Source organism: Streptomyces sp. NPDC089799, from assembly GCF_040684755.1.
GTDB lineage: Bacteria > Actinomycetota > Actinomycetes > Streptomycetales > Streptomycetaceae > Streptomyces.
The window spans coordinates 1-57671 of the sequence record NZ_JBFBGR010000038.1; the positions used below are offsets into that span (position 1 = coordinate 1).

General features: G+C 71.8%; 47 protein-coding genes (1 of these 47 running past the window's edge). 25 read left to right on the plus strand and 22 right to left on the minus strand.

Going from position 1 to position 57671, the window contains the following annotated elements:
• The 4 genes from AB0O36_RS30795 to AB0O36_RS30810 all read left to right on the plus strand — a co-directional run.
• Positions 1 to 276: DEAD/DEAH box helicase (locus tag AB0O36_RS30795; RefSeq protein ID WP_365115855.1), on the plus strand; the 276-nt coding region annotated here is incomplete at its 5' end.
• Positions 273 to 1610: an SWF or SNF family helicase gene (locus AB0O36_RS30800; RefSeq protein ID WP_365115857.1), complete on the plus strand. Its 1338-nt coding sequence runs from the start codon at positions 273 to 275 to the stop codon at positions 1608 to 1610. The genes AB0O36_RS30795 and AB0O36_RS30800, both read left to right, overlap by 4 nt.
• A 209-nt stretch (positions 1611 to 1819) precedes the next feature.
• Entirely contained in the window at positions 1820 to 3148 is a 1329-nt protein-coding gene (locus AB0O36_RS30805) for a GAF domain-containing protein (protein ID WP_365115859.1), read from the plus strand.
• A gap of 56 nt (positions 3149 to 3204) precedes the next feature.
• The gene (locus AB0O36_RS30810; RefSeq protein ID WP_365115861.1) at positions 3205 to 4728 is read left to right on the plus strand and encodes an aldehyde dehydrogenase family protein; all 1524 of its coding nucleotides are present in this window, start codon (positions 3205 to 3207) and stop codon (positions 4726 to 4728) included.
• A 167-nt stretch (positions 4729 to 4895) separates the two neighbouring features.
• Here AB0O36_RS30810 and AB0O36_RS30815 read toward each other — a convergent pair whose 3' ends face one another.
• From AB0O36_RS30815 to AB0O36_RS30860, 10 genes are all read right to left on the minus strand, one after another.
• Positions 4896 to 6305, minus strand: a complete 1410-nt coding sequence (locus AB0O36_RS30815; RefSeq protein ID WP_365115862.1) for an ATP-binding cassette domain-containing protein — start codon at positions 6303 to 6305, stop codon at positions 4896 to 4898.
• Entirely contained in the window at positions 6302 to 7117 is an 816-nt protein-coding gene (locus AB0O36_RS30820; protein WP_365115863.1) for an ABC transporter permease subunit, read from the minus strand. The genes AB0O36_RS30815 and AB0O36_RS30820 overlap by 4 nt, the downstream gene beginning before the upstream one ends.
• Entirely contained in the window at positions 7114 to 8061 is a 948-nt protein-coding gene (locus tag AB0O36_RS30825) for an ABC transporter permease (protein ID WP_365115864.1), read from the minus strand. The genes AB0O36_RS30820 and AB0O36_RS30825 overlap by 4 nt, the downstream gene beginning before the upstream one ends.
• Positions 8058 to 9632, minus strand: a complete 1575-nt coding sequence (locus tag AB0O36_RS30830; RefSeq protein WP_365115866.1) for an ABC transporter substrate-binding protein — start codon at positions 9630 to 9632, stop codon at positions 8058 to 8060. Before AB0O36_RS30830 ends, AB0O36_RS30825 begins: the two co-directional genes overlap by 4 nt.
• Positions 9629 to 10453, minus strand: a complete 825-nt coding sequence (locus tag AB0O36_RS30835) for a class I SAM-dependent methyltransferase (RefSeq protein ID WP_365115868.1) — start codon at positions 10451 to 10453, stop codon at positions 9629 to 9631. The genes AB0O36_RS30830 and AB0O36_RS30835 overlap by 4 nt, the downstream gene beginning before the upstream one ends.
• A complete protein-coding gene (locus AB0O36_RS30840) occupies positions 10450 to 11790 on the minus strand; it encodes an MFS transporter (RefSeq protein WP_365115870.1) in 1341 nt (446 codons plus the stop codon). Before AB0O36_RS30840 ends, AB0O36_RS30835 begins: the two co-directional genes overlap by 4 nt.
• The gene (locus AB0O36_RS30845) at positions 11787 to 12851 is read right to left on the minus strand and encodes a dipeptide epimerase (protein WP_365115872.1); all 1065 of its coding nucleotides are present in this window, start codon (positions 12849 to 12851) and stop codon (positions 11787 to 11789) included. Before AB0O36_RS30845 ends, AB0O36_RS30840 begins: the two co-directional genes overlap by 4 nt.
• Complete coding sequence (locus tag AB0O36_RS30850) at positions 12848 to 13963, minus strand: pyridoxal-phosphate dependent enzyme (protein WP_365115874.1); 1116 nt, start codon at positions 13961 to 13963, stop codon at positions 12848 to 12850. Before AB0O36_RS30850 ends, AB0O36_RS30845 begins: the two co-directional genes overlap by 4 nt.
• On the minus strand, positions 13960 to 14754 hold the full coding sequence (locus AB0O36_RS30855) for a DUF364 domain-containing protein (protein WP_365115945.1): 795 nt from the start codon (positions 14752 to 14754) through the stop codon (positions 13960 to 13962). The genes AB0O36_RS30850 and AB0O36_RS30855 overlap by 4 nt, the downstream gene beginning before the upstream one ends.
• Positions 14755 to 14843: 89 nt before the next feature.
• Complete coding sequence (locus tag AB0O36_RS30860) at positions 14844 to 16115, minus strand: ATP-grasp domain-containing protein (RefSeq protein WP_365115875.1); 1272 nt, start codon at positions 16113 to 16115, stop codon at positions 14844 to 14846.
• 136 nt (positions 16116 to 16251) lie between these two features.
• Here AB0O36_RS30860 and AB0O36_RS30865 point away from each other — a divergent pair, with 136 nt between their 5' ends.
• Positions 16252 to 16860, plus strand: coding sequence for a GNAT family N-acetyltransferase (locus tag AB0O36_RS30865; RefSeq protein ID WP_365115946.1), 609 nt, complete (start codon positions 16252 to 16254; stop codon positions 16858 to 16860).
• 106 nt (positions 16861 to 16966) lie between these two features.
• Here AB0O36_RS30865 and AB0O36_RS30870 read toward each other — a convergent pair whose 3' ends face one another.
• Positions 16967 to 18106 carry a helix-turn-helix domain-containing protein gene (locus AB0O36_RS30870; protein WP_365115877.1) on the minus strand — a complete coding sequence of 380 codons (1140 nt, stop codon included), beginning with the start codon at positions 18104 to 18106 and terminating at the stop codon, positions 16967 to 16969.
• An 86-nt stretch (positions 18107 to 18192) separates the two neighbouring features.
• Here AB0O36_RS30870 and AB0O36_RS30875 point away from each other — a divergent pair, with 86 nt between their 5' ends.
• The 11 genes from AB0O36_RS30875 (at position 18193) to AB0O36_RS30925 (ending at position 29555) form a co-directional block, all read left to right on the plus strand.
• Entirely contained in the window at positions 18193 to 19248 is a 1056-nt protein-coding gene (locus AB0O36_RS30875) for a ferredoxin reductase (protein WP_365115879.1), read from the plus strand.
• Between the two features lie 7 nt (positions 19249 to 19255).
• Positions 19256 to 20374 carry an acyl-CoA desaturase gene (locus tag AB0O36_RS30880; protein WP_365115881.1) on the plus strand — a complete coding sequence of 373 codons (1119 nt, stop codon included), beginning with the start codon at positions 19256 to 19258 and terminating at the stop codon, positions 20372 to 20374.
• Positions 20375 to 20576: 202 nt separating this feature from the next.
• Positions 20577 to 21854: a tetratricopeptide repeat protein gene (locus AB0O36_RS30885; RefSeq protein WP_365115883.1), complete on the plus strand. Its 1278-nt coding sequence runs from the start codon at positions 20577 to 20579 to the stop codon at positions 21852 to 21854.
• Positions 21851 to 22915 (plus strand): tetratricopeptide repeat protein, encoded by a 1065-nt coding sequence (locus AB0O36_RS30890; RefSeq protein WP_365115885.1) that lies wholly within the window; start codon positions 21851 to 21853, stop codon positions 22913 to 22915. The genes AB0O36_RS30885 and AB0O36_RS30890 overlap by 4 nt, the downstream gene beginning before the upstream one ends.
• The gene (locus AB0O36_RS30895; RefSeq protein ID WP_365115887.1) at positions 22912 to 24027 is read left to right on the plus strand and encodes a tetratricopeptide repeat protein; all 1116 of its coding nucleotides are present in this window, start codon (positions 22912 to 22914) and stop codon (positions 24025 to 24027) included. The genes AB0O36_RS30890 and AB0O36_RS30895 overlap by 4 nt, the downstream gene beginning before the upstream one ends.
• A gap of 139 nt (positions 24028 to 24166) precedes the next feature.
• Positions 24167 to 24544, plus strand: a complete 378-nt coding sequence (locus tag AB0O36_RS30900) for an FKBP-type peptidyl-prolyl cis-trans isomerase (RefSeq protein ID WP_365115888.1) — start codon at positions 24167 to 24169, stop codon at positions 24542 to 24544.
• A 127-nt stretch (positions 24545 to 24671) separates the two neighbouring features.
• Positions 24672 to 25388: a hypothetical protein gene (locus AB0O36_RS30905; RefSeq protein WP_365115890.1), complete on the plus strand. Its 717-nt coding sequence runs from the start codon at positions 24672 to 24674 to the stop codon at positions 25386 to 25388.
• Between the two features lie 338 nt (positions 25389 to 25726).
• The gene (locus AB0O36_RS30910) at positions 25727 to 26275 is read left to right on the plus strand and encodes a toxin-antitoxin system, toxin component (protein WP_365115891.1); all 549 of its coding nucleotides are present in this window, start codon (positions 25727 to 25729) and stop codon (positions 26273 to 26275) included.
• Entirely contained in the window at positions 26275 to 27483 is a 1209-nt protein-coding gene (locus AB0O36_RS30915) for a DUF6545 domain-containing protein (RefSeq protein ID WP_365115892.1), read from the plus strand. The genes AB0O36_RS30910 and AB0O36_RS30915 overlap by 1 nt, the downstream gene beginning before the upstream one ends.
• A gap of 360 nt (positions 27484 to 27843) precedes the next feature.
• The gene (locus AB0O36_RS30920) at positions 27844 to 28365 is read left to right on the plus strand and encodes a toxin-antitoxin system, toxin component (RefSeq protein WP_365115893.1); all 522 of its coding nucleotides are present in this window, start codon (positions 27844 to 27846) and stop codon (positions 28363 to 28365) included.
• Positions 28365 to 29555 (plus strand): DUF6545 domain-containing protein, encoded by a 1191-nt coding sequence (locus AB0O36_RS30925; protein WP_365115895.1) that lies wholly within the window; start codon positions 28365 to 28367, stop codon positions 29553 to 29555. Before AB0O36_RS30920 ends, AB0O36_RS30925 begins: the two co-directional genes overlap by 1 nt.
• A gap of 164 nt (positions 29556 to 29719) precedes the next feature.
• Here AB0O36_RS30925 and AB0O36_RS30930 read toward each other — a convergent pair whose 3' ends face one another.
• Positions 29720 to 33085: a hypothetical protein gene (locus tag AB0O36_RS30930; RefSeq protein ID WP_365115897.1), complete on the minus strand. Its 3366-nt coding sequence runs from the start codon at positions 33083 to 33085 to the stop codon at positions 29720 to 29722.
• A gap of 560 nt (positions 33086 to 33645) precedes the next feature.
• On the opposite strand from AB0O36_RS30930, the gene AB0O36_RS30935 reads away from it, so the two are divergent.
• From AB0O36_RS30935 to AB0O36_RS30960, 6 genes are all read left to right on the plus strand, one after another.
• The gene (locus AB0O36_RS30935) at positions 33646 to 34164 is read left to right on the plus strand and encodes a hypothetical protein (protein WP_365115899.1); all 519 of its coding nucleotides are present in this window, start codon (positions 33646 to 33648) and stop codon (positions 34162 to 34164) included.
• Between the two features lie 112 nt (positions 34165 to 34276).
• Complete coding sequence (locus AB0O36_RS30940; RefSeq protein ID WP_365115901.1) at positions 34277 to 35923, plus strand: trypsin-like serine protease; 1647 nt, start codon at positions 34277 to 34279, stop codon at positions 35921 to 35923.
• Positions 35924 to 36059: 136 nt separating this feature from the next.
• Positions 36060 to 37223 (plus strand): endonuclease/exonuclease/phosphatase family protein, encoded by a 1164-nt coding sequence (locus tag AB0O36_RS30945; protein ID WP_365115903.1) that lies wholly within the window; start codon positions 36060 to 36062, stop codon positions 37221 to 37223.
• A 56-nt stretch (positions 37224 to 37279) separates the two neighbouring features.
• The gene (locus AB0O36_RS30950) at positions 37280 to 38941 is read left to right on the plus strand and encodes a phosphodiester glycosidase family protein (protein WP_365115905.1); all 1662 of its coding nucleotides are present in this window, start codon (positions 37280 to 37282) and stop codon (positions 38939 to 38941) included.
• 7 nt (positions 38942 to 38948) lie between these two features.
• The gene (locus AB0O36_RS30955) at positions 38949 to 40685 is read left to right on the plus strand and encodes an FG-GAP-like repeat-containing protein (protein WP_365115907.1); all 1737 of its coding nucleotides are present in this window, start codon (positions 38949 to 38951) and stop codon (positions 40683 to 40685) included.
• Between the two features lie 122 nt (positions 40686 to 40807).
• Positions 40808 to 42316: a DUF4246 domain-containing protein gene (locus AB0O36_RS30960; RefSeq protein WP_365115909.1), complete on the plus strand. Its 1509-nt coding sequence runs from the start codon at positions 40808 to 40810 to the stop codon at positions 42314 to 42316.
• 82 nt (positions 42317 to 42398) lie between these two features.
• On the opposite strand, the gene AB0O36_RS30965 is transcribed toward AB0O36_RS30960, so the two are convergent.
• The 3 genes from AB0O36_RS30965 to AB0O36_RS30975 form a co-directional block, all read right to left on the minus strand.
• The gene (locus AB0O36_RS30965; protein ID WP_365115910.1) at positions 42399 to 43685 is read right to left on the minus strand and encodes an acyltransferase; all 1287 of its coding nucleotides are present in this window, start codon (positions 43683 to 43685) and stop codon (positions 42399 to 42401) included.
• 2 nt (positions 43686 to 43687) lie between these two features.
• Entirely contained in the window at positions 43688 to 45766 is a 2079-nt protein-coding gene (locus AB0O36_RS30970; RefSeq protein ID WP_365115948.1) for a glycosyltransferase, read from the minus strand.
• A gap of 106 nt (positions 45767 to 45872) precedes the next feature.
• Entirely contained in the window at positions 45873 to 46394 is a 522-nt protein-coding gene (locus AB0O36_RS30975) for a hypothetical protein (protein ID WP_365115912.1), read from the minus strand.
• 319 nt (positions 46395 to 46713) lie between these two features.
• Here AB0O36_RS30975 and AB0O36_RS30980 point away from each other — a divergent pair, with 319 nt between their 5' ends.
• The 3 genes from AB0O36_RS30980 to AB0O36_RS30990 all read left to right on the plus strand — a co-directional run bounded on the left by AB0O36_RS30980 (position 46714) and on the right by AB0O36_RS30990 (position 50880).
• Positions 46714 to 47661 (plus strand): glycoside hydrolase family 16 protein, encoded by a 948-nt coding sequence (locus AB0O36_RS30980; RefSeq protein WP_365115914.1) that lies wholly within the window; start codon positions 46714 to 46716, stop codon positions 47659 to 47661.
• 264 nt (positions 47662 to 47925) lie between these two features.
• Positions 47926 to 50211 carry a LamG-like jellyroll fold domain-containing protein gene (locus AB0O36_RS30985; RefSeq protein ID WP_365115915.1) on the plus strand — a complete coding sequence of 762 codons (2286 nt, stop codon included), beginning with the start codon at positions 47926 to 47928 and terminating at the stop codon, positions 50209 to 50211.
• A gap of 96 nt (positions 50212 to 50307) precedes the next feature.
• Positions 50308 to 50880 (plus strand): antibiotic biosynthesis monooxygenase, encoded by a 573-nt coding sequence (locus tag AB0O36_RS30990; protein WP_365115917.1) that lies wholly within the window; start codon positions 50308 to 50310, stop codon positions 50878 to 50880.
• Here AB0O36_RS30990 and AB0O36_RS30995 read toward each other — a convergent pair.
• The 7 genes from AB0O36_RS30995 to pelF all read right to left on the minus strand — a co-directional run.
• Positions 50870 to 52291 (minus strand): amidase, encoded by a 1422-nt coding sequence (locus AB0O36_RS30995; RefSeq protein ID WP_365115919.1) that lies wholly within the window; start codon positions 52289 to 52291, stop codon positions 50870 to 50872. The two genes, AB0O36_RS30990 and AB0O36_RS30995, sit on opposite strands and share 11 nt — an antisense overlap.
• 146 nt (positions 52292 to 52437) lie before the next feature.
• Entirely contained in the window at positions 52438 to 53103 is a 666-nt protein-coding gene (locus AB0O36_RS31000) for a spherulation-specific family 4 protein (RefSeq protein ID WP_365115921.1), read from the minus strand.
• Positions 53100 to 54071, minus strand: a complete 972-nt coding sequence (locus AB0O36_RS31005) for an NAD-dependent epimerase/dehydratase family protein (RefSeq protein ID WP_365115922.1) — start codon at positions 54069 to 54071, stop codon at positions 53100 to 53102. The genes AB0O36_RS31000 and AB0O36_RS31005 overlap by 4 nt, the downstream gene beginning before the upstream one ends.
• 7 nt (positions 54072 to 54078) lie before the next feature.
• Positions 54079 to 54792, minus strand: a complete 714-nt coding sequence (locus AB0O36_RS31010; RefSeq protein WP_365115924.1) for a sugar phosphate nucleotidyltransferase — start codon at positions 54790 to 54792, stop codon at positions 54079 to 54081.
• 31 nt (positions 54793 to 54823) lie between these two features.
• Positions 54824 to 55825 carry a GDP-mannose 4,6-dehydratase gene (locus AB0O36_RS31015; RefSeq protein ID WP_365115926.1) on the minus strand — a complete coding sequence of 334 codons (1002 nt, stop codon included), beginning with the start codon at positions 55823 to 55825 and terminating at the stop codon, positions 54824 to 54826.
• Positions 55826 to 56050: 225 nt separating this feature from the next.
• Positions 56051 to 57532, minus strand: coding sequence for a hypothetical protein (locus AB0O36_RS31020; protein ID WP_365115928.1), 1482 nt, complete (start codon positions 57530 to 57532; stop codon positions 56051 to 56053).
• A protein-coding gene (gene pelF / locus AB0O36_RS31025) for a GT4 family glycosyltransferase PelF (protein WP_365115930.1) crosses the window boundary here: on the minus strand, positions 57529 to 57671 show its final stretch. 1861 nt of this gene lie beyond the right edge of the window; only the last 143 of its 2004 coding nucleotides appear in the window; the start codon falls outside the window, past its right edge; it ends in the stop codon at positions 57529 to 57531. The genes AB0O36_RS31020 and pelF overlap by 4 nt, the downstream gene beginning before the upstream one ends.

Sequence of the window (57671 nt, forward strand, 5' to 3'; positions counted from 1 at the left end):
GCCACCGACCGCGCCTACCGCATCGGCCAGACCCAGCCCGTCCAGGTCCACCGCATCATCGCCGAAGGCACCGTCGAAGACCGCATCGCCGAACTGCTCGAAACGAAACGTGCGCTGGCCGACGCCGTACTGACGGGTGGTGAGGGCGCACTGACCGAACTGACCGATGCCCAGCTGGCGGACCTCGTCGCGCTGCGGCCTGCAACGACCATGGCGGCGGTGACGACGACGACGGCGTCGACGGGTGCCGAAGGAGACGGGGGGACGGCCCGATGACCGCTCACGAGAAGGTCTTCCCGGCCCTGCCGGCCGCGTCCGGGCGCGGCTTCGCCCGCACCTGGTGGGGGCACGCCTGGCTGCGTTCCCTGGAGGACAGCGCGCTGGACGGGGAGCAGCTCAAGCAGGGCCGCCGGTACGCGCGTTCCGGGGCGGTCGGCGCCGTGTCGGTGCGCCCGGGGCGGCTCACGGCGGTGGTCCGGGACGGGGGCGGCACCGCGCACCGGACCGATGTGCTGGTACAGGAGTTCGGCGGGGCGGACTGGAACCGGCTGCTGGACGTGGCGGCGGCCGAGTCGGGGCACATCGCGGCCCTGCTCGACCGGGAGATGCCGCCGGAGCTCGTGGAGGACGCGGCGGCCGCCGGGGTGGACCTGCTGCCCGGCATCGGGGATCTCGACCCGAGCTGCGACTGCGGGGAGTGGGACCACTGTGGGCACACGGCGGCGCTCTGCTACCAGGTGGCGCGGTTGCTGGACCAGGACCCGTTCGTGCTGCTGCTGTTGCGCGGCCTGGCGGAGCCGGAGGTCCTGGCGCAGCTGGAGAAGCGCAGTGCGGCCGGGCCGGCGGCGCACGGGACGCCCGACGGTGCGGCCGACGGAGCCGCTGACGGGACTGCCGGCGGAACGACGGACAGGGCGGCAGACGGTCGGTCGGGCGATACGGTCGCGGCGGAGGCGGTCTTCGCCGCCGGGCGGGTCGTGGCGCCCCTGCCTGCGCTTCCGGCCCTTCCCGACGGGCCGGGGCAGCCGCCGGCCCTGGACACCGGGTCCGAGCCGGACCCGGAACTGCTCGACGTGACCGGGGTGGAGCTGCTGGCGCAGGCCGCGGCGGGTGAGGCGTACCGGCTGCTGGCGGAGGCACTCACGGCCGCCGGCCCTTCGGGCACCGGTGCCGGTCCCGACTCCGCGCTGTCGCCCGCCCAGGACGCCGTCCGGCTGGCCGCGGGGACCCGGGAAGCACGGGTACGGGCCCGCCTGGCGCGGGCTTCGGGCCGCGACCGGGCCGACCTGGACCTCGCGGTACGGGCCTGGAGCCTCGGCGGCGCCCCCGCTCTGGCCGCGTTGGAGGAGGACTGGACCCCGGACCGGCGCACCCTGGCCCGGGCCGCGGCGTCGCTGGCCGCTGCGGAGGCCCCGGCCGGCCTCCACCGGGTCCGGGCGCGCTGGACCCTGCCCGGCGGGGAGGAGCAGCTGCGGCTGGGCCGGGAGGGCCGCTGGTGGCCGTACCGCAGGGAGGACGGCCGGTGGGTCCCCGCGGGGCCGGCCGGCCCTGACCCGTCCTCGGCACTCGCGGCGTCGGCGGGGTGGAGCGGCGGGCCCCACACCGGGTAAGCCGTCACGCATGCGGAATCCGGTCGGGGACGACCACCCCCGTCCGCGCCCTCGTCCCCGGCCGGGTTCGGCCCTCGTCCCCGGCCGGGTCCGGCCCGTTCGGCTCCGTACCACCGCCGCCGGTTTCGCCGTACTCCCCACCGGGGAGGAGCGTGCGGGCGGCCGGCCCGGGCGGCGACGGACCCGGGCGGCGGGGCGGGAGGCCGGACATGGACGATCCCTCGGTGGCACTGCCGGGCGGCGCGGATCCCGCGGAGCGGTCGCGGGTGCTGCGCCGCGCGCACGCCGCGTTCACGGCGGAGGGCCGGGTCGAGGAACCGGTCCGGCCGGTGATCGCGAAGTCCTGGCGCCGGTGCGCCAGGGCACGGGTCAGCCCGGAGTCCACCGGCCTGGCCGACCGGCCGGAGAGCGACCTGCACGGCTACCGGGACCAGCACCCGCTGGTCCGGGTGATGCCGGTCGTCCGGGAACTGGTCGGCACCTTCGCCGCCCACGAACGCCACCTGCTGGCGGTGTGCGACACGGCGGGGAGCCTGATGTGGGTCGAGGGCGACCCGGGCACCCTGCGGCGCGCCGAGCGGCTCGGCTTCGTCCCCGGCGCACGCTGGGCGGAGAACGTGATGGGCACCAACGCGCCCGGCACCGCGGTGGCCGTGGGCGGGCCCGTCCAGGTGTTCGGGCCGGAGCACTTCAGCCGCAACGCCCACCCCTGGACCTGCGCGGCGGCTCCCGTCCGCGACCCGCACACCGGCCGGCTGCTCGGCGCGGTCGACATCACCGGCGGCCACGGGCTGGCCCACCCGCACTCGCTGGCCTTCGTCCAGGCCGTGGCCCGGGCCGCGGAGTACCGGCTGGCGCAGCTGGAGCCGGCGCCGTCCGGGGACGCGCTGCACGCACTGGGCCGGGACGAGGCGGTGCTGGTGCGCGGCGGCGGCAGGGTCCGGCTGGGACGGCGGCACAGCGAGATAGCGGTGCTCCTGGCGCACCATCCCGAGGGCATGTCCGGGGACGAACTGCTGACCGCACTGTACGAGGACGGCTCCGCCTCCCCGGTGACGCTCCGGGCCGAGCTGTCGCGGCTGCGCGCCCTGCTGGGGCCGGAGTTCCTGCGGTCCCGGCCGTACCGCACAACCCTTCCCCTGGAGGCGGATTCCGCGTCGGTGCTGCGGCTGCTCGCGGCCGGTGCGACGTCGGCGGCGCTGACCCGCTGCCCGGGACCGCTGCTGCCGGCGTCCACCGCGCCGGGCATCGTACGGCTGCGCCGCCGCATCGAGGAACAGGCGCGGGCCGCCCTGCTGGCCCGTGGGGACGCGGGCCTGCTCGCGGACTGGGTGTGCACTCCGTGGGGCGCCGACGACGCCGAGGTCTGGCGGGCGCTCGCGGCGGCCCTGCCGCCGGCCGCCCGGCCTCCCGCCCTGGCCCGCGTACGGGCCCTGGACGCCGAACTCGGCCTGCCGGCACGGCACCCGCGGCCCGGGAGGCCCACGGCGCCCGCGGATCCGGGCCGTGCAACGTATCGGCAACCCGCCCGTCCCTAACCTCACCTGCGTGCGCGGCCCGACGGCGGGCCGCGCCCGGCAAGGGGAGGATCCTCATGGCCCGTTTCGCTGCGCCCGGCACCGAGGGCGCGCTCATGTCGTACGCGTCCCGGTACGGGCACTTCATCGGCGGCGAGTACGTCGACCCGCACCGCGGCCAGTGGTTCGCCAACCCCTCCCCGGTCACCGGCGAGGTGTTCACGGAGGTAGCCCGGGGCACTGCGGAGGACGTGGAACGGGCCCTGGACGCCGCGCACGCCGCCGCACCGGCCTGGGGCCGCACCCCGGCGGCCGAGCGGTCGACGGTCCTGCTGCGCATCGCGGACCGGATGGAGCAGCACCTGGAGGCCCTGGCGGTCGCCGAGACCTGGGAGAACGGCAAGCCGGTACGGGAGACCCTGGCGGCGGACCTGCCGCTGGCCATCGACCAGTTCCGCTACTTCGCGGGGGCGCTGCGGGCCCAGGAGGGCACGCTCAGCCAGGTGGACGACGACACCGTGGCGTACCACTTCCACGAGCCGCTCGGCGTGATCGGGGCGATCATCCCGTGGAACTTCCCGATCCTGATGGCGGTGTGGAAGCTGGCCCCGGCCCTGGCGGCCGGCAACACGGTGGTGCTCAAGCCCGCCGAACAGACCCCGGCCTCCGTGCACTTCTGGCTGAGCCTGGTGGCGGACCTGCTGCCGCCGGGCGTGGTGAACATCGTCAACGGCTTCGGCGAGGAGGCGGGCAAACCGCTGGCGTCCAGCCCCCGGGTGGCGAAGATCGCCTTCACCGGCGAGACCTCCACCGGCCGCCTGATCATGGGGTACGCGGCGGAGAACCTGAAGCCGGTGACGCTCGAACTCGGCGGCAAGAGCCCGAACCTCTTCTTCGACGACATCTGGTCGGTGGACGACGAGCTGCGCGACAAGGCCCTGGAGGGCTTCGCCATGTTCGCGCTGAACCAGGGCGAGGTGTGCACCTGTCCGTCGCGGGCGCTGATCGAGCGCGGCCGGTACGCCGACTTCCTCGACGCGGCGGTCGCCCGCACCGAACTGATCGTGCCGGGCCACCCGCTGGACACGGACACGATGATCGGCGCCCAGGCCTCCGAGGACCAGCTGAAGAAGATCCTCTCCTACCTGGAGATCGGGCAGCGGGAGGGCGCCAAGATCCTCACCGGCGGCGGTCGGCAGGAACTGGGCGGCGAACTGGCCGGCGGCTTCTACGTCCAGCCGACCATCTTCGAGGGCGACAACCGGATGCGCGTCTTCCAGGAGGAGATCTTCGGCCCGGTCGTGTCGGTCACCTCCTTCTCGGACTTCGAGGACGCGATCCGGATCGCCAACGACACCTCCTACGGCCTGGGCGCGGGCGTCTGGACCCGCGACATCAACACGGCCTACCGCGCGGGCCGCGCCATCCAGGCGGGCCGCGTCTGGACGAACTGCTACCACGCCTACCCGGCCCACGCCGCTTTCGGCGGCTACAAGCAGTCGGGCATCGGCCGCGAGACCCACAAGATGATGCTGGACCACTACCAGCAGACCAAAAACGTCCTGACGAGCTACTCCCCCAAGAGGCTCGGTCTGTTCTGAGCATGCCCCGCCTTGGCCGCTTGGGACCGGCCCGCACCACGAGCAGCCAGTTCGGCGAACTCCCATCGGTGCAGCTCCCGCCGACACGCCTGCACGGAAGTCGACGCCGCACGCGTGCCGGTCGGCCGGCCTCGGCCGCTTCCGGCCGGCCTCGGACGCCGAGTCGCCTACCCACAGCCGACGAGGCAGCCGGCATCGAGCAAGGCGGTTCGGTCGGCCAGCGCTCCGGCCGCCGCACGGTCGTGCGTGATGAACACCAGGCCGAGTGCGTTGCGTTCGCGGAGCCCGGCCAGGTGGGCGAGGATGGCGTCCCGGGTGGCGGAGTCGAGCCCGGAGGTGATCTCGTCGCACACCAGGACTCCGGGCTCGGCCAGGAGGGACCGGGCCAGAGCGGCCCGCTGGAGTTCGCCGCCGGACAGCGCGCCGGGCAGGCGCGTGACCAGGTCCTCGGCCAGCCCCAGCTCCTCCAGGGTGCTCACGGCGGCCCTGCGGGCGGTCTCCCGATCGGCGGCACGCAGTCGGACCGCCGTGCGGGCGACCTGGTCGAGGACCGGGCGGTGTTCGCCGAAGGAAGCCCTCGGGTCTTGGAACACGTATTGAACGGAGGCCAGTTCGGCGCGCGTGCGGGCGCGGAGGCTGCGCGGCAACGGGGCCCCGTCGAGCAGGACGGTCCCGTCGTACGCGGAGTGCAGCCCGGCCATGCACCGGCCCAAGGTGGTCTTGCCGCTGCCGGAACGGCCGACCACGGCCAGGCACTCCCCCGGGGCGACCGACACCGTGATGCCCTGCAGTACCGGGGTGGCTCCGCGCACGGTCCGGTGCCGTGCGGTCAGTTCCCGGACAGCGAGCCTGGTGCCGACCGGACGGGCGGCGGCGCTTCGCGGAGCGGGGAGCGCAGGTCGTGAGGGGGCGGGTAGCACCTCGTCCGCGGGCCCGTGGTCCACTACCCGGCCGACCCGCAGCACGACCGCCTCGTCGGCCAGTTGCCGCACGGCGTCCAGGTCGTGGCTGAGCAGTACGAGTGCAATGCCCTGTCGCGCAACCTCGGCCAGGGTCTCCACGACGCCCTGCTTGGTGGCCGGGTCCTGGCCGGTGGTGGGCTCGTCGGCGACGATCACCTGAGCGCCGAGGAGCAGGGCCTGCGCGATGACGACTCGCTGCTGCTGTCCGCCGGAAAGCTGGTGGGGGTAGCGGCGCAGCACCGTGTCGGGGTCGGAGAGCTGTGCCCGGCGCAGGGCGTGCTCGACGCGGTCGCGGATGTCGCGGCGGGAACCGCCCCCGCGTGCGGCGATGTCCCACAGGAGGGCTCCGGCGCGGCGGGCGGGGTTGAGTACGGCTGCGGGGTGCTGGGGTATGTAGCCGACGGCGCCGGGTCCCGGGGTCGTGATCCTCCCGTCGACCCGGGCCCCGGGCGGGAACTCGCCCAGCAGGGCGCGCCCCGTGGTGGTCTTCCCGCTGCCGGAGGGGCCGACGAGGGCCGTCACCCGGCCGGGCCGGACTACGAGGCTCACGCCGTCCACGAGCGTGCTGCCGTCCACCCGCACGCGCAGGCCGTCCACTTCGGCGACCGGGTTCAAGGCCGGGCTCCTTTCCTCCCGGCCTCGGCCGGTGTGTGCAGGGCGGCGTCGAAGAGCAGGTTGGTGCCCATCGACAGGGCCGCGATGAGCAGGGCGGGCACCACGACGGCCCACGGCTGCAGGAACATCCCCGTGCGGTTGCGGTCCACCATGACCGCCCAGTCGGCGGCGTCCGGCTGGACGCCGACCCCGAGGAACGCGGCGGTGGCCACCAGGTAGAGGGCGCCGGTCAGCCGGATCCCGGCGTCGGCGGCGAGGGTGCGGCGCATGGAGCGGGCCACGTAGCCGAATGCCGTACGCCACCAGGACTCCCCTTGCATCCGCAGCGCCTCGACGGCGGGCCGGGCGGCTATCTCGGCTGCCGCCGCGTGCACCACGCGCGCGGCCTCCGGTACGGCGGCCAGCCCGACCAGGACTGCCAGTCCGGCCGGTCGCGGGGTGAGGGTCGCGGCCACCAGGAGCACCAGCAGCAGTGACGGGACGGCGATCAGTACGTCGAGGGGCCGCATGAGGACCTCCTCCAGCCAGGTGCGGCGGGTGAGCGCGGCGGTCAGCCCGAGCGGGACGGCAACGAGGTAGGCGAGGGCGGTGGCCGCGAGCGCCACGAGGACCACGGAGCGGCCTCCGAGCAGGACCTGCCGCCACACGTCCCGGCCGCTGAAGTCGGCGCCGAGCCAGTGCCCGGGGCTTGAGGCGAAGGAGACCGAGCGCGGCCCGGCCGGTCCTGCGAGCAGCGGTCCGAGCGCGGCCAGCAGCAGGGGCAGGGCGATGAGCCCGACGGCCGGGGCGTACCTGAGTGCATGGCGTTTCATGCGGCCGCCTCCCCGCGGGGGGCGAACCGGCGGGCGACGATGTCGGCGCCGAGGTTGGCCAGGACGGTGACCGTGCCGAAGACGACGGCCATGCCCTGGACGACGGGCACGTCCCGGGCGGCGACGGCGTCGATCAGGACGGTTCCCCATCCCGGAATGACGAAGAGGGCCTCGACGACGATGACGCCACTCAGCAGCCAGTCACATGTCCGGGCCAGCTGCTGGGCGGCCGGCGCGAGGGCGTTCGGCAGTGCATGGGTCCAGCGGACCCGCGCGCCACCGACGCCGTAGCGCAGGGCCTGGGCGACGTACGGGGAGGCCATCGCGTCGATCATCCCGGCGCGTACCAGGCGGCTGATGGTGCACACCGGGCGGGAGACCAGGACGAGAACGGGCAGGATCAGTACGGCCGGTTCGGTGAGCGGGTCGGCACCGACGGCGGTGGGCGGGAGCCAGCCCAGCCACAGTCCGAACAGGGTGGCGAGCAGCACGCCGAGGGCGAATTCGGGTACGGAGTGCACGGCCAGGGTCAGCGCGCTGAGGGTGCGGTCCAGCGGGCCGCCCTCACGGCGAGCGCAGAGCACACCGAGCCCGGCCGACAGCGGCAGCAGTACCGCGAGGGTGACGCAGGCGAGCAGCACGGTGGGCCCGAGTCCGTCGGCCAGGTAGCCGGAGACGGGCCGCCCGCTGACCAGGGAGGTGCCGAGGTCGCCCCGGACGAGTCCGGCGGTCCAGTCCAGGAAGCGTTCGGTGGCGGACCGGTCGAGGTCCAGGGCCGCGCGGATGCGGGCGATGCGCTCGGGGTCGGGCTGGTCGCCGGCCAGGGCGACGGCCGCGTCCCCCGGCAGGGCCTCGGTGAGGACGAAGACGAACAGGACGACGGCCGCCGTCTGCCCGAGTCCGAGGAGCAGGCGGCGGCCGGTCCAGGCGAGGTGGCCCGTCACGAGAGCCAGAGCTTGTCGAAGCGGGCCCAGTCGAGCGTGTTGGCAGGGGCCTTGGCGGACACCCCGTGCACGGTGGGGGCGGTGGCGACGATCCAGTCGGCGAAGCCCCAGATCAGGAAGCCGCCTTCGTCGTACAGGCGGCGCTGCATCCGCTCGTAGAGGGCCGCCCGTTCCTTCTCGTCGCGGGTGGACTGGGCCTGCTGGTAGAGGTCGTCGAAGTCCTTCTGCTGCCACTTGGTGGCGTTGGTGGTGGATCCGGTGAGCAGGCGCTGTGAGATGTGGGACTCGATGGGCATGGACCCGGACCGGTAGGAGGCGAGGGTGCCGTTGTCGAGGATGTCCTTCCAGTACGTGTCCTTGTTGCCGACCTCGACCTCGACGGTGACCCCGGCTTTGGCCGCCTGCTCCTTGAAGATGCCGGCGGCCTCGACGAAGCCGGTGGCGGCGGGGGCGGTGTCGAGGGTGACCTTGAGGTTCTCGGCGCCGGCCTCCTTGAGGAGGGCACGGGCCCGGTCGAGGTCCTGGGTACGCTGCGGCAGGTTGGAGGCGTAGTACTGGTAGCCCTTTCCGAAGAGGTCATTGCCGATTTCTCCGGCGCCGGAGAGGGCGCCGTCGACGAGTTCCTTGCGGTCGGCGATGAGGAAGAAGGCCTGGCGGACGCGCTTGTCGTTGAACGGCGGCCGGTCGGTCTTCATCACGAAGCCCTGCATGGAGCTGCCGGGCAGCCGGACGATCTCGATCTTCCCCTTGCCCTCGTGGGTGCGGGCGGTGGCTGGGCTGAGCTCGTGGGCGTACTGGACCTGGCCGCCGAGCAGGGCGCTCGTACGCGCCGACTCCTCGGTGGCGACGACGAACTCGACCTCGTCAAGGTGCGGCGCGCCCTCCCAATACGCGTCGTTGCGCTTGACGACCAGCGACTTGCCGGGGGTGAAGGAGGCGAAGGTGAAGGGGCCGGAGCCAACGGGCTTGTCGAAGGACGTGGTGTCCTTGGGGACGATGTAGGCGCCGAACGCAGCCATGACGTTGGGGAATTCGGCGTAGGGGCGCTTGAGCTTGAACTCGACCGTGGACGCGTCGAGGGCGCGGCTGGCGGCGAGGTCGATGGGCTCCAGGGATGCCTTGGCCCGGAAGGTCCCCTTGGGGTCGGCGATCCGGCGGTAGCTGTAGAGGACGTCCTCGGCGGTGACCGGACGGCCGTCGTGGAAGGCGGCCTTGCGCAGGGTGATCTTCCAGGTGTCGAGGGCCTCGTTGGGCTCCCAGCGCTCGGCGAGCCGCGGCACCGGCGCGAGGTCGGCACCGAAGTCGGCGAGCTTGTCGTAGAGGGCCTTGGCGCGGGCGGCGTCCACGAACAGGTTGGCGGCGTGCGGGTCTAGGGTCTCGTTCGCCCCGCCACCCGCGAAGGCGGCGCGCAGCGTGCCGCCTCGCTTGGGGGTGCCAGCTTCGGCAGCGTTCTTGGAGTCGGCGGTCTTGCCGGTATCGCCGGAACATCCGGCGGTGAGAGCGAGGGCGGCGGCGGTGGCGGTGGCGAGGAGGAAGCCTCGGCGGGCGAGGCCGGAGCGGTGGTTGTTCACGGTCTGGTGTCTCCGTTGCTGTACTGGGGGTGGTTCTGGGGACTGAGCCGGGCGACGAGGTGCAGGCGGTCGGAACTCGTGGTCCCGTGCGGGGAGTCGCCTTCGCTCCACGGCGGCTCGGTGCGCGGCCCGGGGCCGTCGTACAGGTCGAGGACCTCGAAGCCGGCGGTGGTGAGGAAGTACCGGAGTTCCTGGGGGAACAGCAGCCGCCAAGCGGAGTGCTGCTCCTGCGGCGGGGTGCCGTCGTCGGCGGTCCAGGCGCGGTGGCGGCGCAGGAGTTGGGCGCCGTGGTCGATCCACAGGGTGGTGTGGGAGGTATGGGTGGTGCCGCGCCAGTCGAAGGAGGCGGTGCGCGGGCCGTCGAGGAGTTCGGTGTTGCCGAGGAAGAAGGCGCCGTTGCGCATCTCCGCGATGAGCAGTCCGCCCGGGCTCAGGTGGCGGCGGACGGCGGCGAGGCAGGAGGCAAGGTCGTCGTTGGTGTGGCAGTAGAGGAGGGCGCTGTCCAGGCAGAGGACGGCGTCGAAGGTGCGGCCGAGGTCGAAGGCGCGCATGTCGGCGCGGTGGTAGTCCGGGCCGGGGTGCCGGCGGCGCGCGTGGGCGAGCATGGCCTCGGCGGTGTCGACGCCAGTGACCTGCCGTCCGGCCTGGCGATGGAGCCAGGCAGCGTCGCGGCCGGTGCCGCAGCCGAGGTCCAGGACCCGGGATCCCGCATCATGACGGCGCAGGGCGTCCTCGGCCCAGCGGGCGGCGAGGCGGTCGGGGTCGGGGAAGCGCTCTTCGTAGAGCTCGGGGTGGTCGGTGAGGAGGTTTCCGGTGCTCATCTGGTCTCGCTCAGGGGACGGGGATCGCTGTCCGGGGTGGCGGACGTCGCGTCCGGGGGTGGGCCCGGGTCCTCGGGGGCCGGGGAATCCGGGCCGGCGGATGCGGCTGGTGGGGCAGGAAGTCGGGGCAGGGCCCGGCGCCGGTGCAATAGGGACACGGCCGCCGCCGAGGTGAGACCGAGGGCCGTGCAGCAGGCGTAGGGAAGCCAGACCGGGCCGCCGTGCCTGGCGGCGTCCATGGCCCACCCGACCCCCGCACCGGTGGCCGCGGCGGCCACTCCGGACACGGCGTAGAACAGGCCGTAGAAGGTTCCGGTGAGCTCCGCACGGCCGAAGGAGGGGATGAGTTCCATGGCGAACGGCTGGGCGGTCATCAACCCGAGGTAGAGGGGCAGCACCCCGGCCAGGACCGGCAGCAACCGCAGCGGGTGCGTCCCCTCGGCTCCCGCGACCAGCATCGGCGGTATGAAGCCGAGCGCACTGACGGTGAGCCCGGCGGCGATCCACCGGCCGCGGCCGCCGCTCCGCGCGGCGAGCCTTCGGGTGAGGCGCAGCTGGAGCGAGAAATTAGCGAGGGTCCCAACGACGAAGATCAGTCCGACCGCCCCCGCCCAGCCGGTGGCCTGCCGCGCGGCATGCGGCAGCAGGAGGTAGAGCTGGCTCTCCATGCCGTACATGCCGACCATGGCCAGAGCGAAGGCCGCGAAGCGCCGGTTGCCTGCAACCTCCCGCCAGTCGCCGAACACGGAGCCGGTCGGAGCCGGCACTGCGCGGACGGGCAGCACGCTCGCCTGCGCGAGGGTGAGCAGCGCGAACACTCCCGCCGCGGTGAGCGCCGCAGCCCGGAAGCCGCTGAGCAGCAGCAGGCTGCCCACCAGCGGCCCGAGCAGTGCCCCGGCCGTGGCGAACACGTTGAACAGCGCGAACGCCTCGGCCTTGCGGTCGCCGGCCTCCTGGGCGACGTACGTGCGAACGGCCGGGTTGAACAGGGCACCGGCCAACCCGCTCAGCACCGACGCGGCGATCAGCACGGGCAGTGCGTCGCCCAGGGCGAACAGCGAGAAGCCGAGGGTGCGCAGGCCGCAGCCCGCGATGATCACGCCGCGGGCGCCGAGGCGGTCGGCCGCCGAGCCCCCGATCAGGAACAGCCCCTGCTGGCTGAGGTTGCGCAGGCCCAGGACCAGGCCGACCAAAGCCGCCGACAGTCCGAGGTCGTCGGTGAGGTGGGTGGCCAGGTACGGGATGAGCAGGTAGAAGCCCGTGTTGACGCCGAGCTGGTTGACCAACAGGAGCTGCACCGCCGACGGGAAACCGCGCACCGCTGCGAAGGTTCTCACCGCGCGGCTCCCACGGGTATCGCGGTACGGGGCAACACACCCAGGCCGCTGCGCCGGGCGGGACGTACGGTGCCGTCGGCACCGCCGATCCCCTCCCACGGGTCGTCGGCGAGGAGCAGGTGCCCGTCGAGGTCGACCCAGCGGGCCCGGTCGACCAAGTGGACCGCGGGCGCGATGCCGAGCGAACTGGCGGCGAGGCAACCGAGCATGAGATCGGTGCCGCTGCCGTCCAGCACGGCGTGGATGCGCAGCGCGGCCCGCACGCCCCCGCACTTGGCGAGCTTGACGTTGACCCCGTGCACGCGGCCCGCGAGGGCTGCGGCGTCCTCGTGGGAGACGGCGTCCTCGTCTGCGATCACCGGGACCGGGGAGGCAGCCGCCACACGGGCCAGGGCCTCGGGCCGGCCCGCCGCGACGGGCTGTTCCACGGCGGCGACGCCGAGTGCGGCGAACCGCGGCAGCAGTGCGCGGGCCTGCTCCTCGGTCCAGGCTCCGTTCGGGTCGAGCAGCAACTCCGCTGCCGGCGCCCCCTCACGGACCGCTTGAATGCGGGCAAGGTCCTCGGCCGGATCGGGGGATCCGGCCTTGACCTTCAGAACGGTGAATCCGGCCGCGGCGAGGGTGCCTGCCTGTTCGGCCGCCGCGTCGGGCGCGACGATGCCGATGGTGCGTGCCGTGGGTGCGGACGGCGGCAGCGGGCTGCCGAGGAGCTGGTGCACGGGCTCACCGGATCCTTTTCCGATGAGGTCCAGTACGGCGGCCTCGACCGCGGCGAGGACACCGGCCGGCAGGTCCGCGCCGACAGAGCCCGCGGGTGCCAGTTCGGCCCACGCGGTCTCGGGGTCCGGAAGTCGCTCGATCGCGGGGCGTAGTGCGCTCAGGTGGCGCAGGATGCGCTCGACGGGCAGCCCGAGGTACCGGCTGCTGACGGCCTCTCCCCAACCGCTCGGCCCGCCGTGTTCCAGGCAGACCCACACGGCGTCGCGTCCGGACATCACGGATCGGGAGATCCGCAGCGGCTGCGCCAGCTCCAGCGAGACGGTGTGCCAGGTGAGTCTCATGCGGCACCTCCGGGGGCCGGAACAGGGGCGCCAAGAGCTGCGCCCACGGGGTCGACGACGGTGCGGCAGCGGACCCAGCCGAACGCCTCGGCCGCGCGCGGGTGCGGGACCTCCAGCGGACGGGAGGCCACAGGGGTCGCGGTCAGTCCGTGGGCGAGGCAGAAGTCGTCGTCGTAGACGGTCCCCAGGTAGCGCTGCGGCCCGTCGGGAAAGATGGTGGCGACGACCGCGCCGGGCTCGGCGCGGGCGGCCCAGGCGGACACGAGGGCGACGGCGCCGGTGCTCCAGCCGCCGCTGACGAAGCTGCCGCGGGCGAGCCGGCGGCAGGCGTCCACGGCCTCGGCGGGGCCCACCCAGTGCACCTCGTCGAACACGCCGTGACGGACGTTGCGGGGGTGGATGCTGCTGCCGAGTCCGCGCATCAGGCGCGGCCGGGCGGGCTGTCCGAAGATGGCGGAGCCGACGGAGTCGACCCCGATGACCTTCAGCCGCGGCCAGCGGCGGCGCAGCGGGCCGACCAGTCCGGCGCTGTGTCCCCCGGTGCCCACGCTGCACACCAGGACGTCCAGGTGGTCCAGCTGTCCGATCAGTTCCGCGGCCATCGACCGGTATCCCGCCGGGTTGTCCGGGTTGTTGTACTGGTCGGGCCAGTACGCGTCCTCGGTGCGGGCCAGGACATCGTGCAGGCGGGTGATGCGGGCGGCCTGCCAGCCGCCCCGCGCGGCCGGACGGTCGACCAGCTCCAGCCGGGCGCCGTAGGTGTGCAGCAGCTGCCGCATCGAGGGCTCCAGTTCGGAGTCGCCGACGAGGATGACCGGGTGGCCGAGGGCCTGTCCGGCGAAGGCCAGCCCGATGCCCATGGTGCCGGAGGTGGACTCCACCACCGGAGCACCGGGGCGCAGTTCGCCGCGCCGTCGGGCGCCGGTCAGCATGGACATCGCCGCGCGGGCCTTCATACCGCCGGCGCCGAGGCATTCGAGCTTGGCCCAGAAACCGGGATGCGCATGGGGCAGGTCGGTCCGGATGCGGGCGACGGGCGTGCGCCCCAGCAGGGGCAGAAGATCGGGATTGGCGTCGGCGGTCGCCCTGCGCTCGGGCGGAGCGAGAGTCATGCACGTCCTCCGTAGCGGTGGATGGTTCCCGGCCCACCGTCGAGCCAGAAGAACGGGTACGGCTCGGCGGACACGGCGCTCACGCCGGCTCCCAGGAAGCGGGGCAGGACGGCGCTGCCCGTCTGGGCGAACATCACCAGGGGTTTCCCCGTCCCGTTGGCATGGTCGAGGAGGCCCTGGAACGTGTCGTTGCCGAGGGTCATGCCCGAGGCGAGGATCGCCCCGCAGCGTTCCAGGCCGTCGGCCGCGTCGGTCAGGACGGGCTCGCCCCACTCGGTGGTGCCGCCCTTGAGGTCGCACGGCAGGTAGTCCAGGCCGCGCGAACGCAGCTGCTCCAGGAGCGAGTTGACGACCCCGACCACCAGGACCGGGCCTCGTGCGCCGATCCGGATCGCGTCAGGGGCGGGCAGCAGGTCGAGGACGGCACGGGCCCGTGCCCGCGAACGGCTCAGCGAACTGCCGGCCGGCAGGCAATGGGGGCGGGCACCGTTCTCCGGCGCGTGCGGGCGCACGTGGGCCAGGTAGGCGTCGAGGGCCGCGATCCGTACCGGCAGCAAGGGGTGGCCGAGGAGATCGGCGACGGTGGCGCCCACGCAGTCGTCGAGGGCTCCGCCGGGCAGCGCCCCGGGCTCCACCGCGCAGGATCCGACCGCCGCGTCGAGGCGCAGGCTGAGCACCTCGTTGCGGTAGCCGCAGGCGCGGCCCTCGTGGCGGACGGCCTGGGCGGTGGTGAAGGCGAGCGAGATCCGCTCGCCGGCCGGGTCGGAGCCGTATGCCCCGGCACGGACCAGTTCGAAGAGGCGGCCGACGGTCCGGACGACAGGGTCTCCGTCAGGTACCGGGAGCCCGTCGCCTTCGAGCCCGTGCAGGGTGGGCAGGGTCACGCGGGCACCACCGCGGAGGACTCGTAACAGGGGCGCAGGTCGGCCAGCAGCCGTTCGGCGGCGTCGCGGGCACCGCCTCCCTCGGTGTCGGCGGTCATGACGTGGCCGAGGTACTCGTTGTTGCTGGTGGCGGCCCGGACGGTGCGGCCGGGCTCGGCGAGGCTGAGCTCCAGGACCTCGGGCCGGGTACCGACGTCCCCCGCCCCTTCGATGCCGGCGAGGGTGCCGACGGTGTCGGGCAGCAGGAAGGCGATGGCGGCGCTGCGCACACCGGTCGTTCGCCGTGCGAGGTCGGGCGTGCGACCAAGGGCCACGTCCACGCAAGCGGTTGCCAGGTCGACGCCCGTGACGTGGCGCACCAGTTCGGTGATGCGGTTGCCCGCCGGTCGGGGATTGACCTCGACCAGCCTGGGCCCGTCAGGTGTCAGCTTGATCTCGGTGTGGCACACCACCTGGTCCAGGCCCAGCGTCTTCACCGCCCGTAGCGCGACCTCGGCGGCCGCCGCGGCCAACGCTTCCTCGATGCCGGCCGGGAACATGTGGCCGGTCTCGATGAAGGCGGGCGCCCCGGCGATGCTCTTGTCGGTCACTCCGATGACGTGGGTGGCGCCGAAGGAGACGGTCTCGACGCTGACCTCGGGACCGACCAGCAGCTCTTCGAGCAGGATCACCGGGGCCCGCTCCTGTCCGCGGGCGTTGACCGGGAACTCGGCCAGGGCCTGGCAGGCGAGCTCCAGTTCGTGTTCGTCGTACACCGCGCGGACCAGCATGCCCGCACACAGGTCGACCGGCTTCACCACGAGCGGATAGCCGATCTCCCGAGCGGCGGCCGCCACCTCCCCGATGCCCTCGCAGATCGCGAACCGGGGCCCGGGGACACCGGCCTCGGCGAGTGCACGGCGCGTCAGGTCCTTGCGGCACGCGGCCTCGACGGCCTCCGGGGCGGGCCCGGGCAGGCCGAGCCGCCGGGCGGTGTGCGCGACGGCCGGCAGGTAGTAGTCACAGGAAGAGACCACCCCGTCGAAGCCGAGGACCGCGTGCAGGCCCTCCAGCCGCTCCAGGAGGGCGGCCGTGTCGTTGGTGTCCGCCGTGATGACGTTGCGGGCCGTGAGCAACGGGTGCGGCCCCTCGCCGGCCGGGGCCGAGCGCAGGTAGTGGTGCAGGTCACGGGTGACGAACGTGAACTCGTGCCCCTCTTCACGGATCGCCCTGGGCAGCAGCCTGCTCATCGACCCCACCCAGCTTTCGATCACCAGCAGATGTCCCACCGGACTTCCTCCCAGACTGCCGTCGGTTCCGTGCGACGCAGACGTTATAGGAAATCGTTTTCATTTCCAACAGGGTGGTTTTCCGGTAGCGTGCGGATCCCCGGAGCAGGAGAGGCGTAGGGCAATGGCAGAGCTGATGCGAGGTCAGAGGGTCGGTCCGTACACGGTTCGGCATGCGAGGAACGAGGACGTGACCGGTGCGCGGAGCGTCATGCTGGACACCTTCTACCGGGAGTTCGACTACGGGTACGTGCCGGAATGGCACCCCGACGTCGTCGACCTTGAGGGCACGTACCTGCTGCATCCGCGACACGCTCTCGTCGTGGCCGTACACGACGACGGTCAGGTGGTCGGCACCACCGCGCTCACCTCACGCGGCCCCGCACACCCGCCGCATCCGCAGAGCCTCGTCGCGCGCTACCCCTCGGACCGGACGGCCCAACTGCTGCGCGTGTACGTGCGCCCCGAGCACCGACGGCACGGCCTGGCCCGCCTGATGGTGCACACCGCCTGCGCGTTCGCCGCGTCCGTACCGGGCTACGAGCGCATCTACCTGCACACCAACGTGGACATCCCCGGCGCGGAGGGGTTCTGGCGCAGCATGGCCACCGAGGTCTTCGACGCCCGCCCCACCGGCGAGCACGGCGGATACGGAACCGTCCACTTCGAGATGCCGCTGCAGGCGCATGGATCGGGTCCGCGGCCGGGCACCGGGCTGGGCCGGGAGCCGGCCGGGGCCATGTGACCCGTCGCCCCCCGCACACGCTGCTTCGGGAGGCCATGAGCAGTCGGGCATCGGCCGCGGGACCCACAAGATGATGCCGGAGCACTACCAGCGGACGAAGGACGCGTCAGCCGACCCGAAGACCGACCGCCAGCGTCAGCTCGAGGACCCGGTGTGGCGATGCGAGATCCGGAAACAGCTCCCGCAGCTGCGACATCCGGTACCGGACGGTCTGGGGATGGACGAACAACGCCGCCGCCACCTCGTCCCGCCTGCCCTGGTGCAGCAGCCACGCCCGCAACGTCTCCTCCAGCCGCCGCGCGGTCGCGACGGACAAGGTCCGCAACGGTGCGAGGGCTCGGGCACGCAGGTCTGCGAACGCGTCCACGTCGGCACTCAGCACCAGCTCGGGCAGGTGGTCCTCGGTGTCGCGGATGTCGGAGGAGAGGGAGCGCGCACGTGCGGCTCGTGCGTACGAGGCGGACGCGCGCGTCCATGGCCGGGCCGGGCCGACCACGGCGGTGCGGTCGGCCAGCTGCCGCAAGAGGTGCGGCCGGTCGGCATCGGGGACGAGCAGCACACCGAAGGCGTCCGGCAGATCGTCGAGGACAAGGGTGCCCGGGTCGAGCACGCGGTAGGCGGGCCGGGCATGGGCGGCGGGCAGCAGGACCGCGGTCAGCGAAACCGGAGGCTGCCACCCGGCCCGCTGGACAGAGGCCAGCAGAACGTCCGGGCTCGCGCCGGCGAGGAGGTCGCGGGCCAGGTGTTCCAGGTGGCGCTCGTGCTCCCGGCCCCGGGCGGCCAGTTCGTCGGCGTGACCCGCGGCGCTCGCGGCGGAGAGCTCGTCGATGTAGGCGAAGGTCAGCTCGGCGAACTTGGCGACCTCGGCGGCGGGCAGACCTGCGGGTACGGCACCGGCTGCCAGGCATCGCCAGGCCACGCGTGCGCCGACGCGGTAGGCGCTGAGCAGGGCGTCCATCGAACGGCCGTCGCGCACCTCGCCGCGGCCCAGCTCGTAGGCGGCGTCACCGGCGTCACCGCCTGTGGCATTCCCGCTCGCGAGGTCCAGATAGTGCCCCAGGGCGGTGCGGACGGCTCGCCGGATGGTGACGCCCATGCGGCCCGAAAGGGCGTTGGCGTAGGGAGGGACCTCGTCGATGATCGCCTGGACGACCTCGTCGGCGGTGGTCCTCAGTGCGGCCCGAAGTGCGGTGACCGTCGTCTCATCCAGAGACAGGTCGGTGACTCTCCGGATTGGGTGGCTCATTTTTTATTCCCTGTGAACAATTCAGCCGAGCAAATTCACGTCCTACGGTCAGGACTTTACGCCTTGACGCAGATCAAGCTGGAGTCATGACGAGTGCAGCCCTCCGCAGTGGGGCGTGGAAACTGCTGGAGATGGTCACGACGCCGCTGCTGCCGTCGGACTACCTCGACCTGGTCAGCCCGCTGCGTGCGGGCGCTGACCTGCGTGGGCGCATCGAGGCCGTGCACCCCGAGACGGGTGACGCCGCGACCATCGTGATCAGGCCGGGACGGGGCTGGCGCGGTCACACGGCCGGCCAGTACGTGCGGATCGGGGTCGACGTCGACGGGAGGCGCCTGTGGCGTGCCTACTCCCTCACCTCGCCGACCGACCGCCGGGACGGCCGGGTCACGATCACCGTGAAGGCGATCCCGGGCGGCAAGGTCAGCAACCACCTGGTCCGCAGCGCGAAACCGGGCACGCTGGTCCAGCTCGACCAGGCGACCGGTGACTTCGTGCTGCCGGAGACCAAGCCCGCCAAGGTGCTCTACCTGACGGCAGGCAGCGGCATCACGCCTGTGATGGGCATGCTGCGTGACATCGAGTTCGACGACGTCGTCATGGTCCACTGCGCGCCACGGCCGCAGGACGTGATCTTCCGCGACGAACTGCACGACCTGGTGGCAGACAAGAAGCTGCTGCTCACCGAGGTGCACACCGACACGGACGGCATGCTCGACATCGCCCGTCTCGACGAACTCGTGCCCGACTGGGCCGAGCGCGAGACCTGGGCCTGCGGGCCCGCGGGCCTGCTCGACGCCGCCGAAGAGCTCTGGCGCGAACACGGCGTCCAAGAGCGCCTGCACACCGAACGCTTCCGCCCCGGCATCGTCGTCGCCGGTGACGGCGGCGAGGTCACGTTCAGCGCCACCGGCAAGACCGTCGACGCGGACGGCGCCACGCCGTTGCTGGACGTCGGCGAGGAGGCCGGCGTGCTCATGCCGTCCGGGTGCCGCATGGGCATCTGCTTCGGCTGCGTCACGCCGCTCAAGGCCGGCGCCGTCCGCGACCTGCGCACCGGCGAGATCACCGAGGCCGAGCCGGGCGTCCTCATCCAGACCTGCGTGTCCGCCGCGGCGGGCCCCTGCGACATCGAACGGTAGGAGCACCTTGACCGCCATCGACCCCACCGCCCACCTGACCGCGGAGCAGATCGAGGAGCTCGGCCGCGAGCTGGACGCGATCCGCGATGAGGTGATCGCCAGCCGTGGGGAAAGGGACGCCGCCTACATCCGCAAGGTCATCTCGGCTCAGCGCAAGCTCGAGCTGGTCAGCAGGGGCGTACTGCTGTTCTCCTTCTTCCCGCCCGCGTGGCTGATCGGCACCGCCGGGCTGTCCGTGGCGAAGATCATGGACAACATGGAGATCGGCCACAACATCCTGCACGGCCAGTGGGACTGGATGCGGGACCCGAAGATCCACTCCACCACCTGGGAATGGGATCACGTCTCGCCGGCCGACCAGTGGAAGCACTCGCACAACGAGCTGCACCACACGTACACCAACGTGATCGGCAAGGACAACGACCTCGGCTACGGCATCATGCGCGTCGACGAGGACCAGAAGTGGCACCCGTTCCACCTCGGCCAGCCGCTGTGGAACTTCATCAACGCCTGCTTCTTTGAGTACGGCATCGCAGCGTACGACCTGGAGCTCGGCAGGAACCTGCACAAGCGCCGCCGCAAGAACCCGGAGTTCCGCGCGCGGGCCAAGGCCGTGGGCCGCAAGATCCGCAAGCAGGTGCTCAAGGACTACGTGATCCACCCGCTGCTGTCGGGCCCGTCGTTCCTCACCACCCTCGCCGCCACGTTCACCGCGAACCTCGTCCGCAACCTCTGGTCCCACTCGGTGATCATGTGCGGGCACTTCCCCGAGGGCGTGCAGGTCTTCGAGCGCCGGTCGATCAAGGGCGAGACTCGCGGCGAGTGGTACCTGCGCCAGATGATGGGCTCGGCGAACATCAGCGGCAGCAGGGCCATGCACTTCATGACCGGCAACCTGTCGCACCAGATCGAGCACCACCTGTTCCCGGACCTGCCGAGCAACCGGTACGCCGAGGTCGCGGTGAAGGTCCGCGCGCTGTTCGAAAAGTACGAGCTGGAGTACGTCACCGGGCCGCTGCCCAAGCAGGTGTTCTCCGCGTGGCGCAAGGTCTTCCGGCTCTCGCTGCCGAACAAGAAGCCCAAGGTCAAAACGCCGGACCGCGAGCAGGAGCTCGTCGCCGCCTGATTCCCGGTATCGGTGCAGATCTTTCGGCCGTACCGGCGGCACCGCCGGGTCGATGGACATGTCCGGTGCTGCCGGGCCGGAGCCGGCCCGCACCGGCAGGTCACCCACAGCCGCTGTCGCCGGAACGACGTGCTCCCCGTGCCCGTGGCTCTCGACCCCACCCAGTGGACGAGAGCCACGGGCCTCTTTCTACGCTGACCCCATGTCCGACGAGTCACCCCTCATCCGAAGCCTGCGGGCCGCCGTGGCCGCGGCTCCCGAAGACGTGCCCCTGCGGCTGCACTTCGCCGAACTGCTCCTCGCAGAGGGGAGGCACGACGAGGCCGTCGCGCAAGCCGCGGTCGCGCTGCAGCACGCGCCGGGCGACGCGGCCGTACGGGACCTGATGGTCCGCGCCATGCAACTGCCCACGGCCGGCACCCGGTCCCCCGCCTTCGACTGGGCCGCCGCCGAGCAGGAGGTCGCCCACGTCGTCGGCCCCCGCTTCGCCCCCGACCCCGTCGCCCCCGTCGATCCCGCCGACCCCGCCGTCGCGGGTGACGCCACCGAGGCCCCCCTGACCTCGGACGGCAGCGGCGACCCTGCCGATGCGTTGGCCTGGGACGTCGACGCCCCCGGCGACGTACGCCTCGCCGACGTCGGCGGCATGCAGCAGGTCAAGGACCGGCTCGAAGCCGCCTTCCTCACCCCGATGCGCAACCCCGAACTCCGCAGGCTGTACGGCAAGTCGCTGCGCGGCGGCCTGCTCCTCTACGGCCCGCCCGGCTGCGGGAAGACGTTCATCGCGCGGGCCGTCGCCGGTGAGCTCGGTGCCGGCTTCATGTCGGTCTCGCTCTCCGACATCCTCGACATGTACATCGGCACGTCGGAGAAGAACGTCCACGACATCTTCGAGGCCGCCCGCCGCCAGGCCCCCTGCGTGGTCTTCCTCGACGAGCTGGACGCGCTCGGCGCCAAGCGCTCGCGTACGCACCACAGCGGTCTGCGCAATGTCGTCAATCAGCTCCTCACCGAGCTCGACGGCATCGACGCCGCACAGAACGAGGGCGTCTTCGTGCTCGCGGCGACCAACGTCCCCTGGGACGTGGACCTCGCCCTGCGCCGCCCCGGCCGCCTGGACCGCACCCTGCTCGTGCTGCCGCCCGACGCCCCGGCCCGGGAGTCGATCCTCCGCTACCACCTGCGCGAACGCCCCATCGAGTCCGTCGACCTCGGCAAGATCGTCAAGGTCACCGAAGACTTCTCGGGCGCCGATCTCGCCCATGTCTGCGAGAGCGCGGCCGAGTACGCGCTCCTGGACTCCGCCCGTTCCGGCACCGTACGCATGATCGGCACCAAGGACCTCCTGAACGCCGCCAAGCAGATCAAGCCGTCCAGCGAATCCTGGTTCGCCTCCGCCCGCAACGTCGCCATGTTCGCCAACGACGGCGGTACGTACGACGACCTGGTCGCCTATCTGAAGAAGAAGCGCAAGCTGTGAGTGGAACAACCCTGCACCCGCGGGTCGAACAGGCCATCGAGCTCTACGACATGAATCGGTACGAGGAGGGCCTCGCCCTCCTCGACCGGCGTCTCGCCGAGGCACCCGAGGACCACCATGCGTGGACCTCGCGCGCCCGCTGCCTCGCCGGTCTCCGCCGCTACGAGGAGGGGCTCGACGCCGCCGACCAGGCGCTGAAGCTCGAACCCGAGCTCGCCGACGGGCACTTCATGCGCGGCTTCGCCCTGCGCAGGATGCGCCGGCTGCCCGAGGCAGAGCAGGCGCAGCGCGAGGCCATCCGCCTCGCGCCGGAACGCTGGGGCCCGCGTACCGAGCGCGCCGAGATGCTGATCTTCGTGGGGACGAAGGAGGAGGCGCTCCAGGAGGCGCAGGAGGCCGTACGGCTCGGCCCCGACATCGTCGACACGTGGCACACCATGTACAAGGTCGCCGCGTTCAACAGCCGCTCCGACCTGGTGGAGGAGTCCATCCGGCAGCTCCTGCGCATCGACCCGACCGACGGGCTCGCCGTCAGCCTGGTCGCCGAGCGCGAGGCCCGCAAGCCCGGCACGTCCGCCGCCCGGGCCGCCGACCTCTACGCCGGCGCGCTCGCCGTCGTCCCCGACTCCGAGGCGCTCCGCTCCGACCTCGACAAGGCCGTCTACCGGATGCTGCGCGGCACCCGCTGGCTCGCCCTGCTCTGTCTGGTCATGGCCGCCGTCACCGTCGACGTCTTCCCCACGGGGGGCGAGGCGAAGGAACTGCCCGTTCCTCTCGGCACCCGGCTGTGGGCGCTGGCCCTGATGGCCGTGGTGTGGGGCTTCGGAGCCTGGCGCCGCTACCGGCGGCTGCGCACCGGGGCACAGCTCTCCGTGTTCGCGCTCGTGCGCCGCTCGTTCTGGCCCAAGGTCGTGCTCGGCCAGGCCACCTGGGCCACGCTGTGCGCGCTGCTGCTCGTGGCCCTTCCGTGGAGCGAGCGCACCGTCCCTCAGGTCCTCTTCTGGCTGGCACTCGTGCCGAACCTGCTCAGCATCACCCACGACCGGAACAGAGTCCGATGAGCCGGGCCCTGCAACAGGCCGACGCCCTCTTCGACCTGGGGCGCTATGCGCAGGCCGCCGCACTCGCCGCCCGGCACCTCGCCGGCGACCCCGACGACGCCACCGCACTCGTGCTGCTCGCCCGCTGCCGGCACCGCCTCGGGGACGCACAGCAGGCGCTCCCCGCCGTCGAACAGGCCCTGCACGTCGCGCCCGAGTCGGTGACCGCCTGGCTGACGCACGCCCACGTCCTGCTCGCCCTGAAGAGGTACGAGCAGGCCGAGGGCTCCGCCCGGCGCGCCGTCGAACTGGCCCCGCAGCACTGGGGGAGCCACTACACCCTCGGCACCGTCCTCGACGGCGCCGTCGAAGACGGCGCCGTCCGCCACCGCGCCTTCCGCCGCCGCGCCGTCCTCGCGAAACACAGGCGGGCCGCACACGAGTCGGCCCGCACGGCCGCCGCCCTCGCCCCCGAGGAGAGCGACGCGCACTTCCTCGTCGGCCTGACCGCCCACCGCACCGGCAACCACCGCGTCGCCCGGCATGCCTACGAGACGGCGCTGCGCCTCGACCCGGACAGCAGCGCGGCCCACAACAACCTCTCCCTGCTGCATCTGCGTCACGGCTGGTTCCGTCGCGGCTCGTGGGCACGGGCCGCCGAGGGCTTCGTCCAGGCCGCCGCCCTCGACCTGAACGACCGCCAGGCCCGCCACAACCTGGAGATCATGGCCTGGGGAACCGTCGTGGGCTCCCGCTGGGTGGCCCTCGCGGGAATGATCGCGGTGGCGGTCGGGTCCGCCCACCTGCGGGCGGGCGCCTCCGGCAGCGACGCCCTCGTCACGTACCTGGTGTGCGCGGCCGTGCTCGTCGGCAGCTGGGGAGGCTGGCTGCTGTGGCAGGCCCGGCGGGTCCCGCCCCACCTGCGCCGCCCCCTCCTGTTGGTGTCGCGCGGCTGCCGGCAGGTCCTCGGAATGGCGTTCGCCATCGCGCTGCTCATCGTCCATTCGTCCTTGGCGCTGGTGCTGTGGCACAGCGCCCTGTTCGGCGCCCTCGCGATCCCGCTGTTCTTCTTCGCGCTCGTCATGTCCGTGGCCGGCCGCACCGCCCTGCGGCAGCGCGCGCCGAAGCCGTAGCGGGGAGGAAGGCAGCACCTGCGCGGTGGGCACAGGACCCGTACCGAAGAGGAAACGCGCCCGGTCACACCGCAGCGTGCACCGTGGGGTTGGATGTACTCCGGTACGAAGGATTCCGCCGGAGGGTGACGAGGCTGCGATGAGTGAACCGACGAAGCCGGAGATCGAGCTTCCGGAGGGTGAGGCGCCCCGGGAGCTGACCGTGCGGGACCTCGTCCTCGGGGACGGGCCCGAGGCGAAGCCGGGCCGGGTGGTCCGGATCCACTACGTCGGGGTCACCTTCGAGTCCGGGAGGGAGTTCGATGCCTCCTGGGACCGGGGTGAACCGTTCAAGTTCGCCGTGGGCGGCGGCAGGGCCATCAAGGGCCTGGACCGGGGACTCAGGGGGATGAAGGTCGGCGGCCGGCGCGAGATCGTCATCCCCCCGCGCCTCGGCTACCGCGACCAGTCCCCGTCACCGCTGATCCCGGCCAATTCCACGCTCGTCTTCGTGGTGGACCTGCTCTCGGTGGTCTGAGGAAGCCCTGCTTCCGCGCTGCGCGGGGAATGCGACGCCACCGGTCGCTCACGTGCAGTCGGGGTGGTTCCTTATGATATTCACGTAGACCAATCGGCTGCCGGCAGCGTGGATCAGGGGAACGGAAATGAACGAGGGATACGCCGCGGATCCCGCCCGGACCGCCCAGGACATCATCTCCTTGCTCGGACCTGCCGGTCTCGAACGCGAGGACGTGCTCCGCGTGGAGGGCGAGGGCGGCCTCGCGTACGCCTCGGGGCTGCCCGTGGAGGACGTACAGGCGCTGCTGCGCGGAGAGCCGCTGCCGCAGGGTGAGGGCGGCGGGGCGGATCACGTGGAGGAGCGGCACCGACGGGTGGTCGCCCGGATCGTCTTCCTCCGCTCCACTCGGCTGCGCACTTCCCCCGATGGCCAGCGCCGCGCGTACTCACTGGCCGAGATCGCGGCGGCCGCCGGGACGAGCACCCAGTGGCTGGACAAGATGATCAGGACGGGGAAGGCCCCGAACCTCGATCACGCGGCCGGGATCGCGGGGTTCTTCGGCGAAAGCATCGAGTTCCTCGTCGCCACACCCGCCCAGGCATTGGACCGCGTGCTCCAGCAGATCCACAAGGATCTGCTGCAGCGGACCGTCGCCCGCCAGGAACAGGACATCCAGCGCCTGCGGAGCACCGGCTCCGCAGGCTCGCCCGACCCCGGTCTCGGCGTCGTCGACTACGCCGCACGCGCCCTCGCCGACGTGCCCGAGGACACTGCACAGCCCATCATCGCCCTCATCGAATCCATCGCGCGGCGCTCGCGCGAGGAGCGCGCACGCGAGGGCCTCACGGACGCGCACGGATAGCCGCCCCGGGCCGGAACTCCACGCCCGCGCCGCGACTCCGGCAGGTTCGGCGAAAGCTCCCTCCGCAGACGGCCGCTGCGCTCGTCAGAGTGGACAAGAGAGCGCTGGCCAGGCAAAACGCCTGCCCGGAAACGTTTGCCTGCGTGCAGTCGAGTGGTTAGGGTCGCGGCGCGGGGTGACGTACCAGCCGCGTTCCGCGGGAGCGCGTGTGGGGGACAGACGCACCCGGGAGTCATGAACTGATCAAGTGTCGCGCAGCGTTCGAAGGCTCGGAGGCCCGAAGGCCCGAAGACCCGAAGGCCGATGCTCGGCAACGGATGTGTCCGGGTGGGGAAGACATGTGGGACGCGATGGGGGTTTCGCGCGCGATGAAGCGCCATCTGGAGGAACTGTTCAGGGAGGTTCCGCTCCCGACCGGGAGGGATCCACACCAGTTATTCCGGGCGATCTGCGCCTATCTCAGTGAGAGCAGCGGCCGCGAGGTCCGGCTCATGCTGGAGCCGTTCCCTCCGGGGACGGTCAGCGGACTCTGGCTGGACCTGGGCGACCACGAAGTGGTCGCGGTGGAGAAGAACACCCTGCCGATGCATCAGATGGTCATCCTGGGGCATGAGTTGTGGCATCGAAAAGAGCGCCACTCGGGCGTGCCGGGCAGTGAGGCCGGGGCGGCTGCGGCCGCACGCACGCTCGGGGACCGGTGGAGCCTCAGCGACGCGGCGAACCATGTCGCGGCGCGCACCGAGTACAGCATGGCGGAGGAGCGGCGGGCGGAGAGGTTCGGTCGTCTCCTGGCCGCGAAGTTCCACCCCTTGCTCCTCGGCAAGGACGACTGCACGACGCCCTCGGAAGACCTGGTCGGCCGCATCTGGGCATCGTTGAGGAGCTGATGGCACACCAGGAGCCCAACTACTACCTCGCCGCCGCCGTGCTGGGCGCGGCCTTGCTGGCGAAGGCACCCGCCCTCGTGCGGGAGTGGCGGAGCCCGACGGTCCGGACGGTGCACCTCCTGCTCTTCCTTTCGTGCACGGGCCTCATCCTCGCCTCGCCACCGACCGTCACCGCCGTCAACCGGTTCTCCGGCATCAGCAACTTCTCGGCCCCCCTCGTCCACAGCATCCTGATCGCGTACTCGTGCGCGTGCCTGGTGCTGCTGGACTACTGGCGAGGAGGTTCGGGAGAGCACGCCCGTACGCGCCGGCGCGTACGGGTGTGGAAGATCGGCTGCGCCGTCGTGATCGCGGCGATCGTGGGGCTCTTCGCCCTGGGCGAGGTGCCGGTGGAACGGCCGCGCGACTTCGACACGTACTACGCCGCCACCCCGTTCATCAGGGAAATGCTCCTGCTCTACCTGCTCACGCACGTCACCGTCGCGGTGGCCACGACCGTCATGTGCCGGAAGTGGATGCTCGACATCGGCAGAAGGACCGTGCGGGAACCGAAGACGGCAGTCGACAGGTCCTTGCGGATCGGCTTGCTCGTGTTGGTGATCGCGGGCATGGGAAACATCGTGTTCGGCCTGCTTCGGCTGGCCACCATCGGCGCCCGCTGGGCGGGCCGTGACTGGGCCGCCCTCAACGATGCCTTCTCGCCGTTCATCTCGGTCAGCGGAACGCTGGTCGGCGTCGGGCTGCTCGTACCGGCGTACGGGCCCGGGCTGATCGACCGGGTGTGGAACCCGCTTCTGGACCTTGCCGCCCTGCGACCCCTGTGGCGTCTGGTCTGCGGCCCCGGGCCCGCTGCCGGGAACCCGGCACTCCTCCGCCCGCCCTGGTACGCCGGCCCCGAGCAGGTCCTGCTCTACCGGATGACCACGATCCACGACTGGATGCTCGGCCTGTGCCCCTCCTGCGAGGACGAGGTGCGCGAGCTGGCCTACCGCCGGGCCAAGCAGAACGGGGCCGTGGAGCGCGAGGCGGTGGCCGCCGGCCTCGCGGCCATGTTCACTGCGGCAGCCTCCGACCGCGCACGCACGTCACCGCCGGAGACCGGACAGAGCGTGCTCGCCATGGCCGCCGTACGCTCGGCGGAGGCCGAGGACCGTGACCTGCTGGTGTCGATCTCGCGGGCGCTGGCGGGATCCGGCCGCAGTGCCTGAGGTCGGCGGAGACGTCCCGAAACCCGCGCCCGGCCGGCCGGGCCTCGGGGGTCTGACCGGTTCGCAACCATTTCCCTCCGCATGCGGTCAATACCCTCATCAGCCGTGTAAGGGGCCTCTGGCCAGGCAGTATGCAAACCCGGCCTTGGTTGCCCGCGTTCGATCAAGTGGCTAGTGTCGCGGACGCGGGGGTGGAGCATGAGCCCCGGTCCACGAGTGCGTGTGTGGGGGACAGACGCACCCGGGAGACACGAACTGACCGAGTGCCGCGCAGCGTTCGAAGTCTCGAAGAACGACGGCCGGCAAGGGATGCGTCCGGGTGGGGAAAACATGTGGGACGCGCTGGAAGTCTCGCGCGCGATGAGGCGCCATCGGGACGACCTGTACGCCGGGGTGCCGCGCCCGGCCGGGCCGGATCCGCACGACCTGTTCCGGGCGATCTGCGCCTATCTCACCGAGAGCAGCGGCCGCGAGATCCGGCTCATGCTGGCGCCGTTCCCTCCGGGGACGGTCAGCGGGCTCTGGCTGGACTTCGACGAGCACGAGGTGGTCGTGGTGGAGGAGAACACCCTGCCCATGCACCAGATGGTGATATTGGGGCACGAGTTGTGGCACAGCGCGGAGCGCCGTTCCGGGCGTCCCGGCGGCGCGGCCGAGCGAGTCACGGCCACGGCTGCGGGCGTGCTCGGGGACACGTGGAGCGTCGGTGACCCGGTCACGCATCTCGCGGGGCGTACCGACTACAGCGTGGCCGAGGAGCGCCGGGCGGAGAAGTTCGGGCGTCTGCTGGCGGCGAAGTTCCGGCCCTTGCTCCTCGGCGAGCGCAGCAGCACGCCCCAGGACGATCTGGTCGGCCGTATCTGGGCATCGCTGGGGGGCTGATGACATTCCGGTGCGACGACTACTACATCACCGCTGCCGTCCTGGGCGCGGCCTTGCTGGCGAAGTCGCCGGCCCTCGTGCGGGGGTGGCGCAGCCCGACGGTCCGGACGGTGAACCTCCTGCTGTTCCTGCCCTGCGCCGGTTTCGTCTTCTCCTCGGCGCCCACCATCAGTGCCGTCAACCGGCTCACCGGGATCAGCAATCTCTCGGCCCTCCTCGTCCACTGCATCATGACGGCCTATTCGTGTGCGTCCCTGGTGCTGCTGGACTACTGGAGAGGGGGATCGGAAGGGCACAGCCGTACGGGCCGGCGCGTGCGGGTGTGGAAGATCGGCTGCTGCGTCGCGATCGTGGCACTGGTGGCACTCTTCGCACTGGGTGATGTACCGGTGGAGCGGCCGCGGGACTTTGACACGTACTACGCCGACACCCCGTTCATCAGCGAGATGCTCCTGCTCTACCTGCTCACGTACCTCGCCGCCGCCGCGGCCATGACCGTCGTGTGCTGGACCTGGATCGTCGACATCGACCGCCGGACTGCGCACGAGCCGAAGACGGCGGTCGACAGGTCCTTGCGGGTCGGCCTGTTCGTGCTGGTGATCGCGGCCTTGACCAACATCATCTTCGCCCTGTTCAAGCTGACCGCCATCGGCGCCCGCTGGGCGGGCCGGGACTGGGACGCACTGAACAACAGCCTCGTCCCGTTCGTCTCGGTCAGCGGAGTGACGATCGGCATCGGACTGCTCGTACCGGCCTACGGTCCGGGTCTGATCGACCGGGTGTGGAACCCGCTGGTGGCCATCACCTCGCTGCGACCCCTGTGGCGGCTGGTCCGCACCTCCGGGCCCGCCCCCGGGAACGCGATGCTCGTCACCCCGGCCTGGTACGCCGGCCCCGAGCAGGTCCTGCTCCACCGGATGACCACGATCCACGACTGGATGCTCGACCTGTGCGCCTCCTGCGAGGACGAGGTACGGGAGCAGGCATATCGCCGGGCGAAGCAGAACGGGGCCGCGGAGCGCGAGGCGGTGGCCGCCGGCCTCGCGGCCATGTTCACGGCCGCGGCCCGCGCCGGTGCGCGCGAGGCACCGGCGGGGTCCGAGCGGAGCGTCAACGCGATGGCCGGCGTGCGGGCGGCAGAGGCGGAAGACCCCGACCTGCTGGTGTCGATCTCCCGGGCCCTGGCCTGAGATCCTCCGCCGCCGCACCCAACCAGCGCTCCGGTCCGCCGGCGCCGGCTGGGTGTCATACGATCCGCACGCGGACGAGGCGCGGATGAGAACACTCCGGTACTGACGCCGTGAGGGCCGGTGTCTTCCCCGACACCGGCCCCACAGTGGTCAACGCACCTGGGTCAATGTGATATCAGACGGTTGACGATCGCTCCGAAGCCGTCATACGCGGCACTCGTGAGCTCCTTGGCGATGTGGGGAACTTCGTCGATCCTGCTGATCAGCCTCGACTTCCCCATGGTGATGAGGCTGAGCCCCGCAACCCCGAGGGACTTCCAGAACTCCTTGCTGTCGAATCCGTATCCCATGCCGGTGAAGAACGCTGTCGCGAAGTCGAGGACGACGGTGGTCACACTCAGGACGATGGCGACCCCGGCGAGCTCCATGCCAAGGGGAATGCCGACAACGGTCAAACCGGCAAGCACACCGGCGACACCAGCCGCCACGCTGCCCACAGACGTGTAGAAGGCCAGCTCATGGGTGTCATGGGCGTAGTCCTTCCACTCCGACCTGCGTATGCCCCATACGACTTCGTCGTATTCGGAAAGGTCCGCCAGGTTCTTCATGGCGGCCTCGGCCGCCGCGATCGTGTCCGCCGCCAGCGTTGCCGCTGCCTCGTCCTCCGCATGCCGCTTGAGCACCGCCTCCAGGCGGGCCTCACCGGCCGCACTGGCCGCATCCGCCGCGTTCCTGCCGGCCGTGATCGCGGCGGCGCGGGCCCTCGTCGCAGACGCCTTCGCGTTGGCGGCGGAGGTGAGCGCGCTGCGAGCGGATCTGATCGCCTGGTTGGCGGAGTAGTTCGCCGACCGGGCCGCGAAGCGGGCGTTCGCCGCTGCCTGCTTGGCCTGCGCGGCCGAGGCCTGGGCCTTGCGGGCGGACTCTTCGGCTTGGTCCGCGTAAGCATTCGCCTTCTGTGCGGAGGCCGCGGCCCGAGAAGCCGCGGCCTCCGCCTTCCCCGCCCACGCCACCGCTTCCGCGGCAGCGTTACGAGCCGTGGCCGCGGCCTCCTGGGCGCGGGCGGCATCTTCCTGCGCCGCGTCGGCGATCTTTGCGGCCGCGGAGATGGCGCCCTGCATGGCCGCGACATGGGTGGCGAAATCCTGGTCGAGCTGCGCGGTCTCGTACTGGAAGTAGGCGATGAACTTCCGGCGCATCCACGCAGGGCCCTCGAGCGCTGCCTGGGCGTGGGCCTTGGTGTAGGGGCCCGCGGTCTGGAGCAGGGCGGCCGTGGCCACCGCATCGTCCTCCCACTGCGCCTTTTCGTACGTCACGAACAGGAACTCGTGGAGCGCTTCGGCCGTTCCGGCGTCCAGTGCCGCGTTGGCTGCCGCCGCCACCGCACGGCCGGGCTTCTCGGCCAGCAGTCGGGCCACCACGACACGGTTGTCCGTGGCCGCGGCCGCAATGGCACCCGTGCGGAGGAACGTCGCCGCGGCGTCGGGATCGCTGCTCTTCAGCGTCGCAGCCGCAGCGTAGGCGACCTTCGAGGGAGAGACCCTTGCGAGGTGGACGGTGCTCTCCCGGTCGTCCTGTCGCTGGGCGATCTGCCGGTCGCTGTCGATCCAGGCGTGGACGTCGGCATCCGTACCGGCCAGAGCGAACTGTGCCGCCTCCCGGGACCAGATGCCACGGGAATCCATGACGGCGACGGCCGCCTTCCGGCCCACGCTGGCGGCCGCTGCCAGGTTCCCCGCCCTCAGGGCCGATTCGGCCTGTGCGATGAGGCTCTTCGTCGCCTGGGAGGTCTGCTCGGCCTGGCTGCGCTTCGCCTCGGTCTGCGCCCTCTCGCGGGCTTCGGCCTGGGCGAACAATCGCATTTCCTCGACCGCCCGCTGCGTTTCGTGGTCCAGCCGCTGCTGTTCGGCCTCGCGCGCGCTCCTCTCCACCTCGATCGCCTGGAGGACCGCTTCCGTGGCCTTGTCGGCAGCCTTGGTGGCCTCGTTGGCGAACTGGGTGGACTTGTTCGCGTGGTCCACCGCCTGTCCGGCATACGTGACGGCCCATTCGGCGGCGTCGGCGGCCTTGTCCGCATGGGCGGCCGCGCTGTAGGCGGCGTTTCGGGCCGTACGTGCCGCGGTCGCTGCCGCGCTCGCGAGCACCTGCGCCGTTCCGGCGGCGTTGGTGGCGATCCGGGCGTTCGTGCCGGCGATCTGCGCCTGCCGCTTGGCCTCCTCGGCCTCCGCCACGGCCGTACCGGCCGACGTCTCCGCGGCCCTCTGGGCTGCCTCCGCGGTCAGGGCGGCTTTGCGTGCCGCGCCGGCGGCACTGGCACCGATGTCAGCGGCCGACTGCGCAGCGTTTGCGGCCAGCTCGGCCTGATCCGCTGTGGCCCGGGCCTTGGCAGCAACGTTGCGGGCGAATACGGCGGCGTCCTTGGCCTTGCCGGACAGAGCCGCGTTCTTGGAGGCGTCGATGGCCGCCCTGTACGCCTTCGATGCGGCGGTGCCCGCAGCGGCTGCCGCATGACTCGCGGCCATGGCGGCGTTCGCGGCGCGACGGGAGGCCTGAATCGCGGCGTGGGCGGCGTTGGTAGCCATCCGCGCCGCGTCGGACGCTCCCTTTGCGGCCTCGGCCGCCTTGCGGGCCGCCCGGGCCGCCTTCAAGACGTCGTTTTCCGCCTGGCGGGCCTCTGCCTCCGCTGTCTCCGCGGCTTCCTTGGCCTTGGCCGAGGCTTCCACGGCTCGGTTGGCGGCCTCTTCGGCCTGCTTCGTCTTCGACTCGGCGGTCTTGCCCTCGCGCTGGGCGACAGCGAGCAGTTCCTCGATCTTGGCCCGCTCCTGGTCCCGGGCGCGGGCGATGTGCTGGCCGGTGTCGAGGAACCATTCGATCTCGGCCTCTGTGCCCGACAGGGCCCTGTTGGCGTACTTCTGCACCTCCGGACCTGCGAGCATGAGCAGCTTGGAGGCCTCGGCGCGCATGTCCTCCAGCCGCGCTGTGAACTGGTCCGTGGCGAGGAACTTCTCCAGCGCCGCCTGGGAGCCGTCGTTGAGAGCGGCATTCCCCGCCTTGTTCACCGCCTTGCCGCTGGTGGCCATTACCGTGGCCGTGGCCACCCGCAGGTCCTCCAGGTGAGCGGACTTGAAGCCGCCCGAGAGGAACGCGGAGACGGCAGAGTCACCACCGTTGAGGGCGGCTGTGGCTTCACGACGAGTCCCCTTGCCGGCCACCGCGAGACTGTTCATGAGCGAGGCGCGATTGTCTGCCGCGGTTGCCGACGTGAGTGTCACGGCCAGGAAGCCCTGCACATCCGCATCAGATCCGGTGAGCGCGGCAGCGGCGGCGGCACGAACGGCCGGTCCGCCGAGCACCCATGCCTTGACGACCTTGGCTCGGTCCGTGTCCGGCAGGAGGAACGGATCGTCTGTCGACGGCGGCGTGTCGGCCCAGGCAGCTGTGGGGTTGAGAACCAGGCTGGAAGTGGTGACGACGGCCGTGGTGGCCGCGATGGCGCCGAGAATCCGCCGCCTACTCCAATAAGTGGTGTCCAAAACGGTCCTTCGCTATCGGCGCGCGGAACGCCGCAAGGCGTGGCGGCGTGATCCGGGGCAGCAAGGTGTGAGTCGCGCTTCATCAGCCTGGACGAAGAGACGCGGTGCGGGGTCCAAGCGGCGCGCAACAGGACCTTACGCGGCACACTGAGCTTTGACCAGACAGAAGTTGATGGCCAATCAACCTTCGTTTATTCGGTACGACCCGACCGGGCCTGCGACAGGGGAAGGCCGGCATCCAAACCTGGACACTCGCCCCTCTAATGACCCATACGATCTGCGCAAACTTTCAGCTTCACGTGATTCACGTCACTCATCCGGGCGGTCTGCTCGCATCTTCGGATGGACTTCGACATGCATAAGGGAAGCGGTGGAGCGTCGCGTTCGTTTTTCAGGGCTTGATTTCTGCTCCGGTTATCCGGCTAGGATCCCGGAGGAAGTCGGGGGGCCTCCGATGAGAGAAGACCTGTCCATGTCGGTCCTCTTGTTGTTGAGACGTGAGCCTCCGCATCCGCATGCAACTCTCCGGGCAGGGCCCGGAACTGACGACTGGGGTAGGGATGAAGGCACGTAAGACGTTCACCCGCACCGCGACTGCCGCCACCGCGGCCGGCGCCCTCGCATGGATCGCCATCACCGGCGCCGGCGCAAGCGCGACCGGTACTACGGACACCACCGCGCTGAAGGCCGTCGCCGAGGAGGGCCCGGGCTACGCCATCGAGGACTTCGGCTACCCGAACGCCGACAGGATCCTCGCCGAGCAGCACATCACCCTCAAGCGCGGCGACGGGCACATCGTCCTCGCCGACTGCGCGAGCGCGACCGACCTCATGGAGCTCTGGGCCCGCGACAAGGAGAAGATCTGCTTTCGGGTCACCGGGACCACCGGCTACCTGACCCTGGAGATCCCCTCCGTCTTCGCCGTCAAGGGCAACAACTACTCCGCCCAGGTCGACTTGAAGGTCGGCGAGGAGGAGAAGACGTGGGAGGTGAACAAGAACTCCTGGACCGCGGTCGGCGAGAGCGCCGACGAGCAGGGGCGTGAGTTCATGCTCATGGAGATCCGGACGGCCAAGTAGGGCCTGTACGGCACCGGCAGGGGCCTCACCCGCCGACAGGGACAGCGACCGGACGCGCGTCCGGTCGGCACTCGACCGTTTTCCCACGCACCCGTTCACCGAAGGACCAAGCATGCTCGCACCCCGTCTGCGCTCGGCGCGGACAACCGGTCTGCTCGTCTCCGCCACTGCGGTCGCCGCCGGGCTGATCTCGGCGGCTCCCGCCACGGCCCTGGCCGGGCCCGAGGCTCCGGCCGATCAGTACAAGGCCGTGGTGAAGCTGAACATCGGCGACGAGGTCAACTCCCGTGCCTGCACGGGCGCCCTGCTCGACGCCAACTGGGTGATCACCGCAGCCAGTTGCTTCGCCGCCGCCCCCGGTACGCCGGTACCGGCCGGGAAGCCGGCGCTGAAGTCCGTGGCCACGCTCTCCGACGGCCGGGCCATCGAGGTCGTCGACCTCGCCCCCCGTACCGACCGTGACCTGGTGCTCGCCCGCCTCGCCACCCCCGCCACCAGCCTCGCCGGCGTGAGGATCGCCCCCGAGGTCCCCGTGGCCGGAACCGACCTCACGGCGGCCGGGTTCGGGCGGACGAAGACCGAGTGGGTACCCGACAAGCTCCACACGGGCACGTTCACCGCGAACGCCTCCGACGCCGGCACCCTCACCATCACCGGCAAGGGCACCGACGCCCTGTGCAAGGGCGACACCGGCGGTCCGCTCTTCAACGCGGCCGGCAAGCTCGTCGGCGTCAACAGCCGTTCCTGGCAGGGCGGCTGCCTCGGCACCCCCGCCACCGAGACCCGTACCGGGGCCATCTCCGCGCGGGCCGACAACCTCATCGCCTGGACCGCCGAGGTCCGCTCGCAGACCCCCGGCTGGAAGACCGAGGCCGTCGTGCAGGCGGGCACCACCCTCTACCAGGGCATCCGCCTCTCCGACGGCTCCTGGACCGGCTTCATCGACGTCCAGTCCAAGGCCGGGGACATCGGCGGTGTCCGCACGGCCACCGTCGCGGGCATCAACGGCGACACCCATGTGGTGGCGCTCGGCCACAACGGCCGCATCTACCACACCATCCGCAAGGCGGACGGAACGTGGCTGAACTTCGGCGACGTCGGTGCGGAGGCCGGCGTGCTGCCCAACGTCACCCAGGTCTCCGCCGTGTCCACCGGTACGGAGATCCAGGTGGTCGCGGTCTCCAACGGCAAGGTCTTCCACAGCGTGCGCCGCGCCAACGGCACGTGGGCGCCCTTCGGCGACGTCGCCGCCGTCACCGGCCCCATGAGCAACGTGACCTCCATCGCCACCGCCAACACCGGTGGTGAGCTCCAGGTCATCGCCGTCAGCGGCGGCAAGGCGTACCACACCCTGCGCAACACCACGGGTCACTGGACCGTCTGGGGCGATGTCGCCCAGGCCGCCAGCGCCACCGGGCCGATCAGCTCCGTGGCCATGGCGGGCAGCGGCGGCGACGCCCACATCGTCATCGCCACAGACAACGGCACGCGCCAGTACTACGCCATCCGCCAGGGCAACGGCACCTGGAGCACCTTCTGGGACCTGGCCGGCCACCTCGGCAACATCACCGTCACGTCCGTGGGCGCGGCCGGCGTGGACCGTAACGTCGGCATCGCTCTCACCACCGGCGGCAACCAGGTCGTCCACTTCGCCCGTGACAACCAGGGCCGCATCTTCACGACCCCGGTCACCGTGCCCATCGTCCAGGGCATCGCCGTCAACCCCCTGGGCTCCATCGCCCTGGCCGGCACGCTCTGACCCGGAGCGGACCCCCATCTCCTGCCCACCCGCCCCGCACCCTCTTCGGGGCGGGTGGGCAGGTACGGCCCTACCGGCCGGTCTCTCCTCTCCACCCAGCCACGGCACCCCGGGGTGCAGCGAAGGAACCCGCGTCATGCACCCTGTCCGCAGGTCTCTGATCGCCATGGTCACGGCCATGGGCCTCCTCGGCGTCTGCGTCACCGCCTACGCCTCCACCGCCCGGCCGGCAGCGGTCCTCGCCGATGACGTGACCGCGATGCCCTACGCCGTCGAGGACTTCACCCACGACCTGCAGGCCGCGACCGGCCCCCTCCGGGTGGTCACCTGGAACATGTGCGGGGACGCGGGCGGCGCGCGCGGAGAAGCCGGATACTGCCCGAGGCGCAACTTCCCGGCGGAGAAGGTCAAGGCGCTCACCGACCTCGTCGCCAGGCACAAGGCGAACGTGATCATGCTCCAGGAGGCGTGCGGGTACACCCAGGGTCAGTCGGATCCGGCGCCGAATCCGCAGCTGAGCCACATGAGACTCCTGGACGAGGCCCTGCCCGACGACTGGCAGCTGGTCCACGCACCCGGCACGCGCGAGGACGGTACGAAGAACTGCCGCGCCGGCACGGAACCGGGGCTGACCGGCCCGTTCGTGGGCGGGGAGATCGGTGTCCTGCTCGCGGTCAAGGGCGGCTTCACCCAGCCGCAGATCATCGAGACGCTCCCCCGCGGCCTGCGGGCCGAGGACTTCACGAGTCTGCCCACGGGGTACCCGCAGCTGCCCGCGGAGGAGAGCGGCACCGTTCTGACGGACGCGATCGAGAAGCTGGACCGCCGCAAGAGCCCCGTGCTGTGCGTCCGGCCGAACGCATGGGCGGAGAAGCTGTGCACGTCGCATCTGTCGGCCGGGCAGAAGGAGAAGAAGTTCCCAGAGATCATCCGGACCATGCAGGCACGGCTGATCAGGGACGAGCTCTCCACCGACTTCCGGAACGGCATCGTCTTCGGCGGGGACCTCAATGCCCGGGGCGACTCCCCCACCCTGGAAGGCATCTCCGGCGGACTCGACCGCTGCGCCACCGACCCTGCCCTCCACACCCACCAGACCTGGCGCGGCGCCACCCCCAGCGCCTACACCCTCGACCACGTGTTCACCGGCCGTGACGCCGGACACCGCTTCACGGACTGCCTGGTCGACCAGTCCCTGATGGACATGACGCAGCAGACGCCCGGCACCCAGCCGACGACCGGCGTCTCCGACCACGCCCCTGTCATCGCCTACCTCGGTGCTCCCGGCCGTTCCCTGTGAAGCGGCCGGCGTCCACCTCCTGAAGGCAACGGTTCTTCGTCCACCTGAGGAGTGTCTTGCCCAGACTGTCTCGCGGCCTCGCGGCTGCCGTCGTGCTCGCTTCCATGGTCGTGCTGCCACCCGGCGCGGCAGCCGTGGCAGACGGGTCGGGCAACACGGCACAGCACATGCCGCTGGGCCCTGACGATCTCCGGACCGTCGCCGAGCCCGTACGGACCCTGGCACCCGGCGTCACGTACCAGAGGTTCAGCCAGGGCCAGGCGTCGGACGTGTGGTCGGTCGAGTTGGAGATCCCGCGCCCCGGCGGCAGGAGCTGGCAGGTCGGCAACAGAACGTACGCCGATGCCTTGGTCAAGGACCTGGCCGCCAAGGGGTTCACGGGCCGCGTCGATTCCCGGCAGGTCCCCGTACTCACGGGGAACGGCGGCCACCTGTCCGAGAACATGGTCCGTGTCGGGCGGATCGGCCCGGACCACCGGGCCGACGCCAACCTGTTGAAGGGCCGGCTGGAAGCCTCCGGGTACTCCGCCCGCATCACCTACACGGCCGAGGACGGCTCCCCCAGCACCGGGCCGTGGCAGGTGCAGGTCGTCACGGTGGAGCCCACCGCGGCCGTCGCCTTCAGGGCCGTGCACGGACAGGACGTCAGCACGGCCCAGACGGTCCGCGACATGGCCGGGACGGCCGGCGCCCTGGTCGCGGTCAACGGGTCGGAGTTCGACATCGATTCGAAGACCAACCCGAACTTCTCGGGCCACGGCGGCGATCCCGAGGGACTGTACGTCCAGGGCAACAACCTGCTCAGCGAGGCCAACAACGGCCGAACCGCCCTGCTCCTGGAGGGCGCGGGAGACCGGGTCCGCGTCGACGAGATCACTTCCGGGACCCAGGTGACCGCGCCCGACGGCCAGGTCCGCCGGATCGACGGCATCAACCGCGTGCCCGGCCGGATCCGCGGCTGCGGCGGAGTCGGCGAGGACCACCGCCTCGACGGCAAGGGCGCCAACCCCGAGGCCAAGCCGTGGCGGGGGGTCATGTGCGTCGACGACGACGAAGTCGTGATCTTCCGGCCCGAGTGGGGGGCGACGCCCCCTCTGCCGCGACCCGAGGTCGGCAACAGCGTTGATGTCGTCATGGACGGCAACTGGACCGTCAAGGAGATACGTCCGCCCGGAGGCCCCATCCCCGCGGGCAGCAGGATCATGCAGGGGATCGGGGCCGGTGCGGACTGGCTCCGTGCCCACGCCGTCATCGGTCAGGCCTTCAAACCCGGCACCACCATCACCGACTCCCAGGGCAAGCCGGTGACCAGCCCGACCCTTTCCGCGGTCGCCGGCGGCGGCCCCGCCCTGGTCCGCAACGGCGAGGTCCTGGTCAACACGGTGGCCAACGGCATGCACGACGTCACCTGGGGCACGCCGACCGCAGCCGTCACCGAACGGCACCCCCGGACCCTCGCAGGGGTCACCGCCACCGGCGAACTCCTCCTGGTCACCATCGACGGGCGTGACCCCCTCACCAGCGTCGGAGTCACCGTCCAGGAAGCCGCCGACGTCATGAAGTGGCTCGGTGCCAAGGACGCACTCAGCCTGGGCGTCGGCGGCGACACCACCCTCGTCGCCAACGACACCCTTTACAACCGCCCCATGGACAGCTGGACCGCGAGCGGCCCCACCGAGCGCAAAGTCGGCAACGCCGTTGTGATCGTGAAGAAGTAGGGGAACCGTGAAGAGAAGAGAAGGACTCGCCGCGTGGATGGCCGGCGGGCTGGTCGCGGTGACGGGCGTGTTCGCGGCGCTGCCGGTGACACCCGCGGTGTCGGCCGTGGCGCCGCCCGGGACGCCGCCGGTGCGGACGATCTCGTACAACGTCTGCGGCGCGTACGCCGAGAAGTGCCGCAGCGAGATGTCGCTCACCGCATGGACGGACGGCCTGCGGGGACACGTCTCCGACTGGGACGCCGACGTGGTGATGCTCCAGGAGGTGTGCAAGGGCCAGTACGACGGGCTGCGGCAGGCCCTGCCCGGCTACACCGGTGTGTGGACCGGCACCCAGACCGCGGACGGTTGCGGGAAGTGGGGGGACGACAAGAGCTTCGGGCAGGCGCTGCTGGTGCGGGCCCCGCAGAGCGAGGTCAGCGGGATGTCCACGGAACTCACGCCGCCGGGGTTCACCGGGGAGAAGCGCTCGGTGGTCTGCGCCAAGGCTCCCGTGGACGGGCGTGCCGTCCTTGCCTGCGGCACCCACCTGCGGCGCGACGACGCCGCGCAGAACGACACCCCGGCGCTGATGGCGCGGATCGAGGCATGGGCCAACGGCCTGCCGGTGGTCCTGGCCGGTGACTTCAACGCCCGTCCCGCCTATGCGCACATGGACCCGGTGTACGCGGGCCGGCCGGGCACCCTGTCCCTGGCCGAGGCGGACGGCACCGACCCGCAGTACTTCACGGCCGCGTGCAAGGCCGCCGGCGCCACGGAGTGCCGCACCGGCGAGCCGACCCTGGTCGACAACGAGACCGGGACGAAGTACGTCTCGAAGTTCGACTTCACCTTCTTCAGCCGCCAGGACTTCCGGGACCTGCGCAGCGAGACGCTGGAGACCGGCTTCACCAAGGTCAAGGACCACCTGATGGTCCGCTCGGCGGCTTCGTTCCAGACGCGGACGCCGGTGGACGGAGACCTCACGGGCGACGGCGTACCGGACCTGCTCGCGGTCCAGGACGACGGCTCGGTGCGGCTCTATCCGGGGCTCGGGAACGGCCGGTTCGCGCCGCACCGGGTGATCGGGACGAGTGGGTTCGCCGGGGCCGACGTGAGCCACCGCGGTGACTGGACCGGTGACGGCCGTGAAGACGTCGTCGCGCGGATCGGGGACGAGCTGTGGGTGTATCCCAACACCGGTCTCGGCAGCCTCGGTGAGCGCATCCCCATGGGTGAACGGCCCAAGGGATGGGCACACGCCACCGTCCTCGCGGTCGGGGACGTCGACGCGGACGGGCAGCCGGACCTGGTGGGCCGCAGTGTCAACGGCCTGTACCTGCACCGCGGCACCGTCGGCACCAACCCGGCCCTGCCCCGCGAGGTCGTGGTCCTGGGCGGCCCGGAGTGGAAGCCGGCCGACCTGCCCGAGATCCTGGCTCCCGGCGACGTGGACCGGGACGGCCGCGCGGACCTGTGGGCGCGCGCCGCCGACGGACAGCTGCGCCAGTACCTCTCCAGGGGAGCGCAGGTGCTCCCGGCGCCCACCGCCCTGGGATCCGCCCCCCGGGACGCCCACCCGCTGGCCGGAACGGTCGGTGACGCGAACGGTGACCGTCGCGCAGACCTGCTGCTCACCACCGCACCGCAGGGCGACGGCACCGGCAACCTGACCTTCCTGCCGGGCGACGCCACGGGCACCGGGTTCGGCCCGGCCGCCACCATCGGGGAGGGCGGCTGGCGCTGGATCCATTCCGTGCGCTGATCCACCTCGACCGCAACCCGGGATCGCCGTCCTGAGGAGCATTCGGCTTCTCGGGACAGCCCGTGTCAGTGGGCTGACGTATTCTTCCGGCCACCGCACACCGACTCGGAGGACCAAGAGAATTGACCGGCCTGTCTGCCTTCCCGCTGCCCTTCCAAGCATCGCGTTCCGTATCGTTCGCGACTCCCCGGACGCTGCGGGAACTGCAGATGATGCAGTGCAGCGCGCACATCCGGGCGAAGCCGGGGTGGTTCGACAAGATGAACGACGCCGACATCGTTGCCCGGTGGACCCGGGAAGCCCTCGCTCAGGGCCTCACCGAAGCGCAGGTGCGGTACGTCCTCGCCGAACTCGCGCACTACGCCGGCCTGCGGGACGGGCGGACCGGCATCGAGGTGTCCGCCGTCGACGGGGTGTGGCAGTCGGACACACTGGTCGACGACGGGCTCGCCGCCCGGCTCCGCGAGGCGGTCCGGGTCCTGGAGGAAGTCCCGGAAGCGGAGCGGGACTGGCATCCGGGATCCGGCGGGCAGGTGCTGGATCTGGTGCATCCCTCCCTGTTCTGCCTGGTGCGGGACGTGAGCGGCGGTCCCGGGCGGGCGTGGCGGAACCCGACGGACCACTGGTCGAAGTACGAGTTCTCGGAGCGGTTCCAGTGGCTGCCCACGGACGTCGACGTCAGTGACGAGGGCGGAGCCGTCTTCCGCTCGTACGTCAACAACGTCCACCCCGAGACCCATCGCGAACTCGCCGCCGTGCTGCCGGACGTGTTCGCGCGCATGCTGCCGCTGTGGGAGAACGTGCTCACCGATCTGCGCCATCCGCGGCCGTTGCGCATCGAGGTCGATCCGTACGGGTGGTACGACTCGGAGCCGGAGTATCCGGTCCAGTCCTCCTTCGGCGACTACGGGGCCTACTGCGATGCCCGCAGTGCCTGGGAGGAGGCGCACGAGGCCTGGTGGGAGAACCGCCGTCCGGTCGTCCCGGACGCCCCGGACTTCACCGCGCCCGAGGTGCCCGAGGCGGCCGCCCGGGTCGACCTGCGCGGCCGCCGCCTCCAGGTCATCGTGAAGCTGGCCACCATCCACCTCACCCCGGAGGATCCCGAGTACGCGGGCGGTTCCTGGCACGTCGAGGGGATGCTGAACGAGCGGATCGTCTCGACCGGCCTCTACTACTGGGACAGCGAGAACATCACCGAGAGCCGGCTGGGTTTCCGGGCGGCACTCGACGACCCGAGCTACGAGCAGAGCGACGACAACGGCGTGCGCGAGGTCTACGGCCTGGAGGACGAGGACGCCCTGAACCAGGTACTGGGCTCGGCATCGACCCCGGCGGGCCGCTGCCTGGCCTTCCCGAACGTGCTGCAGCACCGCGTCGGACCGTTCCGCCTCGCGGACCCCACGCGCGCGGGCCACCGCAAGATCCTCGCGTTCTTCCTGGTCGATCCGTCGACGACGGTGGTCTCGACCTCGGACGTGCCGCCGCAGCAGCCGTGGTCGGAGACCTCGACCATGACGCTCGCACAGGCCGGGGAGTACCGGGAACAGCTCATGAAGGAACGCAAGTTCTTCGTCGACGAACACAACGAGCAGCTCTACGAGCGGGAGTTCTCCCTCTGCGAGCACTGACACGTCCTGCACAGCGGTCGAGGGGCCGTTCCGGGGAGTTCCGGGACGGCCCCTCGGGGCGTGCGGGTGGGTGCCGGCGCCGTCAGTCGGCGGCTCGGCGGCGGCCGCGTTGGCGGCGCGGGTAGGGGAAGAGCCGTGGGGAGCGTTTGGCGGCCACGTCCTCGACCCAGCCGAAGGTCAGCACCAGCAGGCCGAGCAGCGGGATCGCCACCAGCAGCGTGAACCACTGGCTGGCCAGCAGCCACTGGAGGTTGTCGTAGAAGAAGGGGACGCTCCACAGCGGGTCGATCAGCGGGATGGCGACCACCAGCGCGACCTGGTGCCAGAGGTAGACGCTGACGGCGCGCGCGTTGAGCAGGCTGACCAGGCCGTTCCAGCGTTCCAGCAGTCTGGGCCACTGCTCCCAGGACGGGCTGACGTGGAGCAGGAGGGCGACGAAGCCGAGGGACCAGAGGGCCTGGGCGATGGGCCACGCCTCGATGTCGGTCGCCACGGTCGGGTCGATGACCGGCCGGGTCTGCAGGTACCAGAAGCCGGCCACCATGATCAGTGGCGCGACGGACGGCACCACGTACTGCGGGATCTTCTTGAGCAGGCCCTCCTGGTGGGCCATGCCCAGGATCCAGCAGGAGCCGAACATGGCGAAGTCGTTGGCGGTCTCCCAGACCCGGTACCAGATGAACTCCTGCTCGGCGAAGAAGGTGTTCATGACGATCACCAGCGCGAGCGGGGTGAACAGCGTCACCAGCGGGAAGCGCCGCAGGGCCCGGAGCATCAGCGGTGAGAGCAGGACGTACCAGAGGTACGCCCGGAGGTACCAGAGCGGGACGATGATCTGCGCGGCCCAGCTCTGTTCCACGAGGTGGTGGAAGCCGGACAGTTCGTCCGCGTACGGCGGGGTGCTCAGCGGCAGGATCCAGAAGCCCAGCTTGGCCCACCACCAGGTGGGGTGGCCCTCGGAGTCGGGGCCCCAGCCGTCGCGGATCTGGAGGGCGATCATGACGGCGCCGAACAGCCACATCGGCGGCAGCAGCCGGCGGAGCCGGCCCCGGATCACGCCGAGGGCGGGACGGCTGAGCGAGCGGGCCATCAGCGAGCCGGCCAGCGCGAACATCACGCCCATGGAGGGGAAGACGAGGGGCAGCCAGAACCAGACGAAGTTGTGGTAGAGCACCACGCGGAACAGGGCCAGCGCGCGCAGCAGGTCGAGGTAGCGGTCCCGGCCGCCCTTGCGCCCCTGCGGCGCCTCCGGCTCCGGCTCCGGCCCGTGCCCCTGCCCTTGCTCCTGCCACTGCCCCTGCCGCAGGGCGGCGGGGATCCTCAGCCGGACGGTGTCCCGGGTACGCCCGAGGTCGATGGGTGCGCTCACGGTCAGGCCTCCACCGGTGCGGCGGCGACCTCGCCGGTGCGCCGGAGCTTCTGCCAGCGCAGCCGGCCACCGGTCATGGCCGTGATCGCGGACTGCAACAGGACGATGTACATCAGCTGCCGGTAGACCAGCTGCTGGATCGGCAGGCTGATCAGGTGCCAGGGCTTCTCTCGGTCGAGCCGGAAGGCGTACCAGGACAGTGCGCCCTGGAGCAGGATGAAGCCGCCCCAGCCGGTGAGGGTGAGCCGGGCGTCCCCGAAGAACACGCCGTAGAGCAGGAACAGGTCGACCAGCGGCGCGAGCAGCGGGGCGACCACGCCGAACAGCACGACGAGCGGAAGTCCGAGCCGGCCGAACCGCCCGGCCGGGCCGCGGGAGGTCACCGCGCCGCGGTGCTTCCACATCGCCTGCATGCTGCCGTAGCTCCAGCGGTACCGCTGGGACCAGAGCTGCTGCAGGCTGGCGGGGGCCTCGGTCCAGGCGCGGGCGTGCTCGGCGTAGACGATCCGCCAGCCCTCGCAGAGCACGGCGATGGTGATGTCGGTGTCCTCGGCGAGGGTGTCGTCGCTCATCCCGCCGACCTCCTGCAGGGCCTCCTTGCGGAAGGCTCCGACCGCGCCGGGGATGGTGGGGATGACGTTGAGGATGTCGTACATCCGGCGGTCCAGGTTGTGGCCGAGGACGTACTCGATGTGCTGCCAGGCGCCGATCAGGCTCTCTCGGTTGCCGACCTTGGCGTTGCCCGCGACCGCGCCGATCGCCGGGTCGCCGAAGGGCTGGACCAGCTCGCGCACGGTGGACGGTTCAAAGACGGTGTCGCCGTCCATCATCACGATGATGTCGTGCGAGGCGGCCGCGATGCCGGTGTTGAGCGCGCTGGACTTGCCGCCGTTGACCTGGCGGATCAGGCGGACGAACGGCAGGTCCATCTCCTCGACGATGTCCGCGGTGCCGTCCGTGGAGCCGTCGTCGATGACGATGACCTCGATCGGATGGTCGCTGGCGGCCAGCGAGTTGAGGGTGTTGGCTATGCACTCGCGCTCGTTGTACGCCGGGACCAGTACGGTGACCGGCCCGGTGACGGGCGGGCCCCAGGCGTCGCGGCGCTTGGAGCGGCGGGCGTGGACCGGAGCGAGGACGATCATCAGCGCGAACCGGCCGAAGTTGAGGAAGCCCACGACGGCGAGCAGCCCCACCAGCACCGGCAGGGTGAGTACGGCGAACTGGGTGGCCCAGATGAATCCCTTGCCCGCCCACAGCTGGTACCCGTCCACCGGCACGGTGGCGCTGGAGGCGCCGAGCGCCTCGGAGATGGTGGTGAAGCGGTAGCCCTGGGCCTTCAGTCTGTCGATGATCTGCCCGAGCGCGGTGATGGTCTGGGTGCGGTCGCCGCCCGCGTCGTGCAGCAGGATCAGCGCGCCCGCCCCCGGCCTGGCCGGCATCGCGGCCTTGACGATCGCGTCGACGCCGGGGCGCTTCCAGTCGTCGGTGTCGCGGTCGATGAACGCGGTGAGGTAGCCGCGCGCACCCACGTACTTGATCACCGGGTAGTTCCAGTCGTCCATCGCCGTGGCGTCGGAGGAGTACGGCGGCCGGAACAGCGCGCTGTGGACGCCCGCCACGCCGGCCAGCGCCAGCTGGGTCTGCGCCAGCTCCCAGCTGATCCGGGAGTGGGACTGGTACACCAGGTCGGGGTGGGTGAAGGTGTGCACGCCGAGTTCGTGGCCGCCCGCGACGATCTGCCGGATCAGCTCCGGGTTGCGCGTGGTCATGGCGCCGGTCACGAAGAAGTCCGCACGGACGTCGCGGGCCGCGAGCACCTCGAGGATCTTCGGGGTCCACTTCGGCGAGGGACCGTCGTCGAAGCTCAGCACGGCGGTGCGGTCGGGGATGTGATAGCTCACCGGCTCCGCGTTCCTGGCGCCGCGCGCGTCGATGACCGGACCGCCCTTGAGGAGGCCGACCGGCACGGTCGTCTTGTCGACCGAGATGGCGATCCGGGAGTCGTGGAACACCTCGTTGGTGGCGAGGCCGCGCAGGACGAGGAGCGCGAGCAGGCAGGCCAGCAGGGACAACGGCATGAAGAAGCGCAGCGGCGGCGCGGCCAGTCGGCGCGGCCTGAGCAGGGACTGCCGGCGGCGCTGGTGGCGGGACAATGACGCTCCTGGAGACGGTGGGTGCGGACGATCAGGGCTGCTTGGCCGTTTGACCCGAGGGTTTCGCCCCGCGCGGCGCGGCGCCCGTGGGCTTCGAGGGGGTGGCCGTGCGCTTCGCCGGGCCGGCCGGGGTCTTCGTGGCGGAGGCCCCGTTCTTCGGGGGGACCACCGCGGTCTTCGCCGTGGAGGCCGCGGTCTTCGCCCGGGGGGTCGCGGACTGCCGGGCCGTCCGGAGTGGGGACGGCGCGGCGGACGCGGACGACCGGGTGGGCGACGGCGACGGTACGGGTGGGGGCGGCGGGGCGGGCGACCACGAGGGCTGCGCCGGTACGCCCATCACGGGGGCGTCGGCCTGTACGCCGATCAGGCTGCTGCCCATGGCGATCGCCAGGATCGCGCCGACCACGGAGACCGGCCAGGCGAAGCCCCGGAGCAGACGGCCGCGCAGACCCGACTGGTCGACGAACACCGGTGCGGGAGCGGGCTCCTCGACGTCCGATCCGGACATTTCAGGCTGCGCCGGGTATGCCGATCCGCGTTCGAAGGGAGTCATGACTGGGCGCACCTTGCGAGGGCCTTTCAGTGCAGGGTACGTGGACCGCGGAATCGCAGGGCGAACGCTAGTGCACCGGCCCGTTTCGACTTGGGCCCGATATATGCATTTGGAGCGATCTGCTCGGGTGCCGTAATCGGATCGAAATGCCAATTGGCAATACCGGCCGGTAAACCCGCCGGTACGGTCACCGCATACCGGTCGGTAAGCATTCGGTCCATCCGGCGTTCACATTGGCCCTTAGGATGACCCCCTCGTGTGACCGGTAATTGATCTTTATGCAAGGGGCGCGTCCGCGTACCGCCTCCAAGGAGTCCGTGTGAGCCACCCCCGCCGCACCTCTCGTCGCCGCGCGTGGGCCGCGCTCGCGCTGCCCGCCCTCCTGTGCGCGCTCGCCGCGTGTTCCGGCGGCCCCGGCGGCCCCGGCGACGATGCCGCCGCGCCCGCCACGGGCGTCTCGCCGTCCCCGTCCGGACCGCCGGGAACCGTGTTCGACGGATTCCGCTACAGCGGCCCCGAAGACCCGGCGCTCGCCGCCCACGGCTGGGAGGTCCGTACCGGTGGGGGCGGCCCGGGGATCAAGGACACCTGGTCCGCCGCCGGCGCCGGCTTCCCCTCCGACCCGTCCGCCCAGGGGGGCAGGGTCCTCAGACTGCGGTCCTCCACCGACGGCACCAGGCAGGGCACCGGGCAGGTCGAGGTGCAGAGCACCGGCCGGAACTTCTTCACGGGGACCTTCGCCGCGCGGGTCCACTTCGGCGACAGGCCCACGAGCGGCCGCAACGGCGACCACGTCGTGCAGACCTTCTTTCCGATTTCCCCCTCGGACTCCTCGGCGGACTACAGCGAGCTCGACTTCGAGTACCTGCCGAACGGCGGCTGGGGTTCGGTGGGTCCGCGACTCGACAACGTCAGCTGGTACAAGGCCGATCCGCCGGACCGGGTGAGCCACACGCTCAAGCGGCGGCTGGAGGGCTGGCACATTCTGATGATCACCGCCATGAACGGAAAGGTCGTCTATTCCCTGGACGGCAAGGAGTTGTTCACCAGTTCCGGCAAGTACGTACCGCGCGAAAAGATGGACGTCCACTTCAGCAGCTGGTTCATCGACCTCCCCTTCACCGGCGCTCCCCGCACCTGGGAGACGAAGGTCAACTGGTTCTACTACAAGGCCGGTGAGGCGGTTTCCCAGGCGGACGTGCTGAAGACGGTGGACGGCTTCTACGGCGCCGGCACCGACTACGTCAACACCCTGCCGAAGTCCTGACCCGCTGAATTTTCGTCAATAGAGCGCGGGCGCAGCAGGTTTTCATCTCGATTCGATAACGGACCCAGGGGCGGCGCCCGCGCCGCCCCGCTCCGGCCTGCCCAACTTGCCTGGTTTCAAAGGGATATGATTCTGCGTCAGGTGTAGTCGCCGGGTAACGTTCCGACATCGCGTCGCATCCTTCCATTTGCCCGAATTTTCCCGCGCTCCCCTCTGGCACCCTTTCGCCATCCCCTCGTCCAACCCTTGATCATTGAGGTGCTGATGGTGACCGGAAGACGCAGATCCAGAGGGCTGGCGGCTGCCCTCGTCCTGTCGCTGGCGGCTGCCGGCGCCGGGATCGCCGTGGTCGTGACACCGCGCGCCTCGGCCGTCACCCCGCCCGTGTCCTTCACCGCCGACAACCTGCCCGTCTGGCAGACCAACGGCATCGTGTGGGCGATGACCCAGGTGAACGGGACCGTGTTCACCGGCGGCACCTTCTCCGAGCTCCGTCCGCCGGCGGGCGCGGCCGGCACGCCGCAGCAGGCGGTGAACTTCGCCGCGCTGGACGCCGCGACGGGTAACCCCACCTCGTGCAAGCTCTCCTTCACCGCCACCAGCAGCACCGCGACCGTGCGCTCCCTGGTCGTCTCGAAGGACCGGAAGACCCTCTACGCGGGTGGCCGGTTCGGCGCCGTCAACGGTGTCAAGGTCTCCAACGTCGCCGCGATCGACATAGCGGGCTGCACCCCGAAGGCGGGCTTCCACCCGGGCTTCTCGGCCACCGTGCGCGCGCTCGCCGTCTCCGACAACACCCTCTACGCGGCGGGTGACTTCGGTACGGTCCAGGGCCAGACCCGCCAGAAGTTCGCCGCCGTCGACGCCGCCACGGGGGCCCTGCGGCCCTTCACCGCGAACGCCGACGAGTCGGGCCGCGCCATCGAACTCACCCCGGACGGCAAGAGCGTGCTGCTCGGCGGTGACTTCTTCACCCTCAACGGCGCGAACAGCCATGCCCTGGCCGTGGCCGACGCGACGTCCGGCGCGGTGAAGAAGACGTACAACACCTTCCACCCCCTCTCGGTCGTGATGGACATCGCCACCGACGGCAACGGCTTCTACACGGGCAACCAGGGCAACGCCGGCGGGGTGTTCGACGGGCGCACCGCCTTCAGCCTGAGCGACTTCAGCGAGCGCTGGCGGGACCGCTGCCTGGGGGCGACCCAGAACGTGCTGCCCTACGACGGCGTGCTCTACGTCTCCTCCCACGCGCACAACTGCGCCACCGAGGGCGAGTTCCCCGACGACGGGAAGCGCCGCTACCTGATGGCGCAGCCCACCCAGCACAAGACCGCTCCGGCTCCGGTGGACGGGTACGTGCCCGGTCCGCGCAAGCTCGGCTGGTTCCCGGCCGTCAACGGCGGCATCGGCGAGGGCGTCGGCCCGCGCGTCATGGCGGTCTCGTCGAAGGGCGACACGGCGTACATGTGGGTCGGCGGTGAGTTCACCACGGTCAACGGCAAGCCCCAGCAGGGCCTGACCCGTTTCGCGTCCACCGGCGACACCGGCGTGCCGACCACCCCGGTCGCGAGCGCGGGCAGCATCCGGCCCGGCGAGGTCCAGGTCCGCTGGCGCACCAGCTTCGACACCGACGACAGCCGGCTGACGTACCGCATCTACCGCAACGGGGCGGCCACGCCCGTGCACACGATGACCGCCGACTCGGTGGAGTTCGAGCGGCGGCAGGCCTCCTGGACGGACACCGCGGTCACGGCCGGCCAGACCTACACCTACCGGGTCACGGCCACCGACGGCGCGGGCAACACCAGCGCGCGGTCGGCCACCGTCTCCGTGACGGTCCCGGCCTCGGCGCAGGCGTACCCGAACCAGGTCCGTGCGGACGGCGCCACCCTGTACTGGCGCTACGACGACACCGTCAGCCCGTACGTGGCGGACTCCTCCGGCGGCGGCACCAGCGGCGTCCAGGTGGGCGCACCGGCCCTCCGGCAGACGCCCGGCGCGGTCGCCGGCAGCACGGCCATGGGCTTCAACGGCACGGGCCAGCAGGTCTACAGCGACCACCGCGAGACGGTGGGCGGCTCCTACACGCTGGAGACCTGGTTCAAGACCGGTACCACGCGCGGCGGCAAGCTGATCGGCTTCGGCAACAACACCACCTGGCTCAGCGGCCAGTACGACGCACAGCTCTACCTGACCGACACCGGCCGCCTGGTGTTCGGCGTGTACTCCGGCTCGACGTACACCCTGGCCACGCAGTGGTTCGACACGTACAACGACAACCGGTGGCACCATGCCGTCGCGACCCAGGGGCCGGCCGGAATGACGCTCTACGTCGACGGTCAGAGCAAGGGCACGCTGAACGTCGCCTCGCGCGGGAGCTACACGGGCTACTGGCACGCCGGCGGCGACAACCTCGCCGGATGGCCGGGCCGGTCGGCCAGCGACTTCTTCGCCGGCCAGCTGGACGAGACGGCCGTCTACCCGAAGGTGCTCACCGCCGCCCAGGTCAAGAGCCACTTCGAGGCGGCGACGGCGTCCGTGAAGTGATCCCGGTCCCCCGGTCCCGGCGGGCGGTTGCCTGCCGGGGCGGGGGGTGCGGCGCGTAGAGTGTGGGCGGGCGCGGCGTGATCATGAGGAGTTCACGTGACCGCGGTCAGCCTTGAGCACACCACCGTCCCCGCCGACGACGGCGAGGTGACCCTGCTGATAGCCCGCCGTGTGGAGCCCGGCCACGAAGCCGCCTTCGAGCTGTGGGCGAAGGGCATCCTGGAGAGTGCGGCCGCCTTCCCCGGCCACCTGGGGTACGGGCTCTTCCGCTCGTCCGGCGGTGACGCCCCCTGGTTCCTCGTCCACCGTTTCCGGAACGCGGAGGCGTGCCGGGCCTGGCAGGACTCGCCCGAGCGGGCGGCCTGGTTCGCCGACTGCCGGGGCCACCACCACACCGAGATCGCCCGGCGCACGCTGACCGGCATGGAGACCTGGTTCGCCAAGCCGGGCTCGACCCAGCCCGCACCGCCCCGGTGGAAGATGGCGGTCAGCGCGACGCTCGCGGTCTACCCGATCTCCGTGCTCGGCGGGCTCTTCCTGGTGCCCCACCTGAGCACGCTGCCCCTGCTGCTCAGCAGCGCGGTCACGGCCGGTGTCTTCAACGTGCTGATGACCTACGCGGCGATGCCGGCCGTGAGCAGGCTGCTGCGCGGCTGGCTCACCCGCTGACGTCCTGGATGCGGCGGAAGGGACGGTCGGCCTCCAACTCGAACGCGAGCTCCAGCAGAGTGCGTTCGGCGCCGGGGCGGCCGGAGAACATGACGCCGACGGGCAGCCCCCCTTCGGTCGCGTCCGGGGCCGGCAGCGAGATCGACGGGGTGCCGACCACGTTGTTGACCGGGGTGAACGCCACGTAGGAGAGCATCCGTTCGATGAGCTCCGGGTAGGGCACGGCCGGGCTGAGCCGGCCGATCCGCGGTGTGGTGTGGGCGAGCACGGGCGTGAGGATCAGGTCGCGCCCGCGGAAGGACGCCGCGTACGCCTCCTTCGTGCGCTTCAGCCTGCGCAGTACGCCGGGGGTCCGCCGCCAGTTCGCCAGGTAGGACTCGCGCAGCCCCCGGCTGAGGCTGTCCATCCGGCGGTGGTCGAAGTCGCGGCCGAGGGTGCGGCCGGTGACGCCGAGCAGGAACGACAGCATGCCCCAGTAGGCGAGGAAGTCGTCGGTGAAGCTCGGGTCGATGGCCAGCTCCACCGGTTCCACGGTGTGGCCGAGGCGTTCGAGCGCCGTCACGGTGTCCTTGACGGCCGCGCGGGTGGGGTCGTCGGAGCGGACGCCGTTCGGGGAGTCGAGCAGGAAGCCGATGCGCAGCCGGCGCGCCGAGGGGCCCTCGACGAGGCCCAGGGGCGGCAGCTTCGGGTTCCGCCAGTGCGTCTCGGCGGAGGCGAGGAAGGCGGCGGCGTCCCGTACGGAGCGGCTCACCACTCCCTCGGTGACCAGGTCCAGGGGGAGCTGACGGCTCTGGGCATTGGCCACGGTCCGGCCGCGGGTCGGCTTGAGGCCGACGAGTCCGCAGCAGGCGGCGGGGATCCGGATCGAACCGCCGCCGTCGTTGGCGTGCGCGATCGGCACCGCTCCGGCGGCGACCAGCGCCGCGCTGCCGCCCGAGGAGCCGCCCGCCGAATGGTCCGTGTGCCACGGGTTGCGCACCGGCTCGGCGTGCTCGTACTCCGTGGTCGGGCTGAACCCGAACTCGGGCAGCCGGGTCTTGCCCAGCACCGTGACACCGGTGCTCAGGAACTGCCGGGTGAAGGGGGCGTGCCGGCGCGCCGCCACCGGGGTGAAGGCGCCGCTGCCGTGGCCGGTGGGCAGCCCCCGGTAGTCGGTGTTGTCCTTGACGAAGGTCGGTACGCCGGCGAAGGCGCCGGCCGTGCCGGCGGCCGGCGCCGGAGGGTCGAGGTGCGTCTGCACCGCGTTCAGGCGCGCCTCGACCGCGCGTACCCGCTCCGCCGCGTCCCGGGCGGCCTCGGCGGCGCTTGTCTCGCCCCGGCGGATCGCCGCGGCGAGGCCGACGGCGTCGTGTTCTCCCAGGGCGTCGTCCCGGAAGGCGTGCACCGTGGTCCGTTCGTTGGAAGTCGTCACCGCTGTCTCAGCCCCCGCCGCGTGGATGGTCGACCGCCATCATTGCCTACCGGCCGGTAACTGGGGAGGGGTTCGGCGGCACTCCTTCGGCCCGGCCTTCCGCGCACCGACCCCCCGCCACCCTCACCGCCACCGCCCCGCCCCCGTCACCGCCCCCCGTCCGGCTGGAGGGCGGGGGTCGGCTCGGTCCAGGGGTTGGGAAGGTCGCCCGTGACGGGGCCGGCGATCGCCGCCCCGCGTTCGCGGGCGGTGCGCACGGCGAGCCCGGTGAGCGGCTCGGGCACCCCGTAGACCAGGTGGCAGAACCGGTCGGGCGGGTGCCGGAACGTCCACCCCGGCCTGCTGAACGACGAGACGTACGTGGACCAGTGGCCCTCGAAGGTGACCACCAGGTCCGCGAGGCGGAGGTAGCCGGGATCCGGATGGACGCCCGGGTTCAGCACCACCGTTCCCGCCCCCAGCCGGCGCATCGAGCGCACCAGCCGGCGGCAGGCGCGCAGCCCCTCCCCGGACGGCGAGGACCGGTCCAGGAAGCAGCCGTCGACGCCGTACCAGTCCCGGTGGCGGAGGAACTCGGCGGTGGTCTCCGCCGCCGTGCGGGCTCCGTAGGCGCTGTCCACGTAGCCCAGCAGCCGGGCGCCGGCCGCGCGCAGGGCGTCGGCCGCCGCCCGGTACGCGGGATCGGGGCGCGGGCCCGGACCGCTCGCGGGGTTGAGCACCACCGCATGGGTCCGGTCCGCGGCCCTGATCAGCCGGGCCCAGGCTCCCGGGTCCTCCGCCGGGTGGACGTACAGCGGTACCAGGAGGCTCATGGACCGGTGCCGTGGTCGACGGGCGCGGCCCCCCACAGTGCGTCGGCCATGTGGTCCAGCGGGTGTTCCGGCCGCCAGCCCAGGGCCCGTTCCGCGGCGGTGACGTCGGAGCACTGCCACGACACCCGGGCCGAGCGGGACGAGCCGGGTGCTCCGGCCGCCCCGCCGGCTCCGGCCGCACCGGGCGCACCGGAGACTCCGGCCGGGCCGGCCGGCTGCTCCTCGACGCGCCCCCGGAAGCCGGACCGGCGGACCAGTGCCCGCACCAGGTCCCGGGCCGGGACGGCCTCACCGGTGGAGACGTTCAGCACCGGCGGCAGCGGTCCCCGGGCCGTGACCGCGAGCTCCACCGCCCGGGCCACGTCCCGTACGTCCACGAAGTCCCGGTACGCGGACAGGTCGCCCAGCCGCAGCACCGCGGACGGGTCCTGGCCCGCCTCCCGCAGCAGGGCGGTGATCCGGCCGGGCAGACCGGTGGGAGGTGCGCCCGGCCCCACCGGGTTGCCCACCCTCAGCACCACCGCGTCCAGGCCGGAGGCCGTCACCGCGACGGTCCCCGCCAGTTTCGACGCGCCGTACGGGGAGACCGGGCAGGCGGGGTCCGATTCGGCCACCCGGGAGCCGGGAGCGCCCGGCCCGTACTCGGCGGCGGAGCCCAGGTGGACCAGGCGGGCCTCCGGGGCCGCCTCCCGCAGGGCCGCGCACAGGACGGCGGGACCGCGGGCGTTGACCTCGGCGAGGGCGACCGGGTCGTTGCCGGTCGCGCCCGCGCAGTTCACCACGGCGTCGGGGGCCGCCGCGGCCAGCGTCTTGGCCAGCCGCTCGGGACGGTCGAGGGCGAGGTCGACCGCGAAGTCGGCGCCCGGCGAACGGCCGCCGTCGAGGACGCGGACGTCCGGCAGGGCCCGGAGCCGGTCGGCGACGTGGGCGCCCAGGTAGCCGGTGCGGCCCAGGACGAGGATGCGCACGATGTGCTCAGGCCCCCTTGAGGAGCAGGGACTTGCGGCTGGTGAACTCGGCGTTGGCCCGGTCGTAGTCGTCGGGCCGGCCGATGTCCAGCCAGTAGCCGTCGAACTCGTAGGCGTGCGGCGGGTTCCCGTCCTTCAGCAGGTCCAGGACGAGCTCGTCGAAGCCCAGCGGCAGACCGGGGGTGTAGCCGTCGAGGGTGGCCCGGCTGAGTCCGTACACGCCCATGGACACCCGGTAGTCCATGCTGGGCTTCTCGGTGAAGCCGACCACCCGGCTGTCGTCGGTGGTGAGCACCCCGAAGTCGATGTGGACCTTGCGGGGGTACGTCGCGATGGTCAGCGGTGCCGCGGACGCCTCGTGCCGGCGAAGTACGTCGGCGTAGTCCAGGTCGGTGAGGACGTCTCCGTTCATCACCAGGAAGTTCTCCGGGAGCCGGTCCTTGAGGTTGAGCAGCGGGCCCATGGTGCCCAGCGGGCTCTCCTCGGTGGCGTAGTCGATGCGCATGCCCCACTGGGAGCCGTCGCCGACGTAGGCCCGGATGATCTCGCCCAGGTGGCCTATGGCGATGGTGCACCGGGTGAAGCCGGCCGCCGACAGCTGGCGCAGCACGATCTCCAGGATCGCGTGCTGGTCCCCGATCGGGACGAGGGGCTTGGGCAGGGCCGTGGTGTAGGGGCGCAGACGGACTCCCTTGCCGCCCGCCAGGATCACTGCGTACACGGTGGTTCCTCCTTCTCGTGCGGGGCAGGGGTCAGACGTTGTAGATGCCGGTCTTGTAGCGGGCCAGGTTGGCCGGGTCACGGAAGAACTCCGCGGTGTGCCCGAGCCCTTGCTCCAGGGTGTGGGCGGGCGTCCAGCCGGTTGCGGCGGTGAGCCTGGTCGCGTCGGCGACGAGCCGCATCACCTCGGAGGCGGCCGGGCGGAGGCGCTCGGTGTCCTCGCGGACGTCGATGGGCGCGTCCATCACCTTGCCGATCAGCGCCACCAGGTCGCCGACCGAGATCTCGGTGCCGGTACCGGAGTTGAAGGTGTGGCCGACGACCTGCTCCGCGGGGGCGGTGCCGACCGCGAGGAAGGCCGCGGCGGTGTCCTTGACGTAGCTGAAGTCCCGGGTGGGCCGCAGGTCGCCGAGGGTGATGACGCGTTCCCCGGCCGCCACCTGGCCGATGACGGTGGGGATCACCGCGCGCATCGACTGGCGGGGGCCGAAGGTGTTGAAGGGGCGCAGCGTCACCACCGGGGTGCCGAAGCTGGCGTGGTAGCTGTCGGCGAGCCGGTCGCCGCCCGCCTTCGAAGCGGCGTACGGGGACTGGGTGTTGATCGGGTGGTCCTCGGTGATCGGGACCGTCTGCGCGGTGCCGTACGTCTCGCTGGTGGAGGTGTGCACCAGGCGGGGGGTGCCGAGGGCCCGGACCGCCTCCAGCACGTTGAGGGTGCCGGTGACGTTGGTGTCGACGTAGCTGTGCGGCGCCCGGTAGGAGTACGGGATCGCGATGAGGGCGGCCAGGTGGTAGGCGCAGTCGGCGCCTTCGAGCAGCCCGCGGACGGAGCCGGGGTCGCGGACGTCGCCGAGGACGATCTCCACCTGGTCCAGGACGTCGGGGGCGAGCGTCTCCAGCCAGCCGTACGAGGAGAAGGAGTTGTACTGGGCCATGGCCCTGACCCGGTGGCCGGAGGCGACCAGGGCCTCCGTGAGGTGGGAGCCGATGAAGCCCTCGGCCCCGGTGACGGCGGCGAGCGGTGAGGAGGTCAACCGACCTCTCCTTTCCTTTCGGTGGGTGCGCGTGCGGTGCGGAGTGCGGGTTCCGCGAGGTGTCGTCCGCGGTGCGCGGTGCTGAGCGGGTGGTGCGCGGTACGCGGTGGGTGGTGCGCCGGGGATGGTGCGTGTGCGTGGTGCGTGGTGCGCGCTTGCGGTGTGCGGCCGTGGGTGGGCCGCGGGGCGGGCCGGACCGGCGGGATGGCCGGTCCGGCCGGGAGGTCAGGCGTGCGGGGCGGGGCGGCCGAGGAGCCACAGCACGCACCCGGTGAGGCAGAGGGCGGCGGCGCCGCTGCACACCGCCAGGACGGAGGGCTGTGGGGGTCCGGCGAGGGTCACCGCCCCGGCGGTCCCGGCTGCCGCGAGGCAGATCAGGGCCGGCGGCCAGGCCGCCCCGAAGGCCTGCAGCAGCAGGGCGGTCCACAGCGCTGCCGCGAGCAGCGGCAGTGTGGCCGGGGCGGCCCCGGTGAGCAGGGCGGCGGGCACCAGGGGAACGGTGTAGGCGAGCAGGCACAGGGCGAGCACTCCGGACGACCGCAGCAGGAAGGCACGGGGGGTGGCGGAGGCGGCGAGCGCGGCGCCCGACAGGCTCCGGTAGCGGTACAGCAGCCATTCGGCGGGCCCCATGCTCACCGTCAGGACGATCACCGCGTACGGCTCGCGTACGCCTTCCAGCAGCACCAGCACTCCGGCGGCCAGGCCGAACAGCCCGTAGGGCAGGGAGCGCAGCGGCGGCGGGCCGGCGGCGTCCCCGGCAGCGGCCGGGAGGGCGAGGTGGGCGTGCAGGGACCGGCCCGCGACGGCCACGGTGGCGGCCAGGGCGAGCGCGGGGAGGCCGGCGCGGAGCAGCGGACCGGGTTCCCACCAGGGCAGTACGGCGGCGCCCGCGACGACCGGGGACAGCGCGGCGAGCAGCAGGAACTCCTTGCCGAGGACCAGGAGTACGCCGGCTGCGGCCAGGTACAGCGACTGTGCGGCCGCGCCCCAGGTCACCGGGGAGCCCTGGGCGGGTACGGCGGCGGCCGCGGTGGCGAGGAGGGCGCCGAGCGGGGCACCGCGCAGCAGGCTGCGGCCGGCTTCGCGCCGGCCCACGGCCATCCAGGCGTAGGCGCGGTGGCCGAGGGCCTGTCCCCAGGCCCAGGAGAGGATGCCCGCGACGACGAGGGCCGCGGCGTGCTCGCCGGGGTGCCACAGCGGGGCGGTGAGCGGGTAGGCGAGCGCGGGCAGGGCGAACAGCACGCCGCGCAGCAGGCAGCGCAGGGTGTCGGGCTTCCACGGGTCGGGGACCGGGTCCGGTTCGGCGAAGACCCGGGGCACCCGTTCGTAGAGGGCGGCCGCGAGGGAGAAGATGTCGGGGTGCCCGTAGCGCTGCCGGATGGTGTCGGCGGACAGGCCGTCGGCCTCCAGCAGGGCGGCCACCTCGTAGGGGTGGACGGCGGGGCCGACCCGGTCGGCCATCTCCGCGGCGAGCCGGTCGACGGCCGCCTCGTCGCGGTGGGATCCGTCGCGGAGGTCTCCGGGCAGCCGCAGCCCGAGGGTCACCGGGTCGGGCAGCCTCAGCGCCAGCGTCTCTCCGTCGCCGGCCCGGGCGCGGGAAGGGCCTCCGGTGCCGCCGGTACGGGCCGGCCGCTTGGGCACGGCCAGGCGCAGCATCAGGGTGTCGTCCTGGCGGCCGCGCGGTTCGAGGTCCATGGGCCCGCTCATCCGGCCAGGCTCTCTGTGCCGGTGGCGGAGGAACTCCCGCTCAGCACCGGGGAGTCGGGCTGCCCGGCGGACCGGGCGGCGACCGCGGTGCCGGTGTCCCGGCCGGCCCGGTCGCCCGCGCCGTCCACACCGTGCGGGC

What these genes read in the sequence shown, in the direction of transcription:
- AB0O36_RS30800 (WP_365115857.1), top strand. Translation starts at nt 273, where the DNA reads ATGACCGCTCACGAGAAGGTCTTCCCGGCCCTGCCGGCCGCGTCCGGG.
- AB0O36_RS30805 (WP_365115859.1), top strand. Translation starts at nt 1,820, where the DNA reads ATGGACGATCCCTCGGTGGCACTGCCGGGCGGCGCGGATCCCGCGGAG.
- AB0O36_RS30810 (WP_365115861.1), top strand. Translation starts at nt 3,205, where the DNA reads ATGGCCCGTTTCGCTGCGCCCGGCACCGAGGGCGCGCTCATGTCGTAC.
- AB0O36_RS30820 (WP_365115863.1), bottom strand. Translation starts at nt 7,117, where the DNA reads ATGAAACGCCATGCACTCAGGTACGCCCCGGCCGTCGGGCTCATCGCC.
- AB0O36_RS30835 (WP_365115868.1), bottom strand. Translation starts at nt 10,453, where the DNA reads ATGAGCACCGGAAACCTCCTCACCGACCACCCCGAGCTCTACGAAGAG.
- AB0O36_RS30845 (WP_365115872.1), bottom strand. Translation starts at nt 12,851, where the DNA reads ATGAGACTCACCTGGCACACCGTCTCGCTGGAGCTGGCGCAGCCGCTG.
- AB0O36_RS30850 (WP_365115874.1), bottom strand. Translation starts at nt 13,963, where the DNA reads ATGACTCTCGCTCCGCCCGAGCGCAGGGCGACCGCCGACGCCAATCCC.
- AB0O36_RS30865 (WP_365115946.1), top strand. Translation starts at nt 16,252, where the DNA reads ATGCGAGGTCAGAGGGTCGGTCCGTACACGGTTCGGCATGCGAGGAAC.
- AB0O36_RS30870 (WP_365115877.1), bottom strand. Translation starts at nt 18,106, where the DNA reads ATGAGCCACCCAATCCGGAGAGTCACCGACCTGTCTCTGGATGAGACG.
- AB0O36_RS30875 (WP_365115879.1), top strand. Translation starts at nt 18,193, where the DNA reads ATGACGAGTGCAGCCCTCCGCAGTGGGGCGTGGAAACTGCTGGAGATG.
- AB0O36_RS30885 (WP_365115883.1), top strand. Translation starts at nt 20,577, where the DNA reads ATGTCCGACGAGTCACCCCTCATCCGAAGCCTGCGGGCCGCCGTGGCC.
- AB0O36_RS30895 (WP_365115887.1), top strand. Translation starts at nt 22,912, where the DNA reads ATGAGCCGGGCCCTGCAACAGGCCGACGCCCTCTTCGACCTGGGGCGC.
- AB0O36_RS30900 (WP_365115888.1), top strand. Translation starts at nt 24,167, where the DNA reads ATGAGTGAACCGACGAAGCCGGAGATCGAGCTTCCGGAGGGTGAGGCG.
- AB0O36_RS30905 (WP_365115890.1), top strand. Translation starts at nt 24,672, where the DNA reads ATGAACGAGGGATACGCCGCGGATCCCGCCCGGACCGCCCAGGACATC.
- AB0O36_RS30910 (WP_365115891.1), top strand. Translation starts at nt 25,727, where the DNA reads ATGTGGGACGCGATGGGGGTTTCGCGCGCGATGAAGCGCCATCTGGAG.
- AB0O36_RS30915 (WP_365115892.1), top strand. Translation starts at nt 26,275, where the DNA reads ATGGCACACCAGGAGCCCAACTACTACCTCGCCGCCGCCGTGCTGGGC.
- AB0O36_RS30920 (WP_365115893.1), top strand. Translation starts at nt 27,844, where the DNA reads ATGAGGCGCCATCGGGACGACCTGTACGCCGGGGTGCCGCGCCCGGCC.
- AB0O36_RS30925 (WP_365115895.1), top strand. Translation starts at nt 28,365, where the DNA reads ATGACATTCCGGTGCGACGACTACTACATCACCGCTGCCGTCCTGGGC.
- AB0O36_RS30935 (WP_365115899.1), top strand. Translation starts at nt 33,646, where the DNA reads ATGAAGGCACGTAAGACGTTCACCCGCACCGCGACTGCCGCCACCGCG.
- AB0O36_RS30940 (WP_365115901.1), top strand. Translation starts at nt 34,277, where the DNA reads ATGCTCGCACCCCGTCTGCGCTCGGCGCGGACAACCGGTCTGCTCGTC.
- AB0O36_RS30945 (WP_365115903.1), top strand. Translation starts at nt 36,060, where the DNA reads ATGCACCCTGTCCGCAGGTCTCTGATCGCCATGGTCACGGCCATGGGC.
- AB0O36_RS30970 (WP_365115948.1), bottom strand. Translation starts at nt 45,766, where the DNA reads ATGCCGTTGTCCCTGCTGGCCTGCCTGCTCGCGCTCCTCGTCCTGCGC.
- AB0O36_RS30975 (WP_365115912.1), bottom strand. Translation starts at nt 46,394, where the DNA reads ATGACTCCCTTCGAACGCGGATCGGCATACCCGGCGCAGCCTGAAATG.
- AB0O36_RS30985 (WP_365115915.1), top strand. Translation starts at nt 47,926, where the DNA reads ATGGTGACCGGAAGACGCAGATCCAGAGGGCTGGCGGCTGCCCTCGTC.
- AB0O36_RS31000 (WP_365115921.1), bottom strand. Translation starts at nt 53,103, where the DNA reads ATGAGCCTCCTGGTACCGCTGTACGTCCACCCGGCGGAGGACCCGGGA.
- AB0O36_RS31020 (WP_365115928.1), bottom strand. Translation starts at nt 57,532, where the DNA reads ATGAGCGGGCCCATGGACCTCGAACCGCGCGGCCGCCAGGACGACACC.